Annotated in this window: 48 protein-coding genes, 2 pseudogenes and 1 riboswitch (1 of these 51 cut by a window edge); of the genes and pseudogenes, 27 read left to right on the top strand and 23 right to left on the bottom strand. The window is 62.9% G+C overall.

Annotated elements, in window-relative coordinates:
• The first annotated feature begins 354 nt into the window (after positions 1-354).
• From glmM to serA, 5 genes are all read left to right on the top strand, one after another.
• Positions 355-1,707 carry a phosphoglucosamine mutase gene (gene glmM, locus AC0L3N_RS09450; protein ID WP_123150287.1) on the top strand — a complete coding sequence of 451 codons (1,353 nt, stop codon included), beginning with the start codon at positions 355-357 and terminating at the stop codon, positions 1,705-1,707.
• A 224-nt stretch (positions 1,708-1,931) separates the two neighbouring features.
• Positions 1,932-2,762: an outer membrane protein gene (locus AC0L3N_RS09445; protein WP_473547261.1), complete on the top strand. Its 831-nt coding sequence runs from the start codon at positions 1,932-1,934 to the stop codon at positions 2,760-2,762.
• 191 nt (positions 2,763-2,953) lie between these two features.
• Positions 2,954-3,703 carry an outer membrane protein gene (locus AC0L3N_RS09440; RefSeq protein WP_473547259.1) on the top strand — a complete coding sequence of 250 codons (750 nt, stop codon included), beginning with the start codon at positions 2,954-2,956 and terminating at the stop codon, positions 3,701-3,703.
• Positions 3,704-3,888: 185 nt separating this feature from the next.
• Positions 3,889-5,064, top strand: coding sequence for a phosphoserine transaminase (locus tag AC0L3N_RS09435; protein WP_473547257.1), 1,176 nt, complete (start codon positions 3,889-3,891; stop codon positions 5,062-5,064).
• Positions 5,065-5,243: 179 nt separating this feature from the next.
• Complete coding sequence (serA, locus tag AC0L3N_RS09430) at positions 5,244-6,842, top strand: phosphoglycerate dehydrogenase (protein ID WP_473547256.1); 1,599 nt, start codon at positions 5,244-5,246, stop codon at positions 6,840-6,842.
• 113 nt (positions 6,843-6,955) lie between these two features.
• Here serA and AC0L3N_RS09425 read toward each other — a convergent pair whose 3' ends face one another.
• Positions 6,956-7,846 carry a DMT family transporter gene (locus AC0L3N_RS09425; RefSeq protein WP_473547254.1) on the bottom strand — a complete coding sequence of 297 codons (891 nt, stop codon included), beginning with the start codon at positions 7,844-7,846 and terminating at the stop codon, positions 6,956-6,958.
• Positions 7,847-8,169: 323 nt separating this feature from the next.
• On the opposite strand from AC0L3N_RS09425, the gene AC0L3N_RS09420 reads away from it, so the two are divergent.
• Both AC0L3N_RS09420 and AC0L3N_RS09415 read left to right on the top strand, forming a co-directional pair.
• Positions 8,170-9,468 (top strand): adenylosuccinate synthase, encoded by a 1,299-nt coding sequence (locus tag AC0L3N_RS09420; RefSeq protein WP_473547252.1) that lies wholly within the window; start codon positions 8,170-8,172, stop codon positions 9,466-9,468.
• Positions 9,469-9,541: 73 nt separating this feature from the next.
• On the top strand, positions 9,542-11,224 hold the full coding sequence (locus tag AC0L3N_RS09415) for a hypothetical protein (protein ID WP_473547250.1): 1,683 nt from the start codon (positions 9,542-9,544) through the stop codon (positions 11,222-11,224).
• 32 nt (positions 11,225-11,256) lie between these two features.
• Here the strand turns inward: AC0L3N_RS09415 and AC0L3N_RS09410 are convergent, their stop codons facing one another.
• From AC0L3N_RS09410 to AC0L3N_RS09395, 4 genes are read right to left on the bottom strand one after another with little or no spacing between them, the layout of a single operon-like run.
• Complete coding sequence (locus AC0L3N_RS09410; RefSeq protein ID WP_473547248.1) at positions 11,257-11,556, bottom strand: CcdB family protein; 300 nt, start codon at positions 11,554-11,556, stop codon at positions 11,257-11,259.
• Positions 11,556-11,798: a type II toxin-antitoxin system CcdA family antitoxin gene (locus AC0L3N_RS09405; RefSeq protein ID WP_123150288.1), complete on the bottom strand. Its 243-nt coding sequence runs from the start codon at positions 11,796-11,798 to the stop codon at positions 11,556-11,558. The genes AC0L3N_RS09410 and AC0L3N_RS09405 overlap by 1 nt, the downstream gene beginning before the upstream one ends.
• 56 nt (positions 11,799-11,854) lie before the next feature.
• Positions 11,855-13,675: an ABC-F family ATP-binding cassette domain-containing protein gene (locus AC0L3N_RS09400; protein WP_473547246.1), complete on the bottom strand. Its 1,821-nt coding sequence runs from the start codon at positions 13,673-13,675 to the stop codon at positions 11,855-11,857.
• A 1-nt stretch (position 13,676) separates the two neighbouring features.
• Positions 13,677-14,321, bottom strand: a complete 645-nt coding sequence (locus AC0L3N_RS09395) for a thiamine diphosphokinase (RefSeq protein WP_473547245.1) — start codon at positions 14,319-14,321, stop codon at positions 13,677-13,679.
• Positions 14,322-14,423: 102 nt separating this feature from the next.
• Positions 14,424-14,538: riboswitch (TPP riboswitch) on the top strand.
• A 43-nt stretch (positions 14,539-14,581) separates the two neighbouring features.
• Between AC0L3N_RS09395 and thiB the strand changes: the two genes are divergently transcribed.
• From thiB to AC0L3N_RS09375, 4 genes are all read left to right on the top strand, one after another.
• A complete protein-coding gene (gene thiB, locus AC0L3N_RS09390) occupies positions 14,582-15,595 on the top strand; it encodes a thiamine ABC transporter substrate binding subunit (protein WP_473547243.1) in 1,014 nt (337 codons plus the stop codon).
• Between the two features lie 232 nt (positions 15,596-15,827).
• Positions 15,828-17,447 (top strand): thiamine/thiamine pyrophosphate ABC transporter permease, encoded by a 1,620-nt coding sequence (gene thiP, locus AC0L3N_RS09385; protein WP_473547241.1) that lies wholly within the window; start codon positions 15,828-15,830, stop codon positions 17,445-17,447.
• Positions 17,447-18,217: a thiamine ABC transporter ATP-binding protein gene (gene thiQ, locus AC0L3N_RS09380; protein ID WP_473486387.1), complete on the top strand. Its 771-nt coding sequence runs from the start codon at positions 17,447-17,449 to the stop codon at positions 18,215-18,217. The genes thiP and thiQ overlap by 1 nt, the downstream gene beginning before the upstream one ends.
• 299 nt (positions 18,218-18,516) lie before the next feature.
• Positions 18,517-19,944: a M48 family metalloprotease gene (locus AC0L3N_RS09375; RefSeq protein ID WP_473547288.1), complete on the top strand. Its 1,428-nt coding sequence runs from the start codon at positions 18,517-18,519 to the stop codon at positions 19,942-19,944.
• 3 nt (positions 19,945-19,947) lie between these two features.
• Here AC0L3N_RS09375 and AC0L3N_RS09370 read toward each other — a convergent pair whose 3' ends face one another.
• Entirely contained in the window at positions 19,948-20,811 is an 864-nt protein-coding gene (locus tag AC0L3N_RS09370) for an RNA polymerase factor sigma-32 (protein ID WP_123150152.1), read from the bottom strand.
• A 331-nt stretch (positions 20,812-21,142) separates the two neighbouring features.
• Here AC0L3N_RS09370 and AC0L3N_RS09365 point away from each other — a divergent pair, with 331 nt between their 5' ends.
• The 3 genes from AC0L3N_RS09365 (at position 21,143) to AC0L3N_RS09355 (ending at position 23,526) form a co-directional block, all read left to right on the top strand.
• Positions 21,143-21,916, top strand: coding sequence for an amino acid ABC transporter substrate-binding protein (locus tag AC0L3N_RS09365; protein WP_123150153.1), 774 nt, complete (start codon positions 21,143-21,145; stop codon positions 21,914-21,916).
• A gap of 159 nt (positions 21,917-22,075) precedes the next feature.
• Positions 22,076-22,756, top strand: coding sequence for an ABC transporter permease subunit (locus tag AC0L3N_RS09360; protein ID WP_123150289.1), 681 nt, complete (start codon positions 22,076-22,078; stop codon positions 22,754-22,756).
• Positions 22,753-23,526, top strand: coding sequence for an amino acid ABC transporter ATP-binding protein (locus tag AC0L3N_RS09355; protein WP_473547238.1), 774 nt, complete (start codon positions 22,753-22,755; stop codon positions 23,524-23,526). The genes AC0L3N_RS09360 and AC0L3N_RS09355 overlap by 4 nt, the downstream gene beginning before the upstream one ends.
• 104 nt (positions 23,527-23,630) lie before the next feature.
• Here the strand turns inward: AC0L3N_RS09355 and AC0L3N_RS09350 are convergent, their stop codons facing one another.
• The 5 genes from AC0L3N_RS09350 to AC0L3N_RS09330 all read right to left on the bottom strand — a co-directional run bounded on the left by AC0L3N_RS09350 (position 23,631) and on the right by AC0L3N_RS09330 (position 30,126).
• On the bottom strand, positions 23,631-24,212 hold the full coding sequence (locus AC0L3N_RS09350; protein WP_027152934.1) for a CarD family transcriptional regulator: 582 nt from the start codon (positions 24,210-24,212) through the stop codon (positions 23,631-23,633).
• Positions 24,213-24,578: 366 nt separating this feature from the next.
• Positions 24,579-24,917 (bottom strand): ferredoxin FdxA, encoded by a 339-nt coding sequence (gene fdxA / locus AC0L3N_RS09345; protein ID WP_023762879.1) that lies wholly within the window; start codon positions 24,915-24,917, stop codon positions 24,579-24,581.
• A gap of 149 nt (positions 24,918-25,066) precedes the next feature.
• Complete coding sequence (locus AC0L3N_RS09340) at positions 25,067-25,453, bottom strand: RNA-binding S4 domain-containing protein (protein WP_123150155.1); 387 nt, start codon at positions 25,451-25,453, stop codon at positions 25,067-25,069.
• 14 nt (positions 25,454-25,467) lie between these two features.
• On the bottom strand, positions 25,468-28,875 hold the full coding sequence (locus tag AC0L3N_RS09335) for a helicase-related protein (RefSeq protein ID WP_473547236.1): 3,408 nt from the start codon (positions 28,873-28,875) through the stop codon (positions 25,468-25,470).
• A 666-nt stretch (positions 28,876-29,541) separates the two neighbouring features.
• Positions 29,542-30,126 (bottom strand): TetR/AcrR family transcriptional regulator, encoded by a 585-nt coding sequence (locus AC0L3N_RS09330; protein ID WP_473547234.1) that lies wholly within the window; start codon positions 30,124-30,126, stop codon positions 29,542-29,544.
• An 83-nt stretch (positions 30,127-30,209) separates the two neighbouring features.
• Here AC0L3N_RS09330 and AC0L3N_RS09325 point away from each other — a divergent pair, with 83 nt between their 5' ends.
• A complete protein-coding gene (locus AC0L3N_RS09325; RefSeq protein WP_473547232.1) occupies positions 30,210-31,454 on the top strand; it encodes an FAD-dependent monooxygenase in 1,245 nt (414 codons plus the stop codon).
• A gap of 27 nt (positions 31,455-31,481) precedes the next feature.
• Here the strand turns inward: AC0L3N_RS09325 and phbB are convergent, their stop codons facing one another.
• The gene (gene phbB / locus AC0L3N_RS09320) at positions 31,482-32,207 is read right to left on the bottom strand and encodes an acetoacetyl-CoA reductase (RefSeq protein ID WP_065011280.1); all 726 of its coding nucleotides are present in this window, start codon (positions 32,205-32,207) and stop codon (positions 31,482-31,484) included.
• A 199-nt stretch (positions 32,208-32,406) separates the two neighbouring features.
• Positions 32,407-33,585: an acetyl-CoA C-acetyltransferase gene (locus tag AC0L3N_RS09315; protein ID WP_473547230.1), complete on the bottom strand. Its 1,179-nt coding sequence runs from the start codon at positions 33,583-33,585 to the stop codon at positions 32,407-32,409.
• Positions 33,586-33,884: 299 nt separating this feature from the next.
• Between AC0L3N_RS09315 and phaR the strand changes: the two genes are divergently transcribed.
• Positions 33,885-34,496 (top strand): polyhydroxyalkanoate synthesis repressor PhaR, encoded by a 612-nt coding sequence (gene phaR / locus AC0L3N_RS09310; protein ID WP_123150291.1) that lies wholly within the window; start codon positions 33,885-33,887, stop codon positions 34,494-34,496.
• A 195-nt stretch (positions 34,497-34,691) separates the two neighbouring features.
• Here the strand turns inward: phaR and AC0L3N_RS09305 are convergent, their stop codons facing one another.
• Positions 34,692-35,138, bottom strand: coding sequence for a hypothetical protein (locus AC0L3N_RS09305; RefSeq protein ID WP_123150159.1), 447 nt, complete (start codon positions 35,136-35,138; stop codon positions 34,692-34,694).
• A gap of 173 nt (positions 35,139-35,311) precedes the next feature.
• Here AC0L3N_RS09305 and AC0L3N_RS09300 point away from each other — a divergent pair, with 173 nt between their 5' ends.
• From AC0L3N_RS09300 to AC0L3N_RS09290, 3 genes are all read left to right on the top strand, one after another.
• Positions 35,312-35,926 (top strand): TetR/AcrR family transcriptional regulator, encoded by a 615-nt coding sequence (locus tag AC0L3N_RS09300; protein WP_473547228.1) that lies wholly within the window; start codon positions 35,312-35,314, stop codon positions 35,924-35,926.
• A gap of 169 nt (positions 35,927-36,095) precedes the next feature.
• A complete protein-coding gene (locus tag AC0L3N_RS09295; RefSeq protein ID WP_123150161.1) occupies positions 36,096-36,878 on the top strand; it encodes a 3-hydroxybutyrate dehydrogenase in 783 nt (260 codons plus the stop codon).
• 46 nt (positions 36,879-36,924) lie between these two features.
• Complete coding sequence (locus tag AC0L3N_RS09290) at positions 36,925-38,055, top strand: patatin-like phospholipase family protein (RefSeq protein ID WP_123150162.1); 1,131 nt, start codon at positions 36,925-36,927, stop codon at positions 38,053-38,055.
• A gap of 14 nt (positions 38,056-38,069) precedes the next feature.
• Here AC0L3N_RS09290 and AC0L3N_RS09285 read toward each other — a convergent pair whose 3' ends face one another.
• A complete protein-coding gene (locus tag AC0L3N_RS09285) occupies positions 38,070-38,666 on the bottom strand; it encodes a TetR/AcrR family transcriptional regulator (RefSeq protein ID WP_123150163.1) in 597 nt (198 codons plus the stop codon).
• Between the two features lie 122 nt (positions 38,667-38,788).
• Between AC0L3N_RS09285 and AC0L3N_RS09280 the strand changes: the two genes are divergently transcribed.
• The 5 genes from AC0L3N_RS09280 (at position 38,789) to AC0L3N_RS09260 (ending at position 46,558) form a co-directional block, all read left to right on the top strand.
• Complete coding sequence (locus tag AC0L3N_RS09280; RefSeq protein WP_123150164.1) at positions 38,789-39,250, top strand: (2Fe-2S)-binding protein; 462 nt, start codon at positions 38,789-38,791, stop codon at positions 39,248-39,250.
• Positions 39,251-39,252: 2 nt separating this feature from the next.
• On the top strand, positions 39,253-41,526 hold the full coding sequence (locus tag AC0L3N_RS09275; protein WP_473547225.1) for a xanthine dehydrogenase family protein molybdopterin-binding subunit: 2,274 nt from the start codon (positions 39,253-39,255) through the stop codon (positions 41,524-41,526).
• Positions 41,527-41,922: 396 nt separating this feature from the next.
• Positions 41,923-43,101: an efflux RND transporter periplasmic adaptor subunit gene (locus tag AC0L3N_RS09270; protein ID WP_473547223.1), complete on the top strand. Its 1,179-nt coding sequence runs from the start codon at positions 41,923-41,925 to the stop codon at positions 43,099-43,101.
• Positions 43,102-43,103: 2 nt separating this feature from the next.
• Entirely contained in the window at positions 43,104-46,280 is a 3,177-nt protein-coding gene (locus tag AC0L3N_RS09265; RefSeq protein ID WP_473547221.1) for an efflux RND transporter permease subunit, read from the top strand.
• A 119-nt stretch (positions 46,281-46,399) separates the two neighbouring features.
• On the top strand, positions 46,400-46,558 hold the full coding sequence (locus AC0L3N_RS09260) for a DUF3309 family protein (protein WP_036267059.1): 159 nt from the start codon (positions 46,400-46,402) through the stop codon (positions 46,556-46,558).
• A 135-nt stretch (positions 46,559-46,693) separates the two neighbouring features.
• Here AC0L3N_RS09260 and AC0L3N_RS09255 read toward each other — a convergent pair whose 3' ends face one another.
• Positions 46,694-47,653, bottom strand: a complete 960-nt coding sequence (locus tag AC0L3N_RS09255; RefSeq protein WP_473547219.1) for an NAD-dependent epimerase/dehydratase family protein — start codon at positions 47,651-47,653, stop codon at positions 46,694-46,696.
• A gap of 94 nt (positions 47,654-47,747) precedes the next feature.
• On the opposite strand from AC0L3N_RS09255, the pseudogene AC0L3N_RS09250 reads away from it, so the two are divergent.
• A pseudogene (locus AC0L3N_RS09250) lies at positions 47,748-48,656 on the top strand (LysR family transcriptional regulator); the annotation flags it as partial.
• Here the strand turns inward: AC0L3N_RS09250 and AC0L3N_RS09245 are convergent.
• The 3 genes from AC0L3N_RS09245 to AC0L3N_RS09235 form a co-directional block, all read right to left on the bottom strand.
• Positions 48,617-49,813, bottom strand: a complete 1,197-nt coding sequence (locus AC0L3N_RS09245; protein ID WP_473547217.1) for an MFS transporter — start codon at positions 49,811-49,813, stop codon at positions 48,617-48,619. The pseudogene AC0L3N_RS09250 and the gene AC0L3N_RS09245 sit on opposite strands and share 40 nt — an antisense overlap.
• Positions 49,814-50,012: 199 nt before the next feature.
• Positions 50,013-50,321, bottom strand: coding sequence for a DUF1244 domain-containing protein (locus AC0L3N_RS09240; protein ID WP_473547215.1), 309 nt, complete (start codon positions 50,319-50,321; stop codon positions 50,013-50,015).
• A 10-nt stretch (positions 50,322-50,331) separates the two neighbouring features.
• Complete coding sequence (locus AC0L3N_RS09235) at positions 50,332-51,129, bottom strand: N-formylglutamate amidohydrolase (protein ID WP_473547213.1); 798 nt, start codon at positions 51,127-51,129, stop codon at positions 50,332-50,334.
• A 245-nt stretch (positions 51,130-51,374) separates the two neighbouring features.
• On the opposite strand from AC0L3N_RS09235, the gene AC0L3N_RS09230 reads away from it, so the two are divergent.
• Positions 51,375-51,863, top strand: a complete 489-nt coding sequence (locus AC0L3N_RS09230) for a DUF1036 domain-containing protein (protein ID WP_473547211.1) — start codon at positions 51,375-51,377, stop codon at positions 51,861-51,863.
• The gene (gene pyk, locus AC0L3N_RS09225; protein WP_473547209.1) at positions 51,860-53,296 is read left to right on the top strand and encodes a pyruvate kinase; all 1,437 of its coding nucleotides are present in this window, start codon (positions 51,860-51,862) and stop codon (positions 53,294-53,296) included. The genes AC0L3N_RS09230 and pyk overlap by 4 nt, the downstream gene beginning before the upstream one ends.
• Before the next feature lie 237 nt (positions 53,297-53,533).
• On the opposite strand, the pseudogene AC0L3N_RS09220 reads toward pyk, so the two are convergent.
• The 4 genes and pseudogenes from AC0L3N_RS09220 to AC0L3N_RS09205 all read right to left on the bottom strand — a co-directional run.
• Positions 53,534-54,600: pseudogene (locus AC0L3N_RS09220) on the bottom strand (alpha/beta fold hydrolase).
• 87 nt (positions 54,601-54,687) lie between these two features.
• Positions 54,688-55,272: a tetratricopeptide repeat protein gene (locus tag AC0L3N_RS09215; RefSeq protein ID WP_123150175.1), complete on the bottom strand. Its 585-nt coding sequence runs from the start codon at positions 55,270-55,272 to the stop codon at positions 54,688-54,690.
• Between the two features lie 114 nt (positions 55,273-55,386).
• Positions 55,387-55,512, bottom strand: a complete 126-nt coding sequence (gene ykgO, locus AC0L3N_RS09210) for a type B 50S ribosomal protein L36 (RefSeq protein ID WP_006327841.1) — start codon at positions 55,510-55,512, stop codon at positions 55,387-55,389.
• Positions 55,513-55,712: 200 nt separating this feature from the next.
• Positions 55,713-56,625, bottom strand: partial view of a 5-(carboxyamino)imidazole ribonucleotide synthase gene (locus AC0L3N_RS09205; RefSeq protein ID WP_473547207.1) — the 3' portion only. The gene runs 164 nt beyond the window's last position; only the last 913 of its 1,077 coding nucleotides appear in the window; its start codon lies beyond the right edge, outside the window; its stop codon occupies positions 55,713-55,715.

Raw genomic sequence — 56,625 nt, 5'->3', positions numbered from 1 at the left:
CATTTGCACGGAAAACTTGTATAGGGCGGGCCAGAGTCAGGAACTGCCCACATGACGGGTCGTTCGGGTCGGCCAGTGCGGCGGACCTGAATGCCCGGTCCAGAGCAACACGACGTGTGGGTTCTGAATTCAATGCCTACTGATTGGCACATGAAAGAATCCGGATGCGGTCTGAAGTTCCTGAACGCTGCTGTCGCAACCAGGGCAGGAAACTCAATACATTAGCGTGACACAAAACACACAAACCAACAATTTTCTAAGGATTGGTGACATATAATCATGCATTGTGATGATAGGCTCGGGCCAATTTGTGGCATGACGTGCCGGATAAGAACCATCGGGAAGCTGGCTAGCATGGCAGGAAGTTATTTCGGTACGGACGGCATTCGCGGGCGCGCCAACAGGTTTCCAATGACGGCGGAGGTCGCCATGAGGGTCGGCATGGCCGCCGGTCTTTCGTTCCAGCGCGGCAACCATCGCCACCGCGTCGTGCTCGGCAAGGACACCAGACTTTCCGGCTACATGATCGAGAATGCGATGGTGTCGGGCCTGTGCGCCGCCGGCATGGACGTGTTCCTGCTCGGCCCGATTCCGACGCCCGCGGTCGCCATGCTGGTACGCTCGTTGCGCGCCGACATCGGCGTGATGATCTCGGCCTCGCACAATCCTTACTACGACAACGGCATCAAGCTGTTCGGCCCAGATGGTTACAAGCTCTCCGACGAGATCGAGGAGCGCATCGAGGGGATGCTCGACAAGGATATCGACCTGGCGCTCGCCGATTCGGACGGGCTCGGTCGCGCCAAGCGCGTCGACGGCGTCCATGACCGCTACATCGAATTCGCCAAGCGCACGCTGCCACGGTCGATGTCACTGTCGGGCCTCCGCATCGTCGTCGATTGCGCCAATGGCGCTGCCTACAAGGTGGCGCCCGAGGCGCTGTGGGAACTCGGCGCCGAGGTCGTCGCCATCAATGTCGAGCCCAACGGCTTCAACATCAACAAGGAATGCGGCTCGACCCATCCGGCCGGCCTGCAGAAGAAGGTGCACGAAGTGCGCGCCGATATCGGCATCGCGCTCGACGGCGATGCCGACCGCGTCGTCATCGTCGACGAGAACGGCGCGATCGTCGATGGCGACCAGATCATGGCGCTGATCGCCGAGTCCTGGCATCAGAGCGGACGGCTGGCCGGCGGCGGCGTCGTCTCGACGGTGATGTCCAATCTCGGCCTCGAACGCTTCCTCGGCGACATGAACCTGCAGTTGCACCGCACCAAGGTCGGCGACCGCTATGTCGTCGAGCACATGCGTGCGCACGGCCTGAATGTCGGCGGCGAACAGTCGGGCCACATCGTGCTGTCCGATTTTTCCACGACCGGCGACGGCCTCGTCTCGGCGCTCCAGGTGCTGGCCTGCATCAAGCGGCAGAACCGGCCGGTCAGCGAACTGTCGAAGAAGTTTGCGCCGGTGCCGCAGCTGCTGAAGAACGTCCATATTTCCGGCGGCAAGCCGCTCGAGGAAGCCCCGGTCAAGGCGGCGATCGAAGATGCACGCCACCGGCTGGGCAAGGCCGGGCGCCTGGTCATCCGGCCATCCGGCACGGAACCACTTATTCGCGTCATGGCGGAAGGCGATGACCAGCAATTGGTCGAGGCCGTCGTCAACGACATTGTCGGGGTCATTTCGGAAACGCGCAGCGCCGCCTGATCCTGCAGCTTTGCCAGTTCGAAAGCCCGCCTCCCGGCGGGCTTTTTTATTGGGTTGCATTCCAATTAATCCAGGGAAATGACGCGAAATCCTGAAAGATCTAGAGATTCATGGTTAAGCGATAGGGTTAAACGCCTTTTAACTTTTCCAATTCATTATCCACGACTGAAGCCAATCAGATTCGGACGCGTTCGCTGTGCCGAGGGTTCTCAGGGGTGACAAGCATGTTGAATACAGCAAGAACGGCCCTCTTTGCCGCGCTGCTCGCGGGCGTGGCCGGACCAGTGTTCGCCGCCGACTTCGTCGAGCCGCCCGTGGTCGAGCCGGCCCCGCCGCTGCCGGTCTACGAGCAGCCGGTCGAATATGGCGGCTGGTACATTCGCGGCGATATCGACTATCACTGGTCGGAGTTTCGCGGCGGCGACTACATCACCTACGGGCCGGATCCAGGCACCGGCCGCTTTGACAGCGGCGAGCTGGACGGTGCCTTCTCGGCCGGTGCCGGCGTCGGTTACCAGATCAACCAGTATTTCCGCACCGACCTGACCGCGGACTGGATGAGCAAATCCGAATTCCGCGGCTCGACCACCGGCATCTGCCTCGATGGAGATCCCTGTACTTCGACCGACACCTCGTCCTATACCGCGCTGCTGCTGCTCGCCAACGCCTATGTCGATATCGGCACCTGGCACGGCATCACGCCCTATGTCGGCGCTGGCATTGGCGGCGCCTGGGTCAAGTGGGATAAGCTTCACAACACCATTGAAGACGGCGAATTCTCCCACAATGGCGGCAAGGGTTGGCGTTTTGCCTATGCCGCCATGGCGGGCGCATCCTACTGCCTGACCGATCGGGTCAAGCTCGATGTCGGCTACCGTTACAGCCGTATCGAAGGCGGTAAGATGTTCAACTTCGCCAGCAATGTCGGTCCTGGCCATGACGAGGGTATCAATGTGCACGAAGTGCGCGGCGGCCTGCGCTATCAGTTCGGCAACTCGGACTGCGCCCAGCCAACGCCGATCGCCTACGAACCCGAACCGGTCTACACCAAGTGATCGCTTCGAGAGCAGGTTTGCGGGCCGCCCGGCAAAAGCCGGGCGGTTTTTTTCGTTGTGGCGGGAACGCGCATCAAAATCAATTCGCTAACGCGCTGTTATCCTTAACCGCCACTTAACCACTATGGTTAACAATGCCCTGAAACGGCGCTCGCGGACGCGAAAGGCGCCAAGTTCGGGAGCCGGCTATCATGACAGTCAAATCGCGCGTAGCGCTGGCGCTTGCAGCAATCGCCCTAGTGCCGCTGCCTCAAGCGCTTGGCGCCGACTACGATCCGCCGATCTATGTCGACCAGGCGCCGGACTATGTGCCGGTCGAAGTCGGTTCGGGATGGTATCTACGCGGCGATGTCTCCTATCTGGTGCAGAAGAGCTTCGAGAATGAGGACTTCGCCTTCGCGCCAGCGAACTTCGACGACGAAGAAGATCGCATCTTCGCCAGCATCGGCTTCGGCTACCATTTCAACGACTATCTGCGCGCCGATCTCAATCTCGGCTATCTGCCCGGCAACGAGATCAGCGTCAGCTATGACAACGGAACGACCGTGGCATCGGCGGACCTGGAGAACTACGCGTTATCGGGCATGCTCAACGGCTATGTCGATCTTGGCACCTATGTCGGGATCACGCCCTATCTCGGCGCCGGTATCGGTATTGTCCAGACCAAGCGGCGCCTCTCGGCGGACTACTTCACCGACAACGCCGACCCCGCCGACGATTTCGTCCTGAATGACAACAAGACCCATTACTCTTTCGCCTATACGCTGAACGCCGGCCTTGCCTACCAAGTATCCAAGAACCTTTCAGTTGATCTGGGCTATCAATATTTTTCCGCACCCGACGCCGAATATGCCACCGCACAGGATTTGGATTCCTATCCGATCGACAAAGGGATCAGCAATCATCAGATCAAGGTCGGGCTCCGCTACGATCTCTGGTAGGCACGGCGAAAGCCTCGGAACGCCAGCGGCGGGCTTCGGTCCGCCGTTCTGTTTTCGGTGGGGATGCGACAGTATCCCGTCAGCGACAAAAACTTTCCTCTTGACGCCGGAAGCCTGAACGCATATCGCCGTCCGTGGGCCACCCCTCCCCAACGAGGGGCCACTATCTGGAAGGATAGACCACGATGACGACGCATACGAAGCCCGGACTGCGTCCGGCAAATCCCAATTTTTCCTCAGGTCCCTGTGCAAAGCGTCCCGGCTGGTCGGTCGAGGCGCTGGCCAATGCCGCGCTCGGACGCTCGCACCGCGCCAAGATCGGCAAAACCAAGCTCGAACAGGCGATCGAGCTGACGCGAGAGGTCCTCCAGATTCCCGCAGATTACCGCATCGGCATCGTGCCGGCGTCGGACACCGGCGCGGTCGAGATGGCGCTGTGGTCGCTGCTCGGCGAACGCGGCGTCGACATGGTCGCCTGGGAGAGTTTCGGTTCCGGCTGGGTCACCGATGTGGTCAAGCAGCTGAAGCTCGCCGACGTGCGCAGGATCGAAGCCGGCTACGGCGCGTTGCCGGACCTGACAAAAATCGACTTCAACCGCGATGTCGTCTTCACCTGGAACGGCACGACATCAGGCGTGCGTGCGCCGAACGGCGATTTCATCCCGGCCAGCCGCAAGGGCCTGACCATCTGCGACGCGACCTCGGCGGCCTTTGCGCAAAAGCTCGATTTCCAAAAGCTCGATGTCGTCACCTTCTCCTGGCAGAAGGTGCTGGGCGGCGAAGGTGCGCACGGCATGCTGATCCTCAGCCCGCGCGCCGTCGAGCGGCTGGAAAGCTACAAGCCGGCCTGGCCGCTGCCGAAAATCTTCCGCCTCACCTCGGGCGGCAAGCTCATCGAAGGCATTTTTAAGGGCGAGACCATCAACACCCCGTCGATGCTGTGCGTCGAGGACTATCTCGACGCGCTGCGTTGGGCTAAGTCGATCGGCGGGCTCGATGCGCTGATCGCCCGCGCCGACGCCAATGCCGCTGTTCTCGACGGCTTCGTCGGCAGATCCGCATGGCTCGCCCATCTGGCCACCGACCCGGCGACGCGGTCGAACACGTCCGTCTGTCTTTCCTTCACCGACCCGGATATCGCGGCACTCGACGCCGACGGACAGGCGGCCTTCGCCAGGGCAATTGTCTCGGATCTCGACAAGGAAGGCGTCGCCTACGACATCGGCGCCTATCGCGACGCGCCGCCCGGCCTGCGCATCTGGTGCGGGGCGACGGTCGAGACTTCCGATCTCGAAGCGCTGCTGCCGTGGCTCGACTGGGCCTTTGCCGCACAAAAGGCGTCGCTCAAGGCGGCCGCCTGACCCCTCCCCCTTGAGGGGAGGGTGGCCCGAAGGGCCGGTGGGGTTGCCTCCACCAACTCAACGGTCCGCCATCCAGAAAGAAAAGATTTCGGCGGCGTCCGGCCGCAACGACCCCACCCGGCGCTCGCGCCGACCCTCCCCTCAAGGGGGAGGGGCGCCAATCGCAAAGGACCAAGCCAATGCCCCGTGTTCTCGTCTCAGACAAACTCTCCACCACTGCCGTGGAGATCTTTAGGGATCGCGGCATCGACGTCGACTACCTGCCCGACCTCGGCAAGGACAAGGAAAAGCTGCTCGAAGTGATCGGCCAGTATGACGGCCTCGCCATCCGTTCGGCGACGAAAGTCACCGAGAAGCTGATCAACGCCGCCACCAAATTGAAGGTGGTCGGCCGCGCCGGCATCGGCGTCGACAATGTCGACATCCCGGCGGCGAGCCGCAAGGGCATCATCGTGATGAACACGCCCTTCGGCAATTCGATCACCACCGCAGAGCATGCCGTCGCCATGATCTTCGCGCTGGCCCGCCAGATACCGGAAGCCAATGCCTCGACCCATGCCGGCAAGTGGGAAAAGAACCGCTTCATGGGCATCGAGATCACCAGCAAGACGCTGGGCATCATCGGCTGCGGCAACATCGGCTCGATCGTGGCCACGCGCGGCGTCGGCCTGAAGATGCATGTCATCGCCTTCGACCCTTTCCTGTCGGACAGCCGTGCCGAGGAACTCGGCGTCGAGAAGGTCGAACTCGACGAGCTGTTCGCCCGCGCCGATTTCATCACCCTGCACACGCCACTGACCGACAAGACGCGCAACATCATCGACGCTGCGGCGATCGCCAAAATGAAGACCGGCGTGCGCATCATCAACTGCGCTCGTGGCGGGCTGATCGTCGAGGCCGACCTGATCGCGGCGCTGAAAAGCGGCAAGGTGGCAGGTGCCGGCATCGACGTGTTCGAGGTCGAACCGGCGGAGCAGAGCGAACTGTTCGGCATGGAGAATGTGGTGGCGACGCCGCACCTCGGTGCGTCGACGATGGAGGCGCAGGAGAATGTCGCCCTGCACGTCGCCGAGCAGATGGCCGACTATCTGATCAAGGGCGCCGTTTCCAACGCCATCAACATGCCGTCGATCACCGCCGAGGAGGCGCCGCGCCTAAAACCTTTCGTCAAGCTGGCCGAAGTGCTCGGCGCCTTTGTCGGCCAGGTCACAGAGGACCCGATCAAGGAGGTCGAGATCCTTTTCGACGGCTCGACCGCGACGATGAACACGCGCGCGCTGATCAGCGCCACCCTTGCCGGGCTGATCCGGCCGCAGGTCTCCGACGTCAACATGGTGTCGGCGCCGATCATGGTTAAGGAGCGTGGCATCATCGTCGCCGAGGTCAAGCGTGACAAATCCGGCGTGTTCGACGGTTACATCAAGCTCACGGTCAAGACCGAGCACAGGACGCGCTCGATCGCCGGCACCTGCTTCTCGGACGGCAAGCCGCGCTTCATCCAAATCAAAGGCATCAACCTAGACGCCGAGGTCGGCCAGCACATGCTTTACACGACAAATGCCGATGCGCCCGGCATCATCGGTCTGCTCGGCACGGTCTGCGGCGAGAACGGCGTCAACATCGCCAATTTCCAGCTCGGCCGCAACCGGCCTGGCGGCGATGCCATCGCGCTGCTCTATCTCGATGCTCCGTTTCCGGAAAACGTGCTGGAACAGGTGCGGGCGCACAAGTCGATCGATTCCGCCAAGCGGCTGCATTTCGATGTGGGCGGCGCCTAAAACATGCCCGCGCGCGCGCCGCGTGCTCTACAAGCACACGGGGCGTTTCGACAATAATGGCTGCGACGGGCTCTGGATTGCACCATTCTGATCCGATCCCGAACATTTGCCGGCTAAATCGCCAGCTTCCTTCCGCTGTATTCGGCGAGGCTGATGCCGCCGAGCACCAGCACGAGGGCCAGACCCTGATAGAGCTGGAATGTCTCACCGACGATCAGCACCGACAGCAGCGTACCGAAGATCGGCACCAGGTTGATGAACAGGCCGGCCCGGTTTGCGCCGATCAGTTCGTTGCCCCTGATATAGAAGATCTGCGAGACGACTGAGGCGCCGATCGCGGTGTAGAACGCTATCGCCCAGCCGCGCGCATCGGGGACGATGCCCTTGCCGGCGGCCACTTCCCACAGGAAGAAAGGCAGCGAGGTGACAAGTGCGGCAATCGACAGCGCCAGCATCAGGCTTTGCCAACGTATGGCCGGCTTCAACCGCAGCCCGACCGAGTAGAAACTGTAGCAAAGCACCGCGATCAGCATAATGGCGTCGCCGAAGTTGAGATCCAGCTTGAGAAGCTGGCGCAGATCGCCATGGCTGGCGGTCAGGGCGACACCGATGATCGTCAGCACGACGCCGGCGATCTGCACCTGGTTCACACGCAGGCGAAACAGCACGAAATTGGCTAGGATGATCACGATCGGGATCGCCGCCTGCTCGATCGAGACGTTGATCGCCGTCGTGTAATTGAGCGCCGTGTAGAAGATCGCGTTGAAGAAGGTGAAGCCGCAGGCGCCGAGCCCGCCAAGCAGCAACCAATGCCGGCGCACCACCGGCCAATCCTCGCGCAGCGTTCGCCAGCCGATCGGCAGCATGATCAGAACGGCCAGAACCCAGCGCAGGAAGACCAGCGTCATCGGCGAAATGTGGTCGACCGCCAGCTTGCCGGCCACGGAGTTGCCGCCCCACAGCAAGGTGGTGAACAGCAAGAACAGATAGGCGGTTCGATGCATCGCGAAATTCCAGCCGGGGGAGGGGCAGGCGGAGGGTCTATGCCGACCTATTGTGGTGGTTCGCCCAAGTAAATGATGTCAAAGGCGAAAATTGTTGTGCCTGAGGGCGCTTTCGGCGGTAAAGAATGGTCGCGCTCGCCGGGTCTTGACGTTATAGAGCGACGTGCGTCCACTTGGACGGACAAAGTACGCGTCTCAAGGCTTGAATGTCCGCATCGTGCTTTCCGGAAATCGATTCCGATTTTCGGGCCTATGCGATAGAAGCCTGTGTCGTTTCGAACCATTTCAAGCCGCTCCGAACGGCGCCTCAAGGGAAAAGAAACATGGCCAACGTGGTGGTCGTCGGCTCGCAATGGGGCGACGAGGGCAAAGGCAAGATCGTTGACTGGCTGTCGGAACGCGCCGACGTCGTCGTGCGCTTCCAGGGCGGCCACAATGCCGGCCATACGCTGGTCGTCGACGGCAAGGTCTACAAGCTGTCGCTGCTGCCGTCCGGCGTGGTGCGACAAGGCAAGCTGTCCATCATCGGCAATGGCGTCGTCTTCGACCCGCACGCCTTCGTCGCGGAAGTGGCGAAATTGAAGGCGCAAGGTGTCGAGGTGACGCCCGAGCGCCTGAAAATAGCCGAAAACACCGCGCTTATCCTGTCCTTGCACCGGGAACTGGACGGATTCCGCGAAGACGCCGCCTCCAATTCCGGAACGAAGATCGGCACGACCCGTCGCGGCATTGGCCCCGCGTATGAGGATAAGGTGGGCCGGCGCGCGGTCAGGGTGATGGACTTGGCGGATTTGGAAACGCTGCCCGAGAAGGTCGACAGGCTGCTGACGCATCACAATGCCCTGCGCCGTGGGCTCGGCCATGCCGAGGTCACGCATGACGCCATCATGAGTGAGCTGATTTCGGTCGCCGACGAGATCCTGCCCTATATGGACCGCGTCTGGAAGATCCTCGACGACAAGCGCCGCGCCGGCGAACGCATCCTGTTCGAGGGCGCGCAAGGCACGCTGCTCGACATCGACCACGGCACTTATCCGTTCGTCACCTCGTCCAACACGGTCGCCGGTCAAGCGGCCGCCGGATCCGGTGTCGGCCCGGGTGCCATCGGTTATGTGCTCGGCATCACCAAGGCCTATACGACGCGTGTCGGCGAAGGTCCGTTCCCGACCGAACAGAAGAACGAGATCGGCGAGTTCCTGGGCACGCGCGGCCACGAGTTCGGCGTCGTCACTGGCCGCAAGCGCCGCTGCGGCTGGTTCGATGCCGTGCTGGTCCGCCAGGCCGTCGCCGTCAACGGCATCAAGGGCATCGCCCTGACCAAGCTCGATGTGCTCGACGGGCTGGACGAGATCAAGGTCTGTACCGGCTACCGCCTCGATGGCGAGGCGATCGATTATCTGCCGGCCAGCCAAGGTGCGCAGGCGCGCGTCGAACCGGTCTACGAGACGCTGGAGGGCTGGAAAGGCACCACCGCCGGTGCCAGAAGCTGGAACGATCTGCCGGCACAGGCAGTCAAATATGTCCGTCACATCGAGGAGCTGATCGGCGCGCCGGTCGCACTCCTCTCCACCAGCCCTGAACGGGACGACACAATACTTGTGACCGATCCGTTTCAAGACTAGATTCTCAGCCGTTCCGGGCATCGCGGCCGATTTGCGGGGCCGGCCCAGAAACGAAATGCAGGTCGACTGAAGCATGGCAGATTTTGTTGGTGCTCTGAAAAAGACGCTCAATGGTCTCGGCGAGCCATCGCCGGAGGTACGCGCGAGGGTCTATGACAAGGCCCGTTCGACGATCGCGGACAAGCTGGCCAAGATCACACCGCCGCTGGCGCCTTCGGTCGTTGCCCAGCATAAGCGCACCCTGGAAGACGCCATCGCCAGCGTCGAGCGGGATTATACCAGGAGTGTGCCGGCGTCCGATCCGCTGTCGGAGCTGGAAGACATCTTCTCCTCCATCGACCGCAACAAGAACCAACCCAGCCATGTTCGGCAGCCGGCAAAGACCGAGCCGGCATGGCAGCCGGCAGAGAATGAGCCGGCATGGCAGCCGGTAAAGACTGAGCCGGCATGGCAGCCGGCGCCTGTCGCCAAAGCCGCGCCGAATTGGCAAAAACCGCCATCCGTTGCTTCTCCTCCAGAGCACACCGATGCGGTGCCTTCGGACGCGGGTCTTCCAGCGGAGGACGAGAAGAGCGATACCTTTAGAGACGATGTCTTTCCCAACGACGAAGAGCCGGCGCCGGACACCTTTCAGCGTCTGCGTCCTGCTGAGCGTAGGCGCAGCTATGGCGGGCTGATCGCCGCTGTCGTCGCTTTGCTCGTCGTCGCCGGCGGCGGCTATGGCATCTGGCTGAACAAGGACGCGTTCAGCAATATGCTAGGTCTCAACAGCACGACGGTCGCAACCATAGAGCCGCTAGTAAAGCCGACCCCGGCCGACCCGGCTACCGATGCCGCGGCAAGGCCTCCGGCAGCTGCGGCTCCAACGGATGCCGAGGGCACAAAGTTCACCCAGCGGCTGACGCCCGAGGGCGGTGAGGTCGATCCCGGCCCCGCTCCAGGACAAAGCGGTATCGGAGAGGGCGAATCCGTCGCAGCACTGACCACGCCGCCGCCGGCTGCACCTGCGCCTGCAGCGCCGGCCGGCGATACGCCAGCCACGACTGCGCCCGCCACGCCGGGTGCTGCCCCCGCAACGCCGCCTGCCGATGGCGCCACGCCGGCGCCGGCGGCGCCGACCGATAGCGCAGCCGCCCCGGCAGCGCCGGCCCCCGGTGCTGCGCCGGCCGCGCCGACAGCCGCGCCTGCGGAAACCGCGCTGGCGGTCGGCCAAAAGGCGATCTTCTACGAGGAGCGCACCAGCACCGCCCAAGGCTCGGCCGAGCCCGGCAGCATCGTCTGGTCGCTGGTACAGGAATCGCCCGGCGGCAATCTGCCGCCCGAGCCGGCAATCCGCGCCGAGGCGAGCATTCCGGGTAAGGACGTGCAGTTGCGCATGACCATCCGCCGCAACACCGACCAAACGCTGCCGGCCAGCCACATCATCGAGATGATTTTCCTGACGCCCGATGGTTTCGACGGCGGCGGCGTCGACAATATCCTGCGCGTCGCCATGAAGGGCTCTGAACAGGATGCCGGCAGCCCGCTGATCGGCATCCCGGCAAAAATCGCGGACGGCTTCTTCCTGGTCGCTCTCAACGATACCAAGGCGGACGAAGACGCCAATCTGACCCTGCTCCGGGGCCAGAACTGGATCGACGTGCCGGTGGTCTACAAGACCGGGCGGCGGGCGCTGCTCACCATGGAAAAGGGCATTCCCGGCGAGAAGGTGTTCGACGAAGCGCTGAAGGCCTGGCAAACAAAGACGGCGGGCTGAGGCCGGCTAACCAGCCTCAACGTTCCCTTGGCTCAGAAGCCCTGGAACAGCATGTCGACTGCGGCCACGATGTCGTCGTGTCGGCTGGAAAGATTTCCTTCGGCGGCACGCAATTCAGAAGCCATCAAGGCTGACATGAATTGAGTGACCATGACATGGTCACTGCCGTTGATCGTGAAGGTGGGGTTTAGCCGGCGCCCCGGCACCGGGGCCATGTTGGGCGGCATCAACGGGATGACAATCCTTGTGTTTAGACCTTCAAGAAGATCAGCCTGAACGTCGAGCAGATAGCCGTCGCCTTCAGCTCTCCGGTAGAAATCGTAACGCGCCATCAAAACGGCCGGTACTTGGCCAGTGGCAGTCCGTTGCGCCTGACATAGTCGTTAGAGCTCTCGATCGCCTCCCTGTTTTCCTCCTGCCACCGGCGCGTTTTTTCGGCTGAAATCGCCTTGGCGATACCCTCCTCGGCGGCGCGAGATATATTAATACCGAGCGCCTTGGCGTCCTCGATCAATCTGGAGTCGATCGAGGTATTGACCGATTTTCGTTGGGCTTTTGGAGTCGATTGAAGCATGGAGCAGCTCCCATTCATGCGCATAAGATAGGCGCACGAAAGCACGCATGCAATGCCTACCCCTCCATCTCCTCGCGCAACATTTCAAGTTCCAGCCATTCCTCCTCGAGCGCTGCCAGCGTGGCGCGCTCCTTGTCGAGGGCGGCGATGGTCTTCTGGAACGAGGCCGGATCGCGCTCGTAATAGGCCGGGTCGGCGATGTTGTCCTCCAGCCGTGATATCGAGGCGGTCACCGCCTCGATCTTCTTCGGCAGCGATTCCAGCGCGAATTTTTGCTTGAACGACAGTTTTTTTGCCGAGCCCTTCGGCGCAGCTGCTTCGCTCCTGCCTACCGCCACCACTTCGCTGGTCTCGGCCTTTGGCCGTGCCTTGCGGTCGTCCAGCTTGGTGCCGCCGCGCTGCGCCAGCATGTCGGAATAGCCGCCGGCATATTCGATCCAGCGGCCACCGCCGTCCGGCGCGACCAGGCTGGTCACGGTGCGGTCGAGGAAATCGCGGTCGTGGCTGACGAGGATCACCGTACCGGCAAAACCGGCGACCAGTTCCTGCAGCAATTCCAGCGTCTCCATGTCGAGGTCGTTGGTCGGCTCATCGAGCACCAGCAGGTTCGCCGGCCGCGCCAGCACGCGGGCGAGCAGCAGCCGCGCCCGCTCGCCGCCCGAAAGCTCGCGCACCGGCGTGCGCGCCTGTTCCGGTTTGAACAGGAAATCCTTCATGTAGGAGACGACGTGGCGCTGCTCGCCATTGATGACGAGGTTCTCGCCGCGCCCGTCGGTGAGGTATTGCGCCAGTGTCTCTTGCGGATCGACCGCGTCGCGTTTCTGGTCGAGCGTGGCGATCTCCAGATTGGTGCCGAGCCGCACCGTGCCTGAGTCCGGCTTCAATTCGCCGGTCAGCATCTTCAGCAGTGTCGTCTTGCCGGCACCGTTCGGGCCGACCAGGCCGACGCGGTCGCCGCGCTGGATGCGGGTCGAGAAGCCCTTGACCACAGAGAGGTCGCCAAAGCTCTTCTCGATGGTCTTGGCCTCGATCACCAGCTTGCCGGATTCGGCGGCGTCGCTGGCCACCATGGTCGCCGCACCCTCGGCGCCGCGATGGCCACGAAAGCGCTGGCGCATGGTCTGCAGTTCGCCGAGCCGGCGCATGTTGCGCTTGCGCCTTGCAGTCACGCCGTAGCGCAGCCAGTGCTCCTCGCGCACGATCTGGCGGCCAAGCTTGTGCTGCTCGCGTTCTTCTTCTTCCAGAACGGTGTCGCGCCATTCCTCGAAATGGCCAAAGCCCTTGTCCAGCGTGCGGGTCTGGCCGCGATCGAGCCAGACGGTGGCGCGCGACACGCGCTCGAGGAAGCGGCGGTCGTGCGAGATGACGATCAGCGCCGAAGAGGTGCGGGCGAGCTCCTCCTCCAGCCATTCGATGACCGACAGGTCGAGATGGTTGGTCGGCTCATCGAGGAGGAGAATGTCGGGCTCCGGCGCCATGACGCGGGCAAGGGCGGCACGGCGCGCCTCGCCGCCGGAGAGATCGTTCGGCCGCTCGTCGCCGGACAGGCCGAGATGCTCCATCAGATAGGTGGCGCGGTAGGGATCGTCGGCGGGTCCGAGCCCCGCCTCGACATAGGCGCGGACGCTGGCGAAACCATCCAAGTCGGGCATTTGCGGCAGGTAGCGCACTGTCGCCGAGGGCTGGCGGAACACCTCGCCGTCCTGCGGCTCTATCAATCCCGCAGCGATCTTGAGCAACGTCGACTTGCCCGAGCCGTTGCGGCCGACCAAAGCGATCTTGTCGCCCGCCGACGCCGTCAGTTCCGCCCCGTCGAGCAGCGGCGTGCCACCGAAGGTCAGTCTTATGCCGTCGAGATTGAGAAGTGGCGGCGCCATGTCAGCTTCCAGGTAAGGGGAATGGGTGGGCGAGCAACAGCGCGCGGCCACTGCCCAGCGCAATTTCCAGCCGGCCCTTGACCTCGTTGGAAATGGTCAGCGACGAACCGAACGCCATCTCGATATGGTTCAGCGGCCATTTGGCGCCGGTCACGGTCAGGCCGGTAAGGTCGGAAAAGCCGAGAATCGAAAACAGCGTGCCATCGGCGTAGTCGAAGCCGGCCTTTCCGCGAAGCAAGGGAGTGCCTTCCTGTGCGCCGCTGGTCAAAAGCACCTCCGTCCCTGCCTCGGCCAGTCGGACACTGAGCGCCAGGTGCAGGAAGGCGTGGTCGGTGCGCTTGCCGCCGAACGCGCCGGCGAGCACGAGACTGGTCGCGCCGCGTTCGAGCGCGGCGGCGATAGCCAGTTCGCCGTCGGTCTTGTCCTTTTCTGCCGGAAACACCTGGCGGGGCACGGCGGCCAGCTCGTCCGGCAAGTCCGCCGGCACCGAATCGAAGTCGCCGACCCAGAGTTCCGGCGTCAGGTTCAGCGTCCGGGCATGGCTCATGCCGGCGTCGGCGGCGATGACACGGGAGCCTTCGACCTGGCGGTCGAGCAGCGGCGTGCGGATTAGATCGCCGCCAAGCAGGATGGTGAATTTGCTCATATGCGTGGCCCTTACCAGCCCTGCTTGCCAAACGGAAGGCCGCGTTCCAGATGCCTGGCAAACTTCCGCTTGCGCCGCAACTGGGCCGGGCCTATGTGTCGAAACGCTCTAACGGGGTGCTGGACGCGATCTTCGCGAACCAGCTGAGAGGCGACCATGCCAACCCGCTGAACCTGATCCGGTTTGTACCGGCGGAGGGATTAGACGTTTCGGACAGCCCGACGCCTCAATTCCTTTCAACGCGAACGAAGGAGGCGCCGATGCGCACGTTTTTATACACTCTAGTTTCGGCAGTGCTGCTTGCGGTGACTGTTCCCGCCGGCATCGGGCCGGCATCCGCGCAGGAAAAACTCACGGTCTATACCTATGAGAGCTTCACCGCCGACTGGGGTCCAGGCCCCGCGGTGAAGAAGGCCTTCGAGGCCGAATGCGGCTGTACTCTCGAATTCGTCGCGGTCGCCGACGGCGTCGCCCTGCTCAACCGCGTCAAGCTGGAAGGGGCCGCGACCAAGGCCGACATCGTGCTCGGCCTCGACACCAATCTGACTGCGGAAGCCAAGGCCACCGGCCTGTTTTCGCCGCATGGTGCCGCCATCGATGTCAATGTGCCGGGCGGCTGGAGCGACGATGTTTTCGTGCCGTTCGACTATGGCTATTTCGCCGTCGTCTACGACACCGAAAAGCTGAAGACGCCGCCGAAGAGCCTGAAGGAATTGGTCGAGGGCAATGCCGATGAGAAGATCGTCATCCAGGATCCGCGCACCTCGACGCCCGGTCTCGGCTTGTTGTTGTGGGTGAGGTCGGTTTATGGTGACAAGGCGCCGGAAGCCTGGGCCAGGCTTAGGGCAAAGGTGCTCACCGTGACGCCGGGCTGGAGCGAGGCCTATGGCCTGTTCACCAAGGGTGAGGCGCCGATGGTGCTGTCCTATACCACGTCGCCGGCCTATCATATGGTCGCCGAAAACACCGAACGCTATCAGGCGGCGTCCTTCGAGGAGGGCGCGTATCTGCAAATCGAGGTTGCCGGCATCACCACGTCAGGCGCGAAGAACCCATTGGCGAAACAGTTCCTGACTTTCATGACCGGACCGAAATTCCAGGATGTCATCCCCGAGACCAACTGGATGTTCCCGGCCGGCAAGACCGACAAGCCGCTCAATCCGGCTTTCGACAAGCTCGTCAAGCCGACCAAGACTTTGCTTTTCAGCCCGGAAGTGGTCGCCGCCAACCGCAAGGCCTGGGTCGACGAATGGCTGTCGGTGATGAGCAAATAGGACTTAGATTTCTGCATGGTGTTCGCTCCACGCCACCCCCCTCTGTCCTGCCGGCCATCTCCCCCGCAAGGGGGGAGATCGATGTCACTTCCGCTTTCGCCAATCGAGGCGAGGGTGAAGCTGCCAATCTCCCTACTTGAGGGGGATGTCCGGCAGCACAGAGGGGGGTGGGCGGGAACTCGACCTCAACCATATTTTCTGCTTCGACGATCGTTGAACTAGGCAAGGCGGCATGCATACCGGATATCCTGCCGATCCCCGCGTCACCGCGGGCACCATCGCGCTTGCCGCTGTTGCGCTGCTGGTCGGCGGAGCGTTCGCCGGGCTCATCGTCGAAGGCGCCCGCGACCCGTCCGGCGCCATGTCGGCCTTCGATTCCTACCTCTTCCGCGTCGCCCGTTTCACGCTGTGGCAGGCTTTGCTGTCGACACTGCTTTCCGTCGTGCCGGCGCTGTTCGTTGCGCGGGCGCTGTCGCGGCACCCGCGCTTCTTTGGTCGCGGCCTGATCCTGCAGCTCTTCGCCGTGCCGCTTGCGCTGCCGGCCATCGTCGCCGCACTCGGCATTCTGGCTCTCTATGGCCGTGCCGGCTATTTCGCCGGCGTGCTCACCGCGATTGCCAGTCAGGGCTGGCCGGGCATATACGGCCTGTCCGGCATCCTCATCGCCCATGTCTTCTTCAATCTGCCGCTGGCCACGCGGCTGTTCCTTGAAGCGCTGACGACAGTGCCGGCCGACCAGTGGCGGTTGGCGAGCCAGCTCGGCATGGGCGCCAGACCCGCCTTCCGGCTGATTGAATGGCCGACGCTGCGTGCGGCGCTGCCGGGCGTCGCCGGGCTTGTCTTCATGCTCTGCATCACATCCTTTACCATCGTGCTCACGCTGGGCGGCGGGCCGCGTGCGACGACGTTGGAGGTCGCCATCTACCAGGCACTGCGTTTCGATTTCGATCCTGCCCGCGCGGTGACGCTGACACTGCTGCAGATCGCGCTGACCTTCGTCGTGGTGCTGGCATTGATGCGGCTTGGCGCCAACATCGTCGGCGACGCCAACCTGCCGGTGGCACCGCGCCGCTATCTTTCGGCCGGCCCGGCCGAGACCGTGCTGAATACAGCATTGATCGCTCTCGCATTGCTGTTCGTCGCCGGGCCGATGGCTGCCATGGTGACGTCAGGCCTTGGCGCCGATCTCGGCCGGCTGGCGGGCGAGATCGCGGTGCGGCAGGCGACGCTGACCAGCGCCGTGCTCGCCCTGCTGGCGGCGCTGCTTTCAGTGGCGCTGTCGCTGTCGCTCGTCATGGCACGACGGGCGCTGGCCTTGAGGCGTCGCGTCGGCGCCAGGACGCTGCTCGAATACGCCACCGATACCGGCGCCGGCTTCGTCCTCGTCGTGCCGCCCATCGTCATCGGCGCCGGCTGGTTCCTGCTCCTGCGTACTGTCAGCGACGTCTTTGCCATCGCCCCTGTCATGGTCGTCACCGTCAATGCGGTAATGGCGATGCCGTTTGCCATCCGCGCCATTCGCCCCGGCTATGATGCGGCGAGCGAACGCCACGAACGGCTCTGTTTGCTGCTTGGCATTTCGGGCTGGAACCGGTTCCGGCTGGTCGACTGGCCGTCGCTGCGGCGGCCGCTCGCCACCGGTTTCGCGTTCGCCATGGCTTTGTCGCTCGGCGATCTCGGCGTCATTGCCCTGTTCGGCAGCGACTCCCTGCAGACACTGCCTTACCTCTTGCTGGCGCGCATGGGCAGCTACCGCACGATGGACGCGGCAGGCCTGGCGTTGCTGCTCGGCCTGGTTTGTCTTGCGCTTGTCTTGGCCGCTGACTGGCTGGGGCAGGGAGAAAAATCATGATGCTCAACAGCGCGGAAAGCGGTACGGCTGTGCGGCTGGAAAAGGTCTCGTTCAGCTATCGCGAAGCGCCGTTTTTATTCGATGTCGAGTTCGCCGCCTCGAAGATCACCGCGATCATGGGGCCGAGCGGTTCGGGAAAATCGACGCTGCTCAATCTGGTGGCCGGCTTCGAGACGCCGCGATCGGGCCGCGTGCTGATCGGCGGCGCCGATGTCGGCGCCAAACCGCCGTCGGCGCGGCCAGTGTCGATGGTGTTCCAGGAAAACAATCTCTTTGCCCATCTTTCGGTCGAACGAAATGTCGGCCTTGGCCGCTCGCCGTCGCTCAGGCTGGCCGAGGGCGACCACGCTGCAATCGCCGGGGCGCTCAAGCGCGTCGGCCTTGCCGGCAAGCAACAGCGCCTGCCGCGCGAACTCTCCGGTGGCGAGCGGCAGCGCGTCGCGCTCGCCCGCGTCCTGGTGCGCGACCGGCCGGTGCTCTTGCTCGACGAACCGTTCGCCTCGCTCGGACCAGCCTTGCGCGACGACATGCTCGATCTGGTAGCCGGCGTCCATGCGGAGCGGCGCATGACGGTGCTGTTCGTCACGCATCAGCCGGAGGATGCCCACCGTATCGGCCAGGACATGGTGTTCCTGGACAATGGCACGGTTGCCGCAACCGGGACTGTCGCCGATTTTTTTACCAAGGCTGGACCGGAGGCCTTCCGGCGCTATATCGGTGCAGGTCCGTTTGGCGCGGGATCACGAGATGTTGCCCGGAAGCGGACATAATTTACGGCCAAACCGGCTTCAGGCGATGTGGTGCTTGCTTGCCATGGTCAAAGTAGTGTGACTAGGTCCTCCGATACTGGTCCGGCATAGGTTGTGATTTGCCACTACGGTGTGCCATGCGTGCTCATGGCCGCGAAGGACGCTGTGGCAGTTGATTGTGCGCATGATCCTTTCTGAAAATCGATGCCCGATTTTCGGGGCCATGTGCTGAGACCCGAAAGGAAGCTGTTCTGCCGACCGGCACCGACAGAGTGAGAAGGAAACCGCTGGCGCGCTTCCTCGCGCTGGCCGGCTTTGCCATGGCGCTGGCAAGCTGCCAGATGTTCACGCCGCCGGACGTTCAGGAATCCGGCTTCCAACCTTCCAGCAAACCGATCACGGTCGACAATGTCGCCGCCAACAGCAAGCTCGCCGAAATGGCGAAGGCGCAGCATCCGCGCATCCTGGCCACTTATGGCGGCGAGTATTCCGATCCCAAGCTCGAGCGCATGGTCGCCAAGGTCGTCGGCAGCCTGACCGTGGTGTCGGCCAACCCGAGCCAGACCTACCGCATCACCATCCTTAATTCGCCCAACGTCAATGCTTTCGCGCTGCCGGGCGGCTATCTCTACATCACGCGCGGCCTGTTGGCGCTGGCCAACGATTCGGCCGAGCTCGCCGCGGTCATCGCGCATGAGATGGGCCACGTCACTGCAAACCACGGCTTGCAGCGCCAGCAGCTCGAGGCTGAGGAGGGGTTTGCAACCAAGGTCGTCTCCGACGTGCTCGGCGACAGCCCGACCGCCAAGGCGGCACTGATCCGCGGCAAGCTGCGGCTTGCCCAGTTCTCGCGCAATCAGGAGCTTGAGGCCGATGGCATCGGCATCAAGTCGATCGGCGAGGCGGGCTTCGATCCCTTTGCCGCCGGCCGCTTCCTGCAGTCGATGTCGGCCTACACCGATTTCCGCTCGATCAGCGGCGCCACCGACGCCAGCCTCGACTTCCTGGCGACGCATCCTAACACGCCGCAGCGCATCGATCTGGCGCAGCGTCATGCCCGCCAGTTCGGCGCGCCTGGCGTCGGCACGCGCGACCGCGACGCCTTCCTCGCCGGCATAGACGGCCTGCTCTACGGCGACACGCCGGAGGAGGGCTATGTGCGTGGCGAAACCTTCCTACATCCAGGGCTCGGCGTGTCGCTCTCGGTGCCCGACGGCTTCATCATCGACAACTCGGCCGCAGCGGTGACGGCAACCGGCCCAGGCGACATAGCGATTCGCTTCGACGGCGTTTCGATCGACAAGAGCCGCTCACTGACCGACTACATCCGCAGCGGCTGGGTGGCCGGTCTCGACAAAAGCAGCGTGCGCCAGGAAACGATCAATGGCAACGAGGCGGCGACGGCGCATGCCAGCGCCGAGGGCTGGCAGTTCGACATCGCGGTGATCCGCGCCGGTGGCCAGGTCTACCGCCTGTTGACCGCTGCCCCTTCCACCAGCGCCTCGCTGGATGCCGTGGCGCGCTCGGTCAGCGGCTCCTTCCGTATCTTGAGCGCGGCCGAGAAAGCGGCGCTGAAGCCTCTGCATATCCGCGTTGTCACGGTGCGGCCCGGACAGACCATGGGTTCGCTCGCCGCGCAGATGGTCGGCGTCGACCGCAAGCTCGACCTGTTCAGGGTGCTCAATGCGATGTCGCCCGGTGCAGCCGTTTCGGCCGGCGACAAGGTCAAGATCATCACCGACAAATAAGAGTCAGGCGGCTGTCGCCAGAAACTCGGGGTTTTGCTTCACCAGCGCCACCTTGAGCTTTTCCATGGCGCGTGCCTCGATCTGGCGGACGCGTTCCTTGGAGATGCCGAGCGCCTCGCCGAGGGCTTCGAGCGTCGCGCCCTCGTCGCTCAGCCGGCGCTCCTCGATGATCCTGAGCTCGCGGGCATTGAGCGCGCCGAGCGCCGTTTTCAGCCAGACAGAACGGCGTTCGACATCGATCGTGTCGCCCACGACCTCGTCCGGCAAAGGATCGTCCGAAACCAGGAAATCCATTCGCTCGGTGGCGCCCGCATCGTCGGCGAGTGGCTGGTTGAGCGAGCTATCCGGTGCCGAAAGGCGGGAGTCCATCATCGCCACGTCAGCCTCGGAGACGCCGAGCGCGACCGACACCTCGCGATAGAGCGAGGTATTCGAGATCGGCTCGGCACCGTTCGCCAAGCGGGCGCGCAGGCGCCGCAAATTGAAGAACAACGCCTTTTGCGCCGAACTGGTGCCGCCACGCACGATCGACCAGTTGCGCAGGATATAGTCCTGCATCGAGGCGCGAATCCACCATGTCGCGTAGGTCGAAAACCGCACCTCGCGTTCCGGTTCGAAGCGGGCCGCCGCCTCCAGCAGGCCGACATGGCCTTCCTGAACCAGATCGCCGAGCGGCAGACCGTAGTGGCGGAATTTCGAGGCCATGGAAATGACCAGACGCATATGTGCCATGGCGATTTGGTGCAGCGCCTGCTGGTCGTTGTCTTCCTTCCAGCGCATCGCGAGAAGATGCTCTTCGTCGCGCTCAAGATAGGGGGCTTTCATCGCCGCGCGGACCATGGTTCGCCCTGCCATATCTTCCATCATGCCACGCTCCCTGTTCCGGGCGTTGCGGTGCGATCGCTCGAACCCTAAGCTGGCATCGTGGTTGAATTGGCGACGCCGCGCCCTACAACAGCCAAGAACGTGCCACGCGGGTGAATGGTTCCGCCACTGATGTCGCGTGGATTGCACTGCCGAAAGCTCGTTGCGGTGGTCGCTACGTGGTCGGTTGGCGCGACTCGATGTGGTTTTGAGAATTGGATTTCGAAAGCGTCTCATTTTTGAAATCTGGTTCCTTATTTCGCCAGCCTGCATCTGTCAGTTTCCGGCGCTCACAAATGCGGCGTACGCCGGCCAATGACGGGATCACAGAAAAATGAAATGGCTCAATTCGCTTATCGTCGCCGCAACACTGCAGGTACTGGCCGTCACATCAGGCCATGCCGGCGCCAATCTCGAGCAGATCAAGCAGGCCGGTGTCTTCAAGGTCGGCACGGAGGGTACCTATGCCCCCTTCACCTATCATGATGCCTCGGGCGCATTGGTCGGCTTCGATGTCGAGATCGCCAAGGCGATCGCCGAGCGCCTCGGCGTCAAGGCCGAATTCCTCGAAGGCAAATGGGATGGGCTGATCGCCGGCCTCGACGCCAAGCGCTATGACGCCGTCATCAACCAGGTCGGTATCACCGAGGAGCGCAAGGCCAAGTATGATTTCTCCGATCCCTATATCGCGTCCAAGGCGGTGCTGATCGTGCGCGGCGACAATACCGACATAAAGAGCTTTGCCGACCTCAAGGGCAAGAAGGCGGCGCAGTCGCTGACCTCGAATTTCGGCAAGCTCGCCGAAGCGAACGGCGCCGAACTCGTCGGCACCGATGGTTTCGACCAGTCGATCCAGCTGCTTCTTACCGGCCGTGCCGACGCCACCATCAACGACAGCCTGTCCTTCCTCGATTTCAAGAACCACAAGCCCGACGCCAATGTGAAGATCGCCGCGCAGGAAGAAAACGCCGACTATTCCGGCGTCCTCGTGCGCAAGGGCGATCCGGAACTGGTCGCCGCCATCAATCAGGCGCTGGCCGATATCAGGGCCGACGGCACCTACCAGAAGATCGCCGACACCTATTTCGGCCAGGACGTTTCGAAGTAAGCGCATTTCACGGAGCGGGCCGGTTGTTGGCCCCCATGGCAGGTATCGCGGCGAGCTGTCTTTGACGGCCGCCGCTTTTCGCGTGATATGACGGCCGTATGATCGCGCTTCGATGCTGCCGGGGCGGTTTTGGGCGGCAATCTCGCAAGGAGGGTTTTCGTGCCGCACTGGCTGCAACTGACGCTGGACTCGTTGCCCACGCTGCTATGGGCCGCGCTGATCTTCACCGTGCCGCTAACGCTGCTGTCGTTCGCATTCGGTCTCTTCGTAGGACTGGTTGCGGCGCTCGTCCGGCTGTTCGGCCCGAAGCCGCTGGTCGCCGTGGTCCGCTTCTACGTCTGGATCTTCCGTGGCACGCCGCTTCTGGTGCAACTCTTCCTGATCTTCTACGGCCTGCCCTCGGTCGGCATCCTGCTCGACGCTTTTTCAGCTGCGTTGATCGGCTTCACGCTCAACATCGGCGCCTATACGTCGGAGATCATCCGTGCCGTCATAGGCTCGGTGCCGAAGGGGCAGTGGGAGGCGGCCTATTCGATCGGCATGACCTGGGGCCAGGCGATGCGGCGCACGATTCTTCCACAAGCAGGCCGCGTCGCGGTGCCGCCGCTGTCAAACACCTTCATCTCGCTGGTCAAGGATACATCGCTGGCCGCCGCCATCACCGTGCCGGAGATGTTCCAGGCGGCGCAGCGCATCGTCGCCACCACCTATGAGCCGCTGATCCTCTATGTCGAGGCGGCGGCTCTCTATCTGGCGCTGAGCTCGGTGCTGTCGGCGTTGCAGACGCGCTTGGAAAAGCGGCTCAACCGCTATGGCGGCTTCCTGGAGGCGCGCTCATGATCGGTCTCACCGACATCGAGAAGCGCTTCGGCGACAACCTAGTGCTGAAGGGCGTGACGGTCACCATCGAGGAAGGCAGCGTCACCGCCCTTGTCGGTCCCTCGGGCGGCGGGAAAAGCACGCTTCTGCGCTGCATCAACCTGCTCGAGATCCCGACTTCGGGCACGGTGCGCATCGGCGACGACGCGCTCGAATTCCATCCCGGCGGCAAGGTTTCCGGCAGGGCCATCCAGCGCCTGCGGCTGCAGACCGGCATGGTGTTCCAGAATTTCCAGCTGTTTCCGCACCGCACGGCAATCGAAAATGTCATGGAGGGGCTGGTGACGGTGCTGAAATGGCCGGTCGGGCGAGCGCGCGAGCGGGCGCTCGCTCTGCTCGAAAAGGTCGGCATGGCGCACAAGGCCGATGCCTGGCCGGCGACCCTGTCAGGCGGCCAGCAGCAACGCGTGGCGATTGCCCGGGCGCTGGCGCCATCGCCGAAAGTGCTGCTGTGCGACGAGCCGACCTCGGCGCTCGATCCGGAACTGGCTCAGGAGGTGGTCGACGTGCTCAGCCAGCTCGCTCGTGAGGGCACCACCATGGTGATGGCGACGCATGATTTGCGCCTCGCTTCGAAGATCGCGCAGGAAGTGGTGTTCCTCGACGCCGGCGCCATCATCGAGAAAGGCCCCGCCGCTGTTCTGTTCAGCAATCCGGAGCGGCAGCGAACCAAGCGGTTCATCGCGACGCTGAAGCAGGAGGCGGAGAAGGAAGGCGGCGGCGAAGGTTAATGCATGTCGCCCAAACTGCGTAGCGGTTTTGGGATAACGACATGCATAATAAGAAAAAACCGGGCGCGAGGCCGAGTTCTTCCAAATTCGAAGGCGAGATGCGCTCAGGCTGCTTCTTCCTGCTCGGCTTCTTCGTTGTCGGCCTTGGCGCCGCGCTTCGGACCCTTGTTGAGATTCACCTCGATGAGGCGCACCGCTTCGGTTTCCGACATGCGGTTGACGGCCGCGATCTCGCGCGCCATGCGGTCGAGTGCCGCCTCATAAAGCTGGCGCTCTGAATAGGACTGCTCCGGCTGGTTGTCGGCGCGGTAGAGGTCGCGCACCACTTCGGAGATCGAGATCAGGTCGCCGGAATTGATCTTCGCATCATATTCCTGGGCGCGGCGCGACCACATGGTGCGCTTGACGCGGGCGCGGCCCTGCACGACCTTCAGCGCGCGATCGACATAATCCTCTTCCGACAGCTTGCGCATGCCGATGGAGGTCGCCTTGGCAACCGGCACTTTCAGACGCATCTTGTCCTTCTGGAAGTCGATGACGAACAATTCCAGCTTGTGGCCCGCAACTTCCTGCTCATCGATCGAGACGATCTGGCCGACGCCATGCGCCGGATAGACGATGTACTCGCCGGTCTTAAAACCGTGACGCGCTGCGCTGGACTTCTTCTGCGGGGTGATTGTTGCCATTACGCCATGAACTCCTTGGTGTGGTACCGGCACTCTGCCGGCCGAACTCGCGCGATCGGGTAACCGATCGTTAGCCGCACAACTACGAACCCACCGGAAAAGCCGAGGCCGGCAAACCGCATGATTGCGACTGCCTGCCCCAGATCACTCTGGTCCGGATTGAGAAATTCACCTTTCAGTGATTTGGGGCGTTTGCGCCATAAATCGACGTTGTGTCACCGGCATGTTTGGTTCATGTAGCACAAAAAGTCGGAAGAATCAAGGTTTTGCTGCACGCGCGAAGGCCATGCGCCATCGCCGCCTGTCAAGGCAGTTAATGTACCATGCCTTTTACGCGGCGTTATGCTGGCTGAAACAGCGGTCTTGTCAGTCGCCCTCGCCGGGCTCGGGAGAGAAATATTTCTCGAACTTGCCGGCCTCGCCATCGAAGGATTTGGCGTCGGCCGGAGGCTCCTTCTTGGCGGTGATGTTGGGCCATTTATCAGCGTATTCGGTGTTGATCTGCAGCCATTTGTCGAGACCCGGCTCGGTGTCGGGCTTGATCGCGTCGGCCGGGCATTCCGGTTCGCAGACGCCGCAGTCGATGCATTCGTCGGGATGGATGACGAGCATGTTCTCGCCTTCGTAGAAACAGTCGACCGGACAGACCTCGATGCAGTCCATATATTTGCATTTTATGCAATTGTCGGTCACGACATAGGTCATCGGTCGGCTCCGGGACGTCCCGTTTCTGTTAGGCTTTTTTGGTGAGGTAACGTCTTTGGCCGCCGCTTGCAAGGGGAGCCATTGCGCGCGATACCGGTGTTTCCGGAATGGAATTCCAGAGGGGCGATGCGGCGAAAGCCGGTTATGCGTCAGTCGTCGCCGAACAACCGGTCGGTCTCCCGGCGTTCCTTCTTGGTCGGGCGGCCGCTGCCGGCATCGCGCAGCGCGGGAATCACATCGGCAACGGCCTCGCCCTTCGGCGCGGGCGGTGGCGACATATCCTCGTAGAGCATGCGCGCTTCTTCGGCAGGGCCGCGCCGGCTTCCCGTGCCGAGCACCTTCCAGACGAAGATGCGCCGCTCAAGAGTGATGGTCAGGACATCGCCGGCCCGGACCAGATCGGAGGCCTGCGCTGCTTTGTCGCGATTGATGCGGACGCGTCCGGCCACCACCAGCTTCGCTGCCAGCGAGCGCGATTTCACCGCGCGCGAAAAGAACAGCCATTTGTCGATGCGCTGGCGGCCTTCGGCGACCATCGGAGCGAGCGAACTTACTTCTTCAGCTGGTCGCGCAACGCGGCGAGCTTGGCGAATGGAGAATCCGGGTCGAAGCGCACGGGACGCTCCTCGCGAGGCTTAGGCTGGAACGCGGACTTTCCACCTGGTGCGCCACCCTTGCCGTCCTGCCTGCCGCCCTTCCAGTCCGGCCGGCTTTCGCGACGATCGGGACGCTCGCCCTGCGGCTTGCCGTCGCGCCGTTCCCCTGCCTCACCCTGAGGCTTGGGCTTGAACTTGCTGCGGTCGAAGCGCGGCTTGCCGGCGCCGTCGCCGTCGCGGCGTCCTTGATGGGGGGGCCGGCTGCCTGGAGCGCCGGCCGGTTGTCCGCCGGTGGCATCTGCCGGTGCGTCGCCACGGCCATCGCGGGCGGCTTGCCCGTTGCGCGGGCGATTGTTCCTGTCACGGGGCCGGCTGTCGTGGTGGCGGTGGCGCGGACGCTGGTCGAAGCGGCCCTGCCGCCACAACAGGATGGGTTTTGGTTCTTCGGCCTCTTTCTCGGCCTCTGGAGCAGCCTCGCCGGTGGCGGCTTCCGCTGTCGCGGCAGGTTCGGCCGACACGGCTTCCGTTGCGGCCGAGGCTTCGAAAGCCGGCTCCGCCGGGGCGACCTCAACCTCGGTGGCTTCGGGTTCTGCCTCTGGCTGAGCCGCGGGTACCGCAGACATTTCAGCTGCGGCTTCGGCTGGAGGCAGTCCCTCTACCGTGACCTCAGCCGGAGTTTGCTGCTGAGCTTCTGCGACAGGTTCCGCGGGCGCTTCGACTGTGGCCTCTGCCACGGCATCCGGCTCCGAACTCTCGGCCGGCGCCTCGGCGGCTGCGTCCGCAACCGCGGCGTCCGCTGCCTTGGCCTGCTCGGCTCGCGCAGCTTCTTCCGCCTCCTGCTTGGCCGCGGCGGCTTCACGCGCGGCATTGTCCTGTGCCTCGAGCCGCGCCCTCACCTCGACTGCCGGCTTCGGCTCCGCTCGGTAGCCGAGGCCTTTCAAAATCTCTTCCATGTCGTCGGCCGTAGCGCCGAGGATCGACATCATCGGCGGCGTCACCATGAAAGACTGACCGTCATAGGCGCCGTCGGGCCGCTGACCGAGGCCCGGCTTCCAGTTGGTTGCGGGCCGGATCAGGTCGGCCAACCGTTCAAGGATGTCGACGCGCACCGCGCGACGGCCGAGATTGCGGTAGCCGGCCAGTTTGTAGAAGGCCTTGTCGAACGTGGGATCGATGACCACCGAGGTGCGGCCGGAGGCCAGCGCTTGGACCACATCGCCAAAGCCGGGCTTGTCCTTGCCGTCGTTCTGCAGCGCCCACAACAGCGTCACCAGTCCGGCCGGGGCCGGCTTGATCAGCGCGGGCACGAAGACGTGGTAGGCGCCGAAGCGCACGCCGAGCCGGCGAAGGGCGGCGCGGCCTTCCTGGTCGAGCGACTTCATCTCCTGGGCGATGTCGCGGCGGTTGATGAGGCCGAAATGCTCGACGAGCTGGAAGGCAATGCCGCGGCCGATGCCGGTGATCTGCTCGGCGTTCTTGAGGTCGACCAGCGGCTTCAGCAAGGACTCGATCTGGAAATTGACGAAGCGCTCGGCGCGCGCCGCGACCTTGTCGCGGGCTGGTCCGGTGAGCTGCTCGTCGGCAAGCAGCACAAGGCGCGGCTTCAACGGCTCGTCGCCTGCGACCAGCGTGCCGATCGGCGCGCCGATCCAGCGCAGCGTGCCGTCGGAGCCGAGCGCGATGTCGCCATTGGCCGAGGCGCCGAAGCGTTCGGCCCGCGCCTCGAATTCGGCTGCAAGCGCCTTCTGGGCTGCTGTGCGCACTGCCTTGGCGTCCTCGCCGCCGGCGCTCTGGTCGGCGGTGAAGCGGAACCCTTGCAACTCGCCGACATGATGGCCTTCGACGAGGACAGTTCCGGTTGGGCTAATTTCGGCTTCAGGCATGGTATTTTCTCTAAGGCGCCGCATGAGGACGGAAGTCCTGCGGTCTACGAAGCGTTTCGTCAACCGCTCATGCAGCGCATCCGACAATCTGTCTTCGATTTCGCGCGTCTTTTCCTGCCAGTGTGCCTGATCGGCCAGCCAGCCGGGCCGGTTGGAGACGAATGTCCAGGTGCGGATCTGGGCGATCCGGTGCGACAGCGTGTCGATGTCGCCCTCGGTGGTGTCGGCACGGCGCACCTGCTCGGCCATGTAATTCTCGTCGACATGGCCATGCCTGGCAAGGTCCATGTAGATCGAGGCGATCAGGTCGGCGTGCTGGGCAGGCGCGATCTTCCTGTAGTCGGGAAGGGCGCAGGCCTCCCACAACAGCGCCACGCGCTTGGCGTTGGTGGCCAAGGCCCGGATATCCTCGTCGCGGGACAAATGCTCGAGCGCCTGCGCATCCACCGCCGGCAGCGCACGCGTCAGGCCTTCGACCGGCGCGTTGGTCTCGGTGGAGCGCTTCAGCGCATCGAGGCTGGCGAAATCGAAATGCGCGGTGCGCCATTGCAGCACTTTCACCGGGTCGAACTCATGCCCTTCGATCTTCTTGACCAGATCTTCGTCGAGCGGATCGACCTGGCCGGTGACGCCGAAAGTGCCGTCGCGCAAGTGCCGGCCGGCGCGGCCGGCGATCTGGCCGAGCTCGGCCGCCGTCAGGTTGCGATACTGGTAGCCATCGAATTTACGGTTTTGAGCGAAGGCGACATGATCGAGATCGAGGTTCAGGCCCATGCCGATCGCATCGGTGGCGACCAGGTAATCGACATCACCCGATTGGAACAGCTCCACCTGCGCGTTGCGAGTGCGGGGTGATAGCGCGCCGAGCACGACGGCCGCACCCCCTTGCTGGCGGCGGATCAGTTCGGCAATCGCATAGACCTCGTCGGCGGAAAAGGCGACGATCGCCGTGCGTCGCGGCAGGCGGGTCAGCTTCTTCGAGCCGGCATAGGCGAGATGCGACAGCCGTGGCCGGGTCACCACCGACACGCCCTTCAGCAGACGCTGGAGGATGCCGTGCATGGTGGCTGCGCCGAGCAGCAATGTCTCCTGGCGGCCGCGCAGATGCAGGATACGGTCGGTGAAGATGTGGCCGCGCTCGAGATCGCCAGCCAGCTGCACCTCGTCGATGGCGACGAAGGCGGCGTTGGTCTCGCGCGGCATGGCTTCGACGGTACAGACCGAATATCTGGCACCGTCGGGCTGGATCTTCTCCTCGCCGGTGATGAGCGCCACCTTGTGAGCGCCGACCTTCTCGCAGACGCGTGAATAAACCTCGCGGGCGAGCAACCTGAGCGGCAGGCCGATGATGCCGCTTTCATGCGCCACCATGCGCTCGATGGCGAGATGGGTCTTACCGGTGTTGGTCGGCCCGAGCACGGCAGTCACGTCGCGGCCCGAGAGGATCAGCGGCTCAATATGTTTCGGCGGGATGTTCATCGACCTGGAAATCAGGCTCTCTTCTTCGCGTTGTCGGGAGCGCGCCCCGTGGCGGCGCGTGTGACAGTCGACACATAGGGATTTCGAGTGCGAAGCGAAAGCGGAATGTTCCGACGGCAGCTCGAAGGCTCTCGTCTGGTGTTGTCAACTGGTCCTGATTAACAGTTGGAACGAGTCTGGAACGAATCAGCTACGAATCGCTGACTCTTGCTGATTCAGGTTTTGTTCACGGCTACATCTGGATTTTTTGCCGACGAGTCTCACCACATGCTGAATCGCCGAACTGGCCCGATTCATGCAGGGCGGATGTCCTCCTTAACAGTTGCCGGTGAACGATCGGCGCAGGCCGGCGGGCATCACCCAACATTATGAAATTATTGATCTTTCCTAACGCGCCTTTACGGTTTGAGGGATGTTTTCAGCCTTTGTCGTTAACCTTCCGGTCAAAGCCGGAACGAAACGGCGACGAATCAGCGCTGGCGGGTGTTTCCCGGTTTGTTCACCCCAATATGTTGTGTCGTGAACAGGTTTTCCACCTGTTATCAACAGGCGAGGAACAGGGTTTGCACAGGCTGTGCGGCCGCCGTTAACTTTTGCGTGCCGCTTCGGCACAAATCGGTGTCACGTCCGTCGGTCGGCGCAGTCGCGCAGGACCAAACTCCAGGTTCAAGAAACGTCCTCTCCCACGGCATAGCGCTGCAAAGTAGGGCCGACGTTCTGAATGATTTCATCGTGGGACAGGGCGACGACGGGCGGAAGCCGCAGCAGGTATCGGCACATCGCCAAACCCAGCAACTGGCTCGAAACGAGCCCGGCACGTCGACCCGCGTCGGCGGGATCAGCGACCGCCGCAACCACCGGCCTGACCTGGTTGCCAAATACGTCACGCAGCTTTTCGGCGGCGAATTCGTTCGACGTCGCCGAACGCAGCAGAATTGCCATGCCAGGACCGCTGGCCGCGCCCTCCCAGATTTCGAGAAAACGCCTGATCAGCGTTTCACCGATGGTGTTTCGGTCGATTACCCGAAGTGCCGGCAATTGCAGGTCGACGACCGCCGCCCTGGCGAACAGCTCGTCCTTGCTGCGGAAATAGCGGATCACCATGGCCGGATCGATCGAGGCATGCGCCGCGACGTCGCGGATGGAGGCGCCGTCATAGCCGTGCTCGGCGAACAGGAGCCTCGCGGCCTCGAGGATTTGGGAGCGCGTGCGGTCCGACTTGCTGGGTTTCTTCGGCTGATTCTCGGTCATGAAAATTCATATGCCAACGGCCGTTGACAAATGCAATAGCTTCGACTAGAAAGTCAACGATCGTTGACAAAATGGAGAAAAAAATGTTGCCCGATACAACGGAAGTCCTGATCATTGGCGCCGGCCCGACCGGCATGGCGCTGTCCATCGTGCTGCACCAGGCCGGTGTCGATCATGTTCTGATCGACAGGCTGGCACAGGGCCTTCAGACCTCGCGGGCTGGCGTCATCCACGCGCAGACGCTGGAAACGCTGGAGCCTCTCGGCGTTACGCAGCGGCTGAGCGAACTTGCCCTGAAGCTGCAGAATTTCGCCATCCGCGACCGCAATCGGGCGCTGCTCAAGCTCGATTTCGGCAAGCTTCCGTCGAGGCATCCTTATCTGATGATGCTGCCTCAGAACCTGACCGAGCAGGTGTTCGCCGAACGGATCGCAGCCCTGGGCGGCGTGATTCACCGCATGGTCGAGGCCAAGGCGGTCGTTCAGGATGCTGACGGCGCGCGCGTGACGGTGGTCGAGAACGGCCGCGAGAAACTGATATCGGCACGCTATGTCGTTGGTGCCGACGGCATGCAAAGCCTGGTGCGCAGGTCGACCGGCATCGAGTTCGACGGCGCGGCCTATGACGCTTCGTTCGTACTCGCCGATGTTCGTCTCGACTGGCCGGTTGGGCCGACGGAAGTGTCGCTGTTCTTTGCACCGGCCGGGCTGGTGGTGGTGGCGCCGCTTCCGGACGGATCGTACCGGGTCGTCGCGACAATGGATGACGCACCGGAAAAGCCCGAGATCGCCGACATCCAGGCGCTGCTCGACAGCCGTGGACCGACCAAGAAAAGAACCCGGGTGCTCGACCTGTCGTGGAGCTCGCGTTTTCGTGTGCATCACCGCCTGGTCCGCTCGTACCGCAAGGACCGATTGTTCCTCATGGGCGATGCCGCGCACGTGCACAGCCCGGCGGGAGGACAAGGCATGAACACCGGCATCATCGACGCGGTCGTGCTTGGCCAGTTGTTTGGCGACGTGATGAACGGCGTGCGCCCGGAAGCCGAGCTCGACCTCTACGAAACGCTGCGCCGCCCGGCGGCCCAAGAGGTGCTTGAACTGGCGGGCACGATGACCGACATGGCGCTTACCCGCAGTTCGGTGAAGCGGTTCGTCCGCAATCTCGTGCTTTCGGTGCTGAACCTCAATCCATTCCTGAAGCTTCGTATCGCATTGAAACTGTCAGGCCTCAGCCGGGCGCCGCTTGCCCGCCTGCCGGCACCTTCGCGCGAGCCGATCGCCCAGACCAAGCCTGCAGCCGAACCAGGGCTGAAGCTTGTCGCCTGACAGCCGCTACTATCCGGTTCCGACGCCTCAGGTGATGTACTGGCCGCCATTGGCGGAGATGGTCGAGCCAGTGATGAAACCGGCATCGTCGGAAGCGAGGAAGACGACGCAGCGTGCGATCTCTTCCGGCTCGCCGAGGCGGCCGACCGGGATCTGCGGGATGACGCGCTCGTTGAGCACCTTCTCGTCCATCGCCCTGACCATCTCGGTAGCGATATAGCCGGGGCAGATGACATTGACGGTGATGCCGGCCCGCGCTCCTTCCTGGGCGAGCGCCTTGGTGAAGCCGATGTCGCCGGCCTTCGACGCCGAATAATTGACCTGGCCGGTCTGACCCTTCTGGCCGTTGATCGAGGAGATGGTGATGACGCGGCCGAACTTGCGGTCGCGCATGCCGCCCCACAGCGGGTGGGTCATGTTGAACACGCCGGAAAGATTGGTGTCGACGACCTCTTTCCATTGCTCGCGCGTCATCTTGTGGAACATGGCGTCGCGGGTGATCCCGGCATTGTTGACCAGAACGGAGACCGGGCCGAGATCGGCCTCGATCTGCTTAATGCCGGCGGCGCAGGCATCGTAGTCGGCCACCGACCATTTGTAGACCGGGATGCCGGTCTCTGCCTTGAATTTCTGCGCCGCTTCGTCATTGCCGGCGTAGTTCGCGGCAACCTTGTAGCCGGCGGTCTTCAGGCCGATCGAAATCGCGGCGCCAATACCGCGCGACCCGCCGGTGACGAGTGCTACCTTTGTCATGGTTTCCTCCCTTTTTAATTCGTGAGTGGCGGGCGCTGAACGCTCTAACGGCCATTGAGCCCGTTCGCCACCGACTATTTCATGGCTTGGCTGGCGCATGAACCCCGAAAATCGAAATCGATTTTCGAAAAAGGATCATGCGCAAGTGCTACAGCCTCCTTTGCACGTCCCAAGGGACGCCCGGCGCTGTAGTCTGTCTTCAGAGTGCTTCCACGCACATGGCGACACCCATGCCGCCGCCGATGCACAGCGTGGCGAGGCCCTTCTTGGCGCCGCGGCGGCGCATCTCGTAAACCAGCGTGTTGAAGATGCGGGCACCTGAGGCGCCGATCGGATGGCCGATGGCGATGGCGCCGCCGTTGACGTTGACGATGGACGGATCCCAGCCCATGTCCTTGTTGACGGCGCAGGCCTGGGCGGCGAAGGCCTCGTTGGCCTCGACCAGGTCGAGATTGCCGACCGACCAGCCGGCCTTGGCCAGCGCCTTGCGCGAGGCGGGAATAGGCCCGGTGCCCATGACCTGCGGATCGACGCCAGCGGTCGCCCAGGACACGATGCGCGCCAGCGGCGTGATGCCGCGCTTTGCGGCTTCCGCCTCGGTCATCAGCAGCACGGCGGCGGCGCCGTCATTGATGCCGGAGGCATTGGCGGCGGTCACCGTGCCGTCCTTGTCGAAGGCCGGTCTTAGCTTGGTCATGGCGTCGATCGTGGCGCCGTGGCGGATATATTCGTCCTGGTCGACTGTCGTGTCGCCTTTCTTGCCCTTGACGATGAAAGCCACGATCTCGTCCTTGAACTTGCCGGCCTTCTGTGCGGCCTCTGCCTTGTTCTGGGAGGCCAATGCGAGCCCGTCCTGGTCCTCACGGGTAATCTGGAACTGGCGAGCGACGTTTTCGGCGGTGTTGCCCATGTGGTAGCCATTGAAGGCATCCCAAAGCCCGTCCTTGATCATGGTGTCGATCATCTTGTAGTCGCCCATCTTGACGCCGGCACGCAGGTGTTGAGCGTGCGGGGCCAGCGACATCGATTCCTGCCCGCCGGCGACGATCACCCTGGCGTCGCCGGTGGCGATCTGCTGCATACCGAGAGCAATAGCGCGCAGACCTGAGCCGCAAACCTGATTGAGGCCCCAGGCGGTGGTTTCCTTTGGCAGGCCGGCATTGATAGATGCCTGGCGGGCGGGGTTCTGGCCCTGAGCCGCGGTCAGCACCTGGCCGAGGATGACCTCGTCGACCTCCGTCGGCTCGACACCGGCGCGAGACAACAGTTCCTTGATGACCACGGAACCAAGCTCATGCGCCGGGGTGGCGGCAAAGGCGCCGTTGAAGGAACCGACGGGCGTGCGTGCCGCACTGGCGACAACGATGGCAGCGGACATGTTCTTCTCCAGACTTCGAGGCATCGAGTTTTTGGAATCGTCAGGGCTTTTCTTGCCCTTTCAATGATCCAAGTCAAACCGGAAATGGGCATGTCGGCCATGCGCCGCAAGCAGGTTGCGCATCGTCATGGAAATAGCCCGTCCGTTGCTGCGCAGCATTTTTAGCCCGCCCTGCAGCATTAATTGATCCCGCAGTGCACAAAGCACTTGGAATTGCGACGCTTTTGCGCATATCCTTGAAAAGGCGCAATCGTTACCGGCAGCTTACTCAAGTGCGCCGGTGTCCCGGGAGGATGCTGATGGCCGCGAAAGACGAACCGATTATCATCAAAAAATATGCCAATCGCCGCCTCTACAACACCGGCACCAGCACTTATGTGACGCTCGAGGACCTTGCCGAAATGGTCAAGAAGGGCGAGGAGTTCACCGTCCAGGACGCCAAGACCGGCGACGACATCACCCATCCTGTGCTGACCCAGATCATCTTTGAACTGGAGAACAAGGAGGGGCAGAACATGCTGCCGATTCCGTTCCTGCGCCAGTTGATCGCCTTCTACGGCGACCAGATGCAGATGATCGTGCCGAGCTTCCTCGAGCAGTCGATGATCGCCTTCTCGAAGGAACAGGAACGCTTCCGCGAGCAGATGAAGGGTGCCTTGGGCAAGTCGCCACTGGACATGATGAAGATCGCCACGCCGATCAAAGCGCTGGAAGAGCAGACGCGCCGCAATATGGAGATGTTCCAGAACGCCATGCGCTTGTTCACGCCCTTTCCACCCGCAGGCTCGAATGGCTCTTCCGCAGCGCCGGCGGAGCCGGCCAGGAAAGAGACGTCGGAAAAACCTGACGACCTTCAGGAGTTGAAGGAACAGATCGCCGCCATGCAGCGCAAGCTCGACACCATGTCGTGATCGCCGGCCGGACCAAACCCGGCCAAAATCTCTCATCAGCAGACCGTGTCAGCGCATCTCCGCCTCGAATGAGGCTGAGGGCCTCCAGCCACCTAAAGCGCGTCGCGTTTGACCGGCCTCATGCGACGCGCTTTAGGTGGTGTTTTTATGCATGTCGTTATCGCAAAACCGCTGCACACTTTTGCGCGACATGCATTATTTCGTCGTCACCGTCACCAGCGCGGTAACGGGTTTGCCGTCCACAAGAATGGGCTTGTGATGATCATCGGCAAGTAGCACGCCGATCACGTGCTTGCCGGCGGCATCCGGACAATGGCCGAAACGAGCCTTGATAAGATCGCCGCCAAAGTCGCTGTTCATGCTGTTGTACGGCTTGCCGGGGATGTTGCAGGTATCTCCGGTGGGATCGATCTTCAAATGCACGTGGCCGCATTGGCCGACGCCGTCGCATTCACCCGCTGGCAGCAGCGTGAAGTTGCTCCTGACGATGACGCCTATCGCCTTCTCGGGATCGTTGCCGAGTTCGATGACCGAACCGGCCACCGGCCAGACGATTTGCAGGGTTGGCCGATCTTCGGCCTGGGCAGACCCGAGCGACAATAAAGAGAAAGCGAGGACAGTCGTTGCGATGATGCGAAGCATGGTAACCTCCGTTGACGTTGTAATCACTGATTACATACGAATCGCTCGGGCGCAAGAAAATAATCGGTGATTACATTTCGGCCTCGTGCTATTGGGCAGGCATGACCAACCCCACGGATTCCGGCGACGCCGCCAACCCCAAGCGCTATCATCACGGCAATCTGGTCGAGGCCTTGATCGCTGCTACCGTGGAGATCATCGAAGAGCGCGGAGCAGAGCATGTCTCTGTGCGTGAGGCCGCAAAACGTGCCGGCGTCTCGCCCGGCGCGCCATTCCGGCATTTTCGGTCGAAAACAGCACTGCTGACCGCAGTCGCCGAACAGGCCATGAACCGGCTGACCGAAGCCGTTGCCGATGCACAGTCCAAAGTCGACAGCGCAGATCCCATCGTGGCCTTCGAAGCGATCGGACAGGGCTATCTGGAATGGGCGATCAGCAATCCGACGCATTTCCAGATCATAAGTTCTCGAACGCTGATTGATTTCGACGCGTCGGATAGTCTTCGTGATCAGAATGAAACCGTTCGCCGGAAGATGATCGACCTGCTGACCCAAGCGCAACAACAAGGTCGGCTTGCTCCGGACACCGACTTCGATCATCTGGTGCTTGCCGCGCGCGCGTTTGTCTACGGGTTGGCGCGCATGGCGATCGATGGTCATTTTCCGGAGTGGCATCCGTCCGAGCCGCCATCGCTCGCCGCGCGCAGAGCTCTCCATCTTTTCATGAGCCGGATTTCATCCAAAACGCAATCTCAGGAGCACCCCGAAGTGGCTACCCGGGATCGCTGACAAACTGGTTTCACACCGTCTGTCAGGGCACAACTTCGAGTGAGGGTGTCCTCATTCATGACAAAAATTTCATGTCATCGCCAATCCGCGCCGCTGTTCTTGCGCCGCACGAGACATATATGCTGCACTGCAATATGCTTCCGTCAGCACCGTACTGAAGGATTTCGCCTTGCCCAGCAGAAAAACCGCCATCGTCACCGGTTCCACCTCGGGCATCGGCCTGGCCATCGCCCATGCGCTCGCGGCGGACGGCTGCAATGTCATCGTCAATTCCTTTTCCGACACTGCCGACGACCGGGCCATCACCGATGCGATCGCCAAACATCACGGCGTGAAGACCGCCTATATCAAGGCAGACATGTCGAAGCCGGCCGAATGCCGGGCTTTGATCGAGAAAGCAGCCGAGACGTTCGGCTCGGTCGACATCCTGGTCAACAATGCCGGCATCCAGCATGTCGCGCCGGTGGAAGAATTTCCCATCGAGAAATGGGACGCGATCATTGCCATCAATCTGTCGTCGGCCTTCCACACCATCGCTGCCGCGATCCCGCTGATGAAACAAGCCGGCGGCGGCAGGATCGTCAACATCGCCTCGGCCCACGGGCTGGTCGCCTCGCCGTTCAAGTCGGCTTATGTCTCGGCCAAGCACGGCATCATGGGGCTGACCAAGACGGTCGCTTTGGAACTGGCGCGCGACAAGATCACCTGCAACGCGATCTGCCCCGGCTATGTGCTGACGCCGCTGGTCGAGGCGCAGATCCCCGACCAGATGAAGGCCAACAAGATGGACCGCGACACTGTGGTCCGCGAGGTCATGCTCGAAAAGCAGCCGACCAAGGAGTTCGTCACGGTCGAGCAGGTTGCCGCTGCCGCGGTGTTCCTGTGTTCGGATGCGGCAGCGCAGATCAACGGCACTCATATTTCGGTCGACGGCGGCTGGACCGCCCAGTGAATTTGAGCGTGCGAACAAATCTGGCCGACAAATCAAGGGCAACGCCATGACGACGAACGGCAAGGTGGAGGAGCCCAAGAAGATCAACGTCGCGCTGCAGGGTGGCGGCTCGCACGGCGCCTTCTCCTGGGGGGTGCTCGACCAGCTGCTGGAGGACGGGCGGCTCGACATCGCGGCGGTTTCGGGCACCAGCGCCGGCGCCATGAACGCGGTGGCGCTGGCCGACGGCTTCATCCGCGGCGGCGTCGAGGGCGCGCGGCAGAAGCTCGACGATTTCTGGCGCGCGGTGGCGCGGAAGGGCCGGTTCAGCCCGGTGCAGCGCATGCCGTGGGACGTGGCCTGGGGCAATTGGTCGATCGAGAACACACCAGGCTATCTCTTTTTCGACACCATGTCGCGGGTGTTTTCGCCCTATGTCGCCAACCCGCTCGGCCTCAATCCGCTGCGCGACGTGATTGAAAAGGAGATCGATTTCGGCAATGTGCGCGCCTGCAAGTCGATGGAACTGTTCATCTCCGCGACCAATGTCGAGACCGGGCAGTTACGCGTCTTTTCCGATGGCGAGATCGACCTCGACACGGTGATGGCGTCGGCTTGCCTGCCGCAGCTGTTCCGCGCCGTCGAGATCAAGGGGGTGCCCTACTGGGATGGCGGCTATGGCGGCAATCCGGCGCTGTTCCCGTTCTTCAAGACGACTGCCACCGAGGACGTGCTTTTGGTGCAGATCAATCCGGTGGTCCGCGAGGGGACGCCGAAGAGCGCCAACGAAATCCAGAATCGCATCGACGAGATCACCTTCAACGCCGGACTCTTGCGCGAATTCCGCTCGATCGCTTTCATCAAGGAGCTGATTGCAGCCGGCCGGCTGCCGCATGGCGAATACCGCGACATCCGCATGCACCGCATCGATGCCGACGAGGCGTTCAAGGACCTGTCGGCATCGTCCAAGGTCAATGCCGAATGGGCGTTCCTGACCTATCTGCGAGACCTTGGCCGCACCGCCGCCAGCGACTGGCTGGAGGAGAATTACGACGCCGTCGGCAAGCGGCCGACGCTTGATCTCTCAGGCGAACTCGATGACGGCTTCAAGCCGGTGCGTGGTCCGGCACCAGGGCGGCGGGTCAAGGAGTTCCTCGCGGCACGCAAGAAGCCCGAAGCAGCGCGTCGCCGAGCCTGAGGCGTTTTGAATTGTCAGCTTTTTTGCAAGGCTAGATCGATCACCTTGATCAGCGCGGCCGCGGCCCGCCGCTGCTCGTCCGGATCGCTGATGCGCATCTTCATGCCTTCCAGCCCGTCGAGCAGCATGTCGGCCAGCAATTTTGCCGACAAGCCCTTGGCGGTGAGATCGACGCCATTGCGTCCGGCCTCGCTCTGGATCGCTGCGGCGATATGCTCGGCAAACCGGCTGCGCCAGCAGCCGATCAAGTCGGCGAGACTCGACTTCATGTCGAGGAGTTCGGCGCCATGCGGCGAGGCGTGGACGGTGCGCGTCATCGAGATCAGCGCTTCGTCGATGGCCCGCATCGTGCGCTCGGCAAATGGTTCTTCGCCGGCGAGTGCCGTTTTCGCCTGCTCGAGCGAGCGGGAGAGCAGCATCAACGCGATGGCGCGATAAATATCGGTCTTGTTCTTGAACTGGAGATAAAGCGCCGGCCGCGACATGTCGGCGGCACGCGCAATGTCGTCCATGGTGGTGCGGGCGAAACCATAGGCCAGAAACACCTTCATCGCGCTGTCCAGAATGCGGACGCGCTTGGGGTCGGTGGCGATGTCCTCGATCTCGATCATGGCGCGACTTTATCCTGCAAAAGCTCTGTTGACAAAATGACGTAATTTGTCAAGATGTATGAGGACGAAATGGCCGACCGTCCTTTTGCCTCGGGCTGTGGACGACAACAAAGGGTATCCCGATGCGCCTCACCGTCGACGGGCAGGCATTCGACGTCAATGCCGATCCCGAAATGCCACTGCTGTGGGCGCTGCGCGATCTCATGGGCAAGACCGGGCCGAAGTTCGGCTGCGGCATCGCCGCCTGCGGCGCCTGCACGGTGCATGTCGACGGCCAGCCGGTGCGCTCCTGTTCATTGCCGGTCGGTGAGGTCACCGGCGCGGTCACCACGATCGAAGGCATCGGTACCGAAGGCAGACTGCATCTGGTACAGCAGGCATGGCTGGAAGAGCAGGTCGCCCAATGCGGTTACTGCCAGGCCGGCCAGATCATGAGCGCGGTGGCGTTGCTCGACGAGGTTGCCGACCCGACCGATGCCGACATCGACGATGCCATGGGCGGCAATCTCTGCCGCTGCGGCACCTACCCGAAGATCCGTGCGGCGATCAAAAGAGCGGTCGTGCTCAAGACGGCGGGGATCTGACCATGGCCAGTGTCGGAAAGATCGCCCGCCGCACGTTTCTCATCGGAGCGGCTGCCATCGCGGGCGGCATCGCTGTCGGTTATTATTACTACCGCAAACCCTACCCGAATCCGCTGGAAGGCTACCTCGCCGCTGATGAAGCGACCTTCAACCCCTATGTGAAGATCGGCGCCGACAACACCATCACCATCGTCGCGCCGCGCGCCGAGATGGGCCAAGGTATCTCGACGACGCTTGCTGCCATGGTTGCCGAAGAGCTCGATGTCGGGCTCGACCAGATCAAGGTCGAGCACGGCCCGGCCTCCTACGCCTATTTCAATGCGGCGATCCTGGAAGAGGGCGGTCCGTTCGCCTTCTTCGACGAAAGCATGACCGCGGAAATAGTGCGCGCCGGCATGGGCGTGGTCGGAAAATTCCTCGCCCTGCAAGGCACCGGCGGTTCGACATCGACGCTCGATGGTTTCGGCAAGATGCGGCAGGCAGGCGCCGCCGCGCGTCAGATGCTGATTGCAGCGGCCGCGCAAAAGTTCGGTATAGCTGCCGCCGATCTGGAAACGGCCAATGGCTCGATCCTGCACAAGGCGTCGGGCAAGTCGCTGACCTATGGCGCTGTCGCCGCGACCGCCGCGACGATGGCGCCGCCCGCGGAAATCAGGCTCAAAGACAAAGCCGACTGGAAACTGCTCGGCAAACCGCAAAGACGCATCGACATGCTGGCCAAGGTCACCGGGGCGCCGATCTTCGGCATCGACGTGACGCTGCCGGAGATGCTGTACGGCACGGTCAAGATGAGCCCGCGCTTCTGGGCCAAGCCGGTCAAGGCGGATTTCTCCAACGCCGAGAAAATGCCTGGCTTGATCAAGATCGTGCCGATCGACACGAATTACGGCCACGGCTTCGGCATCATCGCAGAAAACACCTGGGCGGCGTTCAAGGCGGCGGAGGCGATCGACGCCGAATGGGCCGATCCCGAATATCCGCTGGACAGCGCCGGCATTTCCGAGGTGCTGAAGCAGGCGCTCGGCACCAAAGGGTCGGTGATGCGCGACGATGGCGATGTCGATACCGCCTTCGCCGACGCGCCGCGCGAAAGGATCGTCGAGGCCGACTATGCGGTGCCTTATCTGGCACATGCGACGATGGAGCCGATGAACGCCACGGCGCGGCTGAAGGACGGCGTCCTCGACATCTGGTGCGGCAACCAGGCGCCAACCTTGGTGCGGCAGCTTTGCGCCAATGCTGTCGGCATTGAGCAGGACAAGGTCAGCGTCCACACCACCTTCATGGGCGGCGGCTTCGGCCGACGTATCGAGGTGGATTATGCGCTCTGTGCTGCGCTGATGGCGAAAGAAACGGCAGGCCGGCCAATCAAGGTGATTTGGACGCGCGAGGAGGACATGCGCCACGACGCCTACCGGCCGGCTTCGGTCGGCAAATTCCAGGCGCGGCTTGGCAACGACGGCATACCGTTCGCCGTCGACATGACAATCGCCTCGCCATCGCTGATAGCCAGCACCTTGCGCCGGTTGTTTCCCTCGATCCCGCCGCTTGGCCCCGACAAGTCCATTGTCGATGGGGCCTACGACCAGCCCTACACCATCCCGAATTACCGGGTCAGCGGCATTGCTGCGCCCGCCTCCATCCCGGTCGGCTTCTGGCGATCGGTCGGCTGCTCGATCAACGGCTTCTTTCATGAGGGCTTCATGGACGAGATCGCCACCGCCGGGAAAGTCGATCCGGTCGAACTGCGCAAGACGCTGATGGCTGCCTATCCGGCGGCGGTGAAAGTTGTCGAGAAGGTCGCCGCGATGGCGAAATGGGGCGAGGCGCTGCCCGCCGGCAAGGCCAAGGGCATGGCGTTCACGCTGTCCTTCGGCAGTTGGGTCGGTGAGATCGTCCAGGTCGCCGACACGCCGTCCGGAATCCGCATTGAGAAGGTGTGGATCGCCGCCGATGTCGGCACCGCGCTCGATCCTGATATCATCGAGGCGCAACTCGTCTCCGCCGCCATCTACGGCCTGTCGGCAGCGATGGGTCAGGAAATTACTTTCGCCGACGGCATGGTCGAACAGTCGAATTTTCATGACTACGACGCCATGCGCATCTCCCAGTGTCCGGCGTTCGAAGTCGCCATCCTGGAGAATTTTCACAAGATGGGCGGCGTCGGCGAAGTCGGCACGCCGCCGGCGGCACCGGCACTCGCCAACGCCATCTTCGCACTAGCAGGCAAGCGCATCCGGACACTGCCCTTGTCGAAGGAGGTGACCTTTGCATGAAGTATTGCCATCATGCTGACAGTTGCTGCCATGCTGTTTCGATGGCGCCTCCCCAGCGGCAGAGGAAAGCCAAGGCACGGCACCGATGACGGTCGATGCAGCCAAGACTTGCCCGAGGAACGCGGCCTAGCGGTTGCTTTCGCATCCGCGCTGCGCGGAGTGCGATGTCGCAGACGAACGGCCGCGCTGGTCCGGCGCGCCTGACGGCGGCGGGCGCATCCTGTCCAGCGAAGTATTACCCATCAACTTTTCTGACTATATTGCGGTGCAACTTTGATGTAGAAGCTCGTTCGCCGATCACGGCAAGTTGAACACGGCCTTGCGCGCACCCATATCGGCGACGCGCCGAGTTAGAAGACGCGGCCTGGCCGAACTCCGCGCAATGGAAAAACGACGATGCCGAAATACAGGTTTCACAAGCTTGCAGCCATTGTTGTGCTTGTCGGGTTCGCTGCATGGATGGTGACGGGCGAGTTTTCGTCCGTCGGCAGCGCGGCCGCCGATAAACCCAAGGCGGGGGAGGTCGAGCAGCCAAAGGCGGCTGACGCCGGCCAGGCCAAGCCCGCTGAGGCAGAGCAGCCCAAGGCGCCGTTGCGCACCGTCGCGATCATAACCCCGCCTAGGCGTACCTATGCGCGCGCCATCCGCATTTCCGGACTGACCGAAGCCGACAAGCGCGCGGTCCTGGCGACGCGCGTCGCCGGCGTCATCGACAAGCTGCCGGTCAAGCAGGGACAGCGCGTCAAGACCGGCGACCTCGTGCTGATGTTGGCAGCCGAGGAAAAGCTCTCGGCGGTCAGCAACGCCAAGCAGCTTCTGGTTCAGCGTCGGGCCGAACTCGATGCAGCATTGCGGCTGATGAAAACCGGCAATCTGCCCAAGCTGCAGCTCGATACGGCTCGCTCCAGCCTGACGCTAGCCCAGTCGCACCTGGAAGCCGCGCAGGCCGAGCTCGACCGCAACGAGGTGAAGGCGCCGTTCGACGGCGTCATCGACCGTGTACCGGTGGAGCTTGGCAGTTCCGTGATGCAGGGCGGCGAAGTGGCGACCATTCTGAGCCTCGATCCGGTGATCGCCCGCGGCGAGGTCAGCGAACGTGATCTCGGCTATCTGAAGATCGGCGACAAGGCGAATGTACGATTGGTCAGCGGCCAGAATGTCGAGGGCACCGTGCGCTATATCAGCCGCGACGCCTCGTCCGCCACCCGCACCTTCCGCGTCGAGATCGCAATCCCCAACCCCGAGGGCACCATTCCGGCCGGGATGACCGCCGAGATCGCGCTGAGCGCCCAGCCGACCGACGCAGTCATGCTGCCGCGCTCCGTGGTGACGCTGGGCGACAAGGGCGACCTCGGCATTCGCGCAGTCGACAAGGACGACAAGGTCGTGTTCTTCCCGATCGACTTGGTCGACGACACGCCAACCGGCCTGGTGCTCGGCGGCATCCCTGCCGATGCGCGCATCATCGTCGCCGGCCAGGAACTGGTGAAGGAAGGCGAAGTGGTCAAGCCGGTCGAGGCCGACCAGGCGACCATCCAGAAGCTGTTGGGCGAAGCGACGGCCGGGACGCAGTAATCATGGATATCGTCAAACTCGCAATCAGCAATGCCCGGCTGACCATTTCGGTCCTGGTCTTCCTCATCCTCGCGGGTGCGGTCGCCTATCAGTCGACACCCAAGGAAGCGGAACCCGACGTTCCGATTCCCATGATGTATGTCAGCCTGATCTATCAGGGCATCTCGCCCGAGGATTCGGAGCGCCTTCTGCTGCGGCCGATGGAAGCCAAGCTGAAGAGCCTCAAGGGTCTCAAGGAGATGCGCTCGGCCGCCTTCCAGGGCGGCGGCTATGTGCTGGTCGAATTCCACCCGCAGACGGATCTGGCGACGGCGTTGCAGGACACACGCAGCAAGGTCCAGGACGGCAAGGCCGACCTGCCGCAGGCAGCCGAGGAGCCTGTAGTCTCCGAAGTCAACGTCTCCGAATTCCCCGTCCTTGTCGTGACGCTGTCGGGCGAAGTGCCCGAGCGCATGCTCACGGCGGCGGCGCGTGAGTTGCGCGACCGCATCGAGGAAGTGCCGGGCGTGCTGGAAGGCGCGCTGCAAGGTGCGCGCGACGATCTCGTCGAAGTCGTCATCGATCCGATGAAACTGTCTTCCTACGGGCTGCAGCTCGAGCAGCTGATTGGTGCGGTCGGCGATTCCAACAGTCTTGTCGCCGCCGGCAACATCGAAGGGTCCGAGGGCAAATACGCCGTCAAGGTGCCGTCGCTGATCGAGACGCCGGAGGACGTGGCGGCGCTTCCGGTCGTCGCCGGCCCCAATGCCGTGGTACAGGCCAAGGATATCGCCACCGTCCGCTCCACCTTCAAGGACGCTGAGACGGTAACCCGTCTCGACGGCAAGCCGGCGATCGCCATCGAGGTGAAGAAGCGCATCGGCTCCAACCTGATCGACACGATCGCCCAGGTGAGGACCGTGTCCGATGCCTTCATAAAGACCATGCCGGAAGGCATGCACGTCACCTACACGCAGGACAAATCGGTCTTCGTCAACCAGTTGCTCGGCGATCTGCAGAACCACGTCATGATCGCCGTGATCCTGGTGTTCATCGTCATTCTCTATGCACTGTCGGGCCGTGCCTCGCTGCTGATCGGACTGGCCATTCCATCGTCCTTCCTGATCGGCATCCTGCTGTTGGCCATGATGGGCTACACGATCAACATGATCGTGCTGTTCAGCCTCATCCTGGCGGTCGGCATGCTCGTCGACGACGCCATCATCGTCACCGAATTCGCCGAGCGGCGGATGAGCGAAGGCATGCCGAAGGCAGAGGCCTTCGCGCTTGCCGCCAAGCGCATGGCCGGTCCGGTCATCGCCGCGACGATGACGCGCATCGCCGCCTTTTCGCCGCTGTTGTTCTGGCCAGGCATCATCGGCGATTTCATGAAATACATGCCGATCACGCTGATCGTCACGCTCTCGGCCTCGATGCTCTATGCGCTGGTCTTTGCGCCGGCGCTGGGCGCCTTGTTCGCCAAGGCGCCGCCGCATCACGAGAATGACAATCGCGACGGCTGGTACATGGCTGTGGTCAAGCAGGCGGTGCGCTTTCCCATCACCGTGCTTCTGCTCACCGTCGGCCTTTTGTTCGGTGTCGGTTTTGCCTATTCGAAATATGGCGCCGGCGTCGAGTTCTTCCCGAATGTCGAGCCTGACTACGGCCTGCTCTATGTGCACGCCCGCGGCAACCTTTCGCTCGCAGAAATGGATGCCGCCACAACGACCGCGGAAAACCGGCTTCTCGGCTGGCCGGGCGTGAAATCGGTCTATACCCGTGTCGGCAAGACGCAAGGCGGCGGCCAGGATATTCCGGAAGACGTGGTCGGCGTGATCCAGTACGAGTTCGTCGACTGGCGCGAGCGCAAATCGGCGAACGCGATCCTGGACGAATTGCGCGGCGTCATGGCCGGCATTCCCGGCGTCGACGTCGAGGTTCGCGTGCCCGAGGCCGGCCCGCCCACCGGCAAGCCGATCCAGATCAGGCTTTCGGCCGTCGACCCGGAAGGCCTCGACGACAATGCGCGCGCCGTCGCCGCGCGCATTGCCAAGGTGCCCGGCGTCATCGATATTTCCGACGGCCTGCCGCCGCCCGGCGTCGACTGGGCGCTCGACGTCGATCGCGCCAAAGCGGCACAATACGGCATCAGCCCGACCTCGGTCGGAACGGTGGTGCAACTGGTGACGAACGGGCTGAAGCTCAGTGAATACCGGCCAGCCGGTGCTGACGACGCCGTCGACATCAGGCTGCGTCTGCCCGAGGACCGGCGCACGCTGTCGACACTCGATGACCTCAGGGTGCAGACTTCGCAAGGGTCGGTGCCGATCTCGAATTTCGTCGTGCGCAAGCCCGAGCCGACCGTTGGTATCCTCAACCGCATCGACGGCGCGCGCACGGTGGTCGTCCAGGCCAATGTCGCCGCCGGCGAGCAGGTCGCTTTTGTCCAGCAGCAGGTCAGCCAGGCGGTCGCCGATATGGATCTCGGCAGCGGCATACGCTGGAAGCTCGCCGGCTCGAACGAGGACAGCGCCGAGGCCAGCGCCTTCCTCAGCAAGGCCTTCGGTGCGGCGATCTTCCTGATCTTCCTCGTGCTCCTGATGCAGTTCAACAAGTTCACCAGCGTCTGGCTGGTGCTGTCCTGCGTGGTCATGGCGACCGTCGGTGTGTTCCTGGGACTGCTGTTGACTGGAGAGGCGTTCGGCATCGTCATGTCGGGCATCGGTGTCATCGCGCTGGCCGGTGTGGTGGTGAACAACAACATCGTGCTGATCGACACCTATGACCGGCTGCGCGAAGAAGGCTGGGACAAGATGGACGCGGTGCTGCAGACCTGCCGCGAACGTGCCCGCCCGGTCGTGCTGACGGCGGTGTCGGCGATTCTCGGCGTGCTGCCGATCGCTTTCGGCCTCGGTCTCGAAATCTTCCATCACGAGACGACGATCAACGCGCCGTCGACGCAATGGTGGATTTCACTGTCGTCGGCGATCGTCTTCGGCCTGTCCTTCGCCACCTTGCTGACGCTGGTGGTGACACCGTCGATGCTGATGGTGTTCACGCGTAGTAAGAACAGCCGCTTCTATGCATTCTTCCGTCGGGTGTTCCGGCGCGGCAAGACAGTCGGTGCGACTGTCGAGACCTCCGCAAGACCGGGCTCGCTCGACGAGCCGGCGTTCGCCTTCCCGAAGGCCGCCGAATAGGCCAACTTTGCTTGGAGTGCCGCGCGTATTCTGGTCGCGCAAAGAAAAGGCCGCCGGGAACAACCCAGCGGCCTTTTGCATTGTCCTGTCATGCAACACCTCGAAGCGGGGAGTCTCTCATGACGCTCAGCACCATTCTCGTCATCATTCTGATCCTCATTCTGATCGGCGCGGTGCCGGCATGGCCTCATTCGCGTTCCTGGGGTTATGGTCCCTCCGGCATCGTCGGCGTTATCCTGATCGTCCTCTTGGTGTTGCTGCTGATGGGCAGGATTTGACCCGGAGTTTGGTGCGCTCAACAAAGTACAGCGCTGCGCGCCTTTTGAGGGCGCAGCGCTGTACCATTTGATTTTTCACATGTCCTTTCCGAGCCTTCGGCTCGGATCATGCGTTAGTAATGGCCGCTTTCCGTTTCAGGCAGCTTTCGAAACGCTATCAATCGTGGCCACACCGATAGCATCGAGAGCTTCTGCCACCGCCCTGTCCAGCGGCGTATGCGGGATTGTGCCGATGATGCCTTCCAGCCTTTCCGAGACCAGCTGGTGTGGCTCGAAGCGGAGATAGGACATCGAGACGAGCTCGCGCCACATCGCCACGAACGGACTGCCGGCGCGCAGCACCCACCACGGCATCGACGTCAGTTTCAGCGTGCGCCCGAGCGCCTGCTCCGCGGCCGCCTTGATCTCCAGATCGGTAACGGCGTGGCCGGGAAAGTTCAGCGCCTCGTAGGCGCCGAGCTTGGCGAGATTCTCAGTCAGTCCGACGAAAGCCTTGGCCATATCAGGCAGATAGGCCCATTCATGCACGAGATCGGCCGGCCCAGGGGCGGTATAGACGCCCTTGTCCATCTTGGCGGCCACCATCAGATCGAACCACGATCCGGTGCCGGTGCCGCCGAAGAAATCGCCGGCTCGCAGCAGAATGGTGCGCACTCGGCCTGCTTCGGCCTCGCGGCGAAAGAGGTCTTCCATGGCGACGCGGATGCGGCCCTTTTCCGTCGTCGGGTGGAATGGCGTGTCTTCGGTGACGACAGCCGGCATCGGCGAGCCGTAATTGTAAACGCTGCCGGGAGCGAGGTGCAATGCGTGGTTCGCGCGGCACGCGGCCATGACGTTCTCGGCCATCGGCAGGCACTTGCCCCAGTCGGTATAGATCGGGTTGAGGCCGTTGAAGATGATGTCGACGCCTTCGGTGGCGCGGATAAGCGCTTCGCGATCGAGCCCGTCGCCGGCGACGGCTGTGGCGCCGGCGAGTTCTGCCGGTATTTTGCCGCTGCGGGTGATGGCGCGAACATCATAGCCGGCGTCGATGAAGGCCTTGGCAACCACGCGGCCGAGCCGGCCATTGGCACCCAGAATTGCGATCTTGGTCATTTTTCGTCTCCGTGTTTGCGGTACGGTCACAATATGATTCGCCCGCAAACGAATGGAAATTGACTGAATTTGGCGATGTGATATTCAGTTTTGAATGGAAATCGACTGGAACCTGATCAAGAGTTTCGTCACCGTGGCGGAAACCGGCAGCCTGTCAGCTGCCGCGCGCAAGCTGGCTGCAAGCCAGCCGACGCTCGGCCGCCATATCGCCGAGCTGGAGCAGGCCCTCGGGGTCACCCTGTTCCGGCGCGGGCGGCGCGGCTATGCGCTTACGGAAGCCGGCAGCACGCTCTACGAACGCGGCCGGGCGGTGAGCGAGCAGGCGAGCGCCTTTTCGCTATTGGCGCTGGGATCAGTCGAGGCGATCGAAGGCACGGTGCGCATTGCCGCCAGCGAGGTGGTGGCTGCCTATGTCCTGCCCGAGATGACGGCGCGGCTGGGCGCTGAGGAACCCGGCATCGAGGTCGAGATCGTCGCGTCGAATCAGGTCGAGAACCTTTTGCGCCGCGATGCCGACATTGCCATCCGCATGATCAAGCCGGCGCAGAACGAATTGGTGGCGCGCAAGGTGACCGACATTCCGCTCCGCGCCTGCGCGGCAAAATCCTATCTCGACCGGCGTGGCCGTCCGCGCGAGCCCGGCGATCTTGCCGGCCACGACCTGATCGGCTTCGACCGCAGCGATGAGATCATTCGTGGCTTTGCCCAGTTCGGCGTCCCACTCACCCGCGATGCCTTCCGCTTCAGGACCGACAACCAAATCGTGCTTTGGGAGGCGGTGCGGGCGGGAAACGGCATCGGCTTCGGCCAGGAGCCGCTGGCCGATCGCGATCCGCTGGTGGAGACAGTGCTGCCGGGCCTCGCGCTGCCGACGCTGCCGGTATGGCTGGCCATGCACCGCGACGTGCGCACCAGCGTGCGCATCCGCCGTGTCGCGGATTTCCTCTATGAGGAGTTGAAGCGCTATTCGGCCGGTGCTGCGTCGGGCGCGAATTCGGCGCGGTGGGCGAGCCCGGCCATCAAAAATACGACGACCAGCAGCCCCGACAAAGCGACGAAGATCGGACTGAAGCTCGAGTGCTCGGCGATGAAGCCGATCGCCGACGGCGCCACCAGAATGCCGGAATAGCCCATCGTGGTGACGACGCTCATACCGGTGCCGGACGACATGCCTTCCTGGTTGCCGCCGGCCGAAAACAGGATCGGCACCATATTGGCGATGCCGAAGCCGCAAAGGGCAAAAGCTGAGATGGCGAGCCAGGGCGAAGGCGCTAGCCCCGCCACCAGCATGCCGGCGGCGGCGACAAGGGCCGAGACGCGCAGCGTCGTTACGGCACCGAAACGGTTGCGGACCCCGTCGCCAACGAAGCGCATGACGGCCATGACGCCGGAAAAAGCGGCGTATGCCAAACCAGCTACGGCGAGGTCGGTGCCGAGTTCCTGTTGCAGGTAAAGTGCCGCCCAGTCGAGCACCGCACCCTCGGAGATCATCGTCATCAGCGCCATCAGCCCGACGAGATAGACCAGCGGATTTCCAGGCAGCGCGAATTTGCGACGTCCGGTAATCCCCGATGATCCTTGGGGCGGCTTGCCCTCGGCGATCAGGTAGCGAACTGCCACAGCGATCACGGCAAAGGCAAGAGCCGTCACCACCGCCGCATGGGCGAGATGGCCGTAATTCTGGATGGCGAAGCCGCCGAGAGCGCCACCGGCGAAACCGCCAAGGCTCCAGAAGCCGTGCGAGGACGACATGATGGCGCGGGACAACCGCCGTTCCACCGTGACCGCATTGGCGTTCATGGCGACATCCATGCCGCCGATCGAAGCGCCGAAGATGAACATGGCGATGGCCGCCAGCGGCACGTTGGGGGCAAGCGCCACAACCAGCAGGCCGAAACTGCCGATGAGACCGAACCAGCGCAGCACGCTGCGCGAACCATGCCTGGAGATCAGGTGGCCGCACCAGGTCATGGCCGTGACCGCGCCGGCGCCGAACAGCAGGATCAGCAGGCCGAGCGTAAACTTGCTGATATCCAGCCGGGTCAGGACCACCGGGATCTGCGGCGCCCAGGCGCCGGTCAGAAAACCATTGGCCAGGAAGATGGCCGCCACGGCCCATCGTCCGCGAATGGCGGTCTGCATGATTTTTAGCGTGTCCATCGTGTAGGAGTCCGGTGCGAAAATAGCTTCGCGCGGCAAATTAGATCGATTCAATCTTCAGTCAAGCGCTCGCTCTTGGAAGTGCTTGGGCCAAGCGGCTCGCTTGAATCCGAGGTTGATGAGAGCCGATCGGGACAGGGTTTTTTGTTCGACCATGATCTTGTCCGAAAACTGGATTCCACTTTTCGGGATCGTGGTCTTAATGATCCCTGGGGCGTCTTGCCTCGAACTCCGCCTTCTTGGCATCGGAGGCCTCGGTCTGGTTGAGCGCCTGCCATTCGGCATAAGGCATGCCATAGATGATCTCGCGCGACTGGTCCTTGCTGAGATCGACGCCCTTGGCCTCCGCGGCGTCGCGATACCAGTTGGAGAGGCAGTTGCGGCAGAAGCCGGCGAGGTTCATCAGGTCGATGTTCTGCACGTCCGTGCGTTCGCGCAGATGTGCAACCAGCCGGCGGAAGGCGGCGGCTTCGAAATCGCGTTTTTGCTCGTCGCTGAGTTCGGTCATCGAAACCTCCTTACAGCGGCCCGGTGCGCGAGCCGAATCGTTTGACCTGATGTATATCGGGACCGCGGTTGATAGCGTCAACGACCGGCGCCAGCCGTTCGGCCCAGGCGACCGCATCCTGCCGATCGGCGATCAGGTCCTGACGGATTTCGATCAGCGCATGGGCAAAGCCGTTGACGATGGCATGCCTGAACATGGTGTCGCCGCGCAATGCGCCGTCATAGGGCTCGTTGTCGCCAACCATAAGGCTTTTGTCCTCGGCGATCATGTCGATCAGCGGTCGCGCCACCCGGTCGTCGCGATCCCACAAGACACCAACATGCCAAGGGCGCACGAATCCCTGCATGAAAGGGGTGAAGGAATGTATCGACAAGATGAAGGGGGCGCTTGCGGAAGCCTGCGCCACCGAGGCGATCATGGCGCCGACGGCATCGTGATAGGGCCGATAGAAGCGGTCGAGCCGCCTTTCACGTTCTTTCAAGGCAAGTGGATAATTTCCCGAAATGACGGTACCGTCATAGAGCTGGCGGATCAGCGTCGGATCGTCTTCGCCGCGATTGGGATCGATCAGAAGCCGCGAAAAATTGGCGAGTACTGCCGGCACGCCGAGCAAAGCCGCCAATTCGCGCGTCACCGTCTCGACACCGATGTCGTAGGCGATATGGCGGTCGAATTCCGCCGCCGGCAAGCCGAGGCTGCCATACTCTTCCGGCAGGTCGCGACGGGCGTGATCGGCCAGGAGCACGATGCCCCGCTTGCGGTCGCCTTCGACGACGTCGAAAGGCGCGAAAACTGTGGATCGGGTCATCGGCGGGAAATGGTCTGTTCGCTGGCTTCCAGGGAGGATGGTATCGTCTTTCCACGAAGGAGACGATTTCGCAATGCCGTCGTTTGGCCACGGTTTCTGCGGAAATCTGGCAGAAGGCGACAGACCGTGCGCCGAAGCCTTTCTAAATCGATTGGAATTGGGCAAAAGGGCGCGTTGACATGCGCCCGGACTTTTCCGAAAAGGGGCATTGAGAGATGCAAATGTGGTTCTTGAGGGATTTCAGGATGGGTTCCGCCGGCAGGCCGCGCGTGCGCTATGCCTTCGCCATGCCGCTCCTGACCCTTGCTGTGGGCCTCGCCGCGTTGCTTGCTGCCTCGCCGGCGCGCGCCGATTTCCGTGTCTGCAACGCCACGCAGAACCTGGTCGGCGTCGGCATCGGCTATCGCGCCAAGGCAGGCTGGATCACCGAAGGCTGGTGGCACATCGAAGGATCGAGCTGCAAGACGTTGATCGAAGGGCCGCTGTCATCAAGATTTTACTATCTTTATGCAGAAGACGCTGAGCGCGGCGGGCGCTGGGATGGCCCGATCAACATGTGCGTGGCCGAAAAAGAGTTCAAGATCGCCGGCGTTGCCGATTGCGTCGCCCGGGGATTCCAGCGCGCCGGATTCCAGGAATATGACACGGGCGAGCAGGCAAGCTGGATGGTCCAGCTGACTGATGACCCCGCAACGGGGGGCGTTCCAGCCGCCCCGGGAACAAACAGTCAATGAGACGCAGCCGCAAGGTCAAGATACTCGCCACCATCGGGCCGGCCTCCTCCTCCGAGGATATGCTGAAGAAGCTCTTCGAAGCCGGCGCCGACGTGTTTCGCATCAATATGAGCCACACCGATCATGAATTGATGCACACACTTGTCGGTCGCATCCGCGTCGTCGAGAAAGCAGTCGGCCGGCCGATCGGTATTCTCGCCGACTTGCAGGGGCCCAAGCTGCGGGTTGGCAAATTCGCCAGCGGCAAGGAGGCGCTGACACTCGGCCAGACTTTCACGCTCGACGACAGTCCCGAGCCCGGCAATTCGACCAGGGTCTATTTGCCCCACCCCGAAATCCTGAGATCGGTCGAGGCTGGTGACCGCCTTTTGATCGACGACGGCAAGCTCGAGCTGAAGGCGGTGAAGAGCGACGGCAAGGCGATCGTCTGCACCGTCGTCGCCGGCACCAGCATCTCCGACAAGAAGGGCGTCAGCCTGCCCGACACCGACCTGCCGGTCGGCGCGCTGACCGAAAAGGACCGCAGGGACCTCGATGCGGTGCTGGCCACCGGCGTCGACTGGGTGGCGCTCTCGTTTGTCCAGCGGCCGGAGGATCTGGCGGAAGCGCGCAAGATCGCGCGCGGCCGGGCGCTCATCATGGCCAAGATCGAAAAGCCGCAGGCCGTCGCCCGGCTGGCCGAGATCATCGAACTTTCGGACGCACTGATGGTTGCCCGCGGCGATCTCGGCGTCGAAATGCCGCTCGAAGCCGTGCCCGGTATCCAGAAGCAGATCACCCGCGCCGCGCGCCGCGCCGGCAAGCCGGTGGTGATCGCCACGCAGATGCTGGAATCGATGATCACCGCGCCGGTGCCGACCCGCGCCGAGGTGTCGGACGTTTCGATCGCCGTGTTCGAAGGCGCCGACGCCATCATGCTCTCGGCGGAGTCCGCGGCCGGCGCCTACCCGGTCGAGGCGGTGGCGATGATGAACCGCATCGCCAGCAAGGTCGAAACCGACCCGACCTATGCCGGCATCATCAATGCGCAGCGTTCGGAGCCGGAAGCGACCGGCGCCGACGCCATCTCGCTTGCCGCCCGCGAAATCGCCGAGACGCTGAAACTGTCGGCGATCATCAGCTATACGGCGTCCGGCACGACCGGCCTGCGCGCCGCTCGCGAGCGGCCGCAGGTGCCGATCGTCGCACTGTCGCCGATTGTCAACACGGCGCGGCGGCTATCGCTTTTGTGGGGCACGCATTGCGTCGTCTCGCCCGACGCCATCGACCTCGACGACATGGTCGACCGCGCCTGCCGCATCGCTTTGGACGAGGGGTTCGGCAAGCCGGGCGACCGGGTCATCATCACGGCCGGCGTGCCGCTGAGGACGCCGGGCTCCACCAACATGCTGCGCATCGCCTATGTCGGGTCGGAGGTGCAGGCCCGCCGCTAGGCCGCTCACACTGGGCGGATTCGCGGCAGGGAGATCCTGTTCTCCGTGTCGCGACCATTGGGGGCCACATGAGTAAAGATCATGCGGGCGGCTGGACCCGCACGTCGAGGGTCATCGAAGCCCGGCCCGAGGACCTCTACGCGGCCTTCACGGATCCGACCGCGCTCGTCGCCTGGCTGCGGCCGGCTGAAATGACGGGCGTCATCGACGAATTCGACGCGCTTCGGCGAGGTTGCTCTAAATCGGCGCGAGTTCGGCTTCCGGCGCTTTGATGTCGGCGCATTTGCCGGCGCCGTTAGTGTCGTTGGCGATACTGACTTCCACGGCCTTCGCCATTGCCGAAGGTCCACGTCCCTGCCGGCGACCTTTTCGATCGCGCCGACGACGAGATCGGGCGCGATCCAGTCCGGCTTGTGGCCGAGATTGTGGACCCAGACCAGCTCGGCGCCGGCGATGTCGCTGACGAGGCCGACCGAATGGATCGTTGAATAAACCACCTTGTCGCGGTCGCCCGAGATGACCACAGTCGGCGCCTTGATATCGCGGTAGTGCGGCGCGGCATCGAGCGTGTAGCGATAAAGCCCGGCGACATCGGTGGCGTTGGCACGAAAGGCGTTCGGCCGAAGCACCAGCGGGATCGAGACTTCGGCGACATAGCCGTCCGGCACCTTGTTGGGGGCAAAGACGCAGGCGATGGCGGTATTCATCTGCAGCGTTCCCGACGGATAGGTCAGCGTTTCGGAAAACAGCCGGCCGACGATCGGAATGGTCGTCAAATTGTAGTACCAGGCGGTCGCGCCGCCCGGCCAGGGATGGGTGGCGGGCGCCATGAACACAAGGCCGAGCGTCTTGTCGGGATGCTCGCGGCCGAAGGCGGTGGTCACCGAGCCGCCGAAGGAATGGCCGGCGATGATGGCTTTCCCGATGCCGAGATGGTCCATCAGAGCTGCGATGGTGCTGGCCTGTGCCGATGGGGTCTCGTCGTTTCCGGGGCCGCGCCCCGACCAGCCTGCACCCGGGCGGTCGAAGAACAGCATCTCGGCACGGCCTTCCAGCAAGGGCCTCAGCGGCAGCATCTGATCTCTGAGATTGGCGCTGGCGCCGTGGATGAAGACGATCGGCGGCAGTTCAGCGTTTTTCCGCGACGGAACGTGAACGTAGTGGATGCGGGCACCGTTTATATCCGCGAAGTCGCCGATCGGCGGATTGCGGCGCTCGATCAGCCATGAGCCGGCGAGGGTGACACCTGCAAGGGTGAACACAAGCGCCATGAGGAAGACGAGCGCGGCGAAGATCAGGTTCATGGGGAGAGGTACGGACCGGAGCGAAATTAGTTCACAGTCTAGCTAAAGCGACTTTCACTCAAGTGGAATTGTCCGCCAACCGGGAAATCAAATTCCTTCGCCGGCAAGTTCTTCCGAAAGCGTGCCGACCTGATCCTGGGCGCTGCGCATCATCGGATAGATGCCGAGCACGCGCTGCCAGGCTTCCAGCGCCGACTGCTTGTGGCCGGTTACGGCCATGATCTGCGCCAGGCCGGACAGTGCGCCAAAATGGCGCGGCTCGAGCTGCAACGTGCGGTCGATGTCCGACATCGATTTTCCAAAGTTATTCATCATGAAATGTACGGTGGCGCGCCGGTTCCAGCCTTCCGCATAGGCCGGTTGCAAGGTCACCACTTGGTCGAGAAAATCGAGTGCCACGTCGAATTTCTTATCTTCGATCGCCTTTTGCGACCATTGCATCATCAGGTCGATCGAGGCGCTGCCGGATTGCGACCACTCGTGCGAGATGCGAGCGGCGATGCGCTCGGCGGCCTTTTCATTGCGCTGGCGCTTCAGGTCGACGAACAGCTGGTCGAGCCTTGCCTCCCTAGTCGTGGCAACCGGAGGGGCGACTGCATCGTCCGCTTGAGCCGGAAGCGGGGCGAAACCGAAAAGAAAAAGCGCCGCGAAGAATGCAAAGAGAATCCGCATGGCCGGGAATCTAACCCCGGACGGCAGATCGTCAAACTGAATTTAGCGTGAAAGGGCCGGCAGGCCGGCAAATTACATCATGCAGGCGGAGGCAGGCGCCTCCACGCGAAACACTCAACCCTGACGCGCCTTGTAGCGCGGAGCGGTCTTGTTGATGATGTACACGCGGCCCTTGCGGCGAACCAGCTGGTTGTCGCGGTGACGCGCCTTGAGCGCCTTGAGCGAATTCTTGATCTTCATGGTCTTGCCCGTCGGTCTGGGCCCGCTTGGGCCGAATTATTAAGGCGCGCTCGGAAAGCGCGCCTCTCAACTTGTGCGTGGCTCATAAACGAGGAGCCTTGTCCGTGTCAACCGCAAGCGTGCTTCATAGATGAAGCCAGCGTGGCGGAGTTTGGTTTCCTGCTCGACCGACGGCGTTAGAGCGGTGCCGTCCTATAGCCTCAACGGTGACGGCTCATTCGCGTAAAATGGCCCATCTTGCGGCCGGGGCGCGCTTCCGCCTTGCCGTAGAGATGCAGCATCAGATCGGGCTCGGCGAGCAGGGCTGGAACACGCAGGATATCGTCGCCGATCAGGTTTTCCATGACACAGTCGAAATGGCGGCCGGGATTTCCCAAGGGCAGGCCGGCGACGGCGCGAATGTGCTGCTCGAACTGCGAGACGATGCAGGCGGCCTCAGTCCAGTGGCCGGAATTGTGGACGCGCGGCGCGATCTCATTGGCCAGCAGCGCGCCGTCGGCAAGGACAAAGAACTCGATACCGATGACGCCGACATAATCGAGCGACGCAAGTATCTTTGCCGCCGCCGCCTGCGCTGCAGCGGCGGTTTCGGACTCTATCCTGGCCGGCAGGGTCGAGCTGTGCAGGATGCCGTTGCGGTGGACGTTTTCTGCCGGATCGTAGGCGGCGAGCGAACCGTCCATGCCGCGCGCCGCGATCACCGAAATCTCGCGTTCGAAGGCGACGAAGGATTCGAGGATCAGCGGCACGTTGCCCATCGCCTCGCAGGTGCCGGCAAAGCCGCCTGTTTCCATGTTGCGGAAGACGCGCTGACCCTTGCCGTCATAGCCCATGCGCCGCGTCTTCAATATGCCGCTGCCGTCGAACTTTTTCAGCGCCGCCGTCAATTCGTCGTCATTGTCGACGGGACAAAAATCCGCAGTGGGAACGCCGATGCCGTTGAGGAATTTCTTCTCCGCCACCCGGTCCTGCGCCACTTCCAGCGCGCGCGCCGGCGGATAGACCGGGACCGTGACGGCAAGCGCGCTGGCAGCCATGACCGGCACGTTCTCGAACTCGTAGGTGACGACGGCGCTGACTGCAGCCAGTTCGGCGAGCGCAGCCGTGTCGTCG

The sequence above is a fragment of the Mesorhizobium sp. WSM4807 genome (assembly GCF_055811615.1).
Note: the sequence above shows the minus strand (reverse complement) of the source record. Positions and strands in the feature narration are given on the sequence as shown.

Excerpts from the sequence above, each read along its gene's own strand:
- glmM (WP_123150287.1), top strand. The coding sequence starts at position 355 with ATGGCAGGAAGTTATTTCGGTACGGACGGCATTCGCGGGCGCGCCAAC.
- AC0L3N_RS09445 (WP_473547261.1), top strand. The coding sequence starts at position 1,932 with ATGTTGAATACAGCAAGAACGGCCCTCTTTGCCGCGCTGCTCGCGGGC.
- AC0L3N_RS09440 (WP_473547259.1), top strand. The coding sequence starts at position 2,954 with ATGACAGTCAAATCGCGCGTAGCGCTGGCGCTTGCAGCAATCGCCCTA.
- AC0L3N_RS09435 (WP_473547257.1), top strand. The coding sequence starts at position 3,889 with ATGACGACGCATACGAAGCCCGGACTGCGTCCGGCAAATCCCAATTTT.
- serA (WP_473547256.1), top strand. The coding sequence starts at position 5,244 with ATGCCCCGTGTTCTCGTCTCAGACAAACTCTCCACCACTGCCGTGGAG.
- AC0L3N_RS09425 (WP_473547254.1), bottom strand. The coding sequence starts at position 7,846 with ATGCATCGAACCGCCTATCTGTTCTTGCTGTTCACCACCTTGCTGTGG.
- AC0L3N_RS09420 (WP_473547252.1), top strand. The coding sequence starts at position 8,170 with ATGGCCAACGTGGTGGTCGTCGGCTCGCAATGGGGCGACGAGGGCAAA.
- AC0L3N_RS09415 (WP_473547250.1), top strand. The coding sequence starts at position 9,542 with ATGGCAGATTTTGTTGGTGCTCTGAAAAAGACGCTCAATGGTCTCGGC.
- AC0L3N_RS09410 (WP_473547248.1), bottom strand. The coding sequence starts at position 11,556 with ATGGCGCGTTACGATTTCTACCGGAGAGCTGAAGGCGACGGCTATCTG.
- AC0L3N_RS09405 (WP_123150288.1), bottom strand. The coding sequence starts at position 11,798 with ATGCTTCAATCGACTCCAAAAGCCCAACGAAAATCGGTCAATACCTCG.
- AC0L3N_RS09400 (WP_473547246.1), bottom strand. The coding sequence starts at position 13,675 with ATGGCGCCGCCACTTCTCAATCTCGACGGCATAAGACTGACCTTCGGT.
- AC0L3N_RS09395 (WP_473547245.1), bottom strand. The coding sequence starts at position 14,321 with ATGAGCAAATTCACCATCCTGCTTGGCGGCGATCTAATCCGCACGCCG.
- thiB (WP_473547243.1), top strand. The coding sequence starts at position 14,582 with ATGCGCACGTTTTTATACACTCTAGTTTCGGCAGTGCTGCTTGCGGTG.
- thiP (WP_473547241.1), top strand. The coding sequence starts at position 15,828 with ATGCATACCGGATATCCTGCCGATCCCCGCGTCACCGCGGGCACCATC.
- thiQ (WP_473486387.1), top strand. The coding sequence starts at position 17,447 with ATGCTCAACAGCGCGGAAAGCGGTACGGCTGTGCGGCTGGAAAAGGTC.
- AC0L3N_RS09375 (WP_473547288.1), top strand. The coding sequence starts at position 18,517 with ATGGCGCTGGCAAGCTGCCAGATGTTCACGCCGCCGGACGTTCAGGAA.
- AC0L3N_RS09370 (WP_123150152.1), bottom strand. The coding sequence starts at position 20,811 with ATGATGGAAGATATGGCAGGGCGAACCATGGTCCGCGCGGCGATGAAA.
- AC0L3N_RS09365 (WP_123150153.1), top strand. The coding sequence starts at position 21,143 with ATGAAATGGCTCAATTCGCTTATCGTCGCCGCAACACTGCAGGTACTG.
- AC0L3N_RS09355 (WP_473547238.1), top strand. The coding sequence starts at position 22,753 with ATGATCGGTCTCACCGACATCGAGAAGCGCTTCGGCGACAACCTAGTG.
- AC0L3N_RS09350 (WP_027152934.1), bottom strand. The coding sequence starts at position 24,212 with ATGGCAACAATCACCCCGCAGAAGAAGTCCAGCGCAGCGCGTCACGGT.
- fdxA (WP_023762879.1), bottom strand. The coding sequence starts at position 24,917 with ATGACCTATGTCGTGACCGACAATTGCATAAAATGCAAATATATGGAC.
- AC0L3N_RS09340 (WP_123150155.1), bottom strand. The coding sequence starts at position 25,453 with ATGGTCGCCGAAGGCCGCCAGCGCATCGACAAATGGCTGTTCTTTTCG.
- AC0L3N_RS09335 (WP_473547236.1), bottom strand. The coding sequence starts at position 28,875 with ATGAACATCCCGCCGAAACATATTGAGCCGCTGATCCTCTCGGGCCGC.
- AC0L3N_RS09330 (WP_473547234.1), bottom strand. The coding sequence starts at position 30,126 with ATGACCGAGAATCAGCCGAAGAAACCCAGCAAGTCGGACCGCACGCGC.
- AC0L3N_RS09325 (WP_473547232.1), top strand. The coding sequence starts at position 30,210 with ATGTTGCCCGATACAACGGAAGTCCTGATCATTGGCGCCGGCCCGACC.
- phbB (WP_065011280.1), bottom strand. The coding sequence starts at position 32,207 with ATGACAAAGGTAGCACTCGTCACCGGCGGGTCGCGCGGTATTGGCGCC.
- AC0L3N_RS09315 (WP_473547230.1), bottom strand. The coding sequence starts at position 33,585 with ATGTCCGCTGCCATCGTTGTCGCCAGTGCGGCACGCACGCCCGTCGGT.
- phaR (WP_123150291.1), top strand. The coding sequence starts at position 33,885 with ATGGCCGCGAAAGACGAACCGATTATCATCAAAAAATATGCCAATCGC.
- AC0L3N_RS09305 (WP_123150159.1), bottom strand. The coding sequence starts at position 35,138 with ATGCTTCGCATCATCGCAACGACTGTCCTCGCTTTCTCTTTATTGTCG.
- AC0L3N_RS09290 (WP_123150162.1), top strand. The coding sequence starts at position 36,925 with ATGACGACGAACGGCAAGGTGGAGGAGCCCAAGAAGATCAACGTCGCG.
- AC0L3N_RS09285 (WP_123150163.1), bottom strand. The coding sequence starts at position 38,666 with ATGATCGAGATCGAGGACATCGCCACCGACCCCAAGCGCGTCCGCATT.
- AC0L3N_RS09280 (WP_123150164.1), top strand. The coding sequence starts at position 38,789 with ATGCGCCTCACCGTCGACGGGCAGGCATTCGACGTCAATGCCGATCCC.
- AC0L3N_RS09275 (WP_473547225.1), top strand. The coding sequence starts at position 39,253 with ATGGCCAGTGTCGGAAAGATCGCCCGCCGCACGTTTCTCATCGGAGCG.
- AC0L3N_RS09270 (WP_473547223.1), top strand. The coding sequence starts at position 41,923 with ATGCCGAAATACAGGTTTCACAAGCTTGCAGCCATTGTTGTGCTTGTC.
- AC0L3N_RS09265 (WP_473547221.1), top strand. The coding sequence starts at position 43,104 with ATGGATATCGTCAAACTCGCAATCAGCAATGCCCGGCTGACCATTTCG.
- AC0L3N_RS09260 (WP_036267059.1), top strand. The coding sequence starts at position 46,400 with ATGACGCTCAGCACCATTCTCGTCATCATTCTGATCCTCATTCTGATC.
- AC0L3N_RS09255 (WP_473547219.1), bottom strand. The coding sequence starts at position 47,653 with ATGACCAAGATCGCAATTCTGGGTGCCAATGGCCGGCTCGGCCGCGTG.
- AC0L3N_RS09245 (WP_473547217.1), bottom strand. The coding sequence starts at position 49,813 with ATGGACACGCTAAAAATCATGCAGACCGCCATTCGCGGACGATGGGCC.
- AC0L3N_RS09240 (WP_473547215.1), bottom strand. The coding sequence starts at position 50,321 with ATGACCGAACTCAGCGACGAGCAAAAACGCGATTTCGAAGCCGCCGCC.
- AC0L3N_RS09235 (WP_473547213.1), bottom strand. The coding sequence starts at position 51,129 with ATGACCCGATCCACAGTTTTCGCGCCTTTCGACGTCGTCGAAGGCGAC.
- AC0L3N_RS09230 (WP_473547211.1), top strand. The coding sequence starts at position 51,375 with ATGGGTTCCGCCGGCAGGCCGCGCGTGCGCTATGCCTTCGCCATGCCG.
- pyk (WP_473547209.1), top strand. The coding sequence starts at position 51,860 with ATGAGACGCAGCCGCAAGGTCAAGATACTCGCCACCATCGGGCCGGCC.
- AC0L3N_RS09215 (WP_123150175.1), bottom strand. The coding sequence starts at position 55,272 with ATGCGGATTCTCTTTGCATTCTTCGCGGCGCTTTTTCTTTTCGGTTTC.
- ykgO (WP_006327841.1), bottom strand. The coding sequence starts at position 55,512 with ATGAAGATCAAGAATTCGCTCAAGGCGCTCAAGGCGCGTCACCGCGAC.